The sequence below is a fragment of the Variovorax sp. W1I1 genome, from assembly GCF_030815625.1.
Lineage (GTDB): Bacteria > Pseudomonadota > Gammaproteobacteria > Burkholderiales > Burkholderiaceae_C > Variovorax > Variovorax paradoxus_C.
Window position 1 is genome coordinate 4,722,586 of sequence record NZ_JAUSWZ010000001.1, and the last position, 54,675, is coordinate 4,777,260.

Genomic DNA, 54,675 nt, shown 5'->3' on the forward strand with positions numbered 1-54,675 from the left:
CTTCAGGCCGGCCAGCTCCTTGAAGACCGGCGTTTCATGAAGGAAGCGGCGCAGGTACACCGACACCAGCCCGAACACGCCACCCAGGATGAAGGGAATGCGCCAGGCGAAATCGCTCACCTGCTCGGGCGAGTAATGGCGGTTGATGGCCACCGCGACCAGTGAACCCAGCAGGATGCCGCCGGTGATCCCCGAGGTGAGCGTGCCGATGCCGAAACCGTAGCGCTTGGCCGGCACGTGCTCGCCGACAAACACCCAGGCGCCGGGCATCTCGCCGCCGATGGCCGCGCCCTGCAGCACGCGCATCGCCAGCAGCAGGAGGGGCGCCGCCACGCCGATGCTTGCGTAGGTGGGCAAGAGGCCGATGACCAGCGTGGGCGCGGCCATCAGGAAGATCGAGAGCGTGAACATGCGCTTGCGGCCCAGGAGGTCGCCGAAATGCGCGATGACGATGCCGCCCACGGGGCGGGCGAGGTAACCGGCCGCGAAGATGCCGAAGGTCTGCAGTTGCCGCAGCCAGTCGGGCATGTCGGCGGGGAAGAACAGCCCGCCCAGCACCGTGGCGAAGAAGACATAGATGACGAAGTCGTAGAACTCCAGCGTTCCGCCGAGGGCCGAAAGGGCAAGGGTCTTGTAGTCGCGCGCGTCGAGCGTGCGTGCCGGAGCGGGCTTTGCGCCGTCCGCGAGGGTTGCTTCTGAAGTCATGGCTGGCAGGAAAATCGTGACCGCGCGCGCCGGGGCCGTGGAACCGGGTGGGAAAACGGAAGATCGCGCGCCGAGGATATGCCTGGCCGCATCCGCCGGGTAGGCAGCGCGGTAGGCCTGAAGAGGTGGGAGCCGGGTGGATCGCTGCGCGATGCTAGGGGTTATCCCGTATTCACGCAGCCGGAGCTTGCCAATCTCGACCGCGCGGCGCGGTCTATCGTCAACCCCATTGAGGGACAATCCCACACATCGCTGCCCCGCGCGGCGCCTTCGAACGTCTTTTCATCAAGTTTTCATGAAACGCACCTGGCTGCTCTTTGCCCAAGCCGTGACCGTCCTGCTGGCGGCCTATTTCGTCGTCGCGACACTCAAGCCCGAGTGGATCAACAAGCGCTCGACCTCGCTCGGCGGCGTGGTGTCGATCGTCGAGGCGCCGGCCGGCGCCCCGAGCGTGCCCGCCATCGGCAGCCTGAGCGCGGCGGCCAAGAAGGCTTCACCGGCGGTAGTGAGCATCAACACCAGCAAGGCGGCGCAGCGCCATCCGCGCAGCAACGACCCCTGGTTCCGCTTCTTCTTCGGCGACCAGGCCGACCAGCCCCAGGTGGGCCTGGGCAGCGGTGTGATCGTGAGCACCGACGGCTACATCCTCACCAACAACCATGTGGTCGAGGGCGCCGACGAGATCGAAGTGACCCTGAACGACAGCCGCCACGCTCGCGGCAAGGTGATCGGCACCGACCCCGACACCGACCTGGCGGTGCTCAAGATCGAGCTTGACAAGCTCCCGGTGATCGTTCTGGGCAACTCCGACGAGCTGCTGGTGGGCGACCAGGTGCTCGCCATCGGCAACCCCTTCGGCGTCGGCCAGACGGTGACGAGCGGTATCGTCTCGGCGCTCGGGCGCAACCAGCTGGGCATCAACAACTTCGAGAACTTCATCCAGACCGATGCGGCCATCAACCCCGGCAACTCGGGCGGCGCGCTGATCGACGTCAACGGCAACCTGCAGGGCATCAACACCGCGATCTACTCGCGCTCGGGCGGCAGCATGGGCATCGGCTTCGCCATTCCGGTGTCGATGGCCAAGATCGTGCTGGAAGGCATCGTGAAGGAAGGCCAGGTGCGCCGCGGCTGGATCGGCGTCGAGCCGAACGACCTCTCGCCCGAACTGGCCGAGACCTTCGGCGTGAAGGCCGATGCGGGCGTGATCATCACCGGCGTGCTGCAGAACGGCCCCGCGGCCAAGGCCGGCATCCGGCCGGGCGACGTGATCACCTCGGTGGGCGAGAAGAAGACCGACAACGTGCAGGCCCTGCTGACCGCCGTGGCGGGCCTCAAGCCCGGCGACACCGCGCGCTTTGCGCTGCAGCGCGGCAGCGACAAGATGGAGCTGGATGTGACGCCGGGGCTCCGGCCGAAGAGCCCGGTCCGGCAAGTGCCCAATCAGCAGGAGTAGGACGGGTCCTCAGGCTCGGTGCACTTCGTGTCGCTTCGCCTACCCCTACGAGGCAACACCAGCGGCCCGGCGAAGCCGGCTCCACGGTGTTTCCAGAAATGACTGGGCTTGGCGTGAGCCCTTGAACTTCAGCTGGACGCCGAAGAGTCGGCGTTTTCTTCTTCGTCGGGCTTCTTGCCCATCGCGAAATAGCGCGCACCGATGATGCCCACCTCGTACAGCAGGCACATCGGCACCGCCAGCGCAAGTTGCGACACCACGTCGGGCGGCGTAAGCACCGCAGCCACCACGAAGGCCACCACGATGAAGTAGCCGCGGAAGGACTTCAGCTTCTCGATGGTCACCATCTCGAAGCGCACCAGCAGCATCACCACGATCGGCACCTGGAAGGCGACGCCGAACGCAATGTAGAGCGAGAGGATCGCCTCCACGTACGACGAGATGTCGGGCGTGGCCGCCACCGCGGCGGGCGTGAACTTCTGGATGAAGCTGAACATCTTGTCCAGCACGAAGAACTGCACGAAGGCGATGCCCGCGTACGCCAGCAGGCTGCCGAAGAAGATGAGCGGCAGGGCAAAGCGCTTCTCGTGGCTGTAGAGCCCCGGCGCCACGAACATCCAGGCCTGGTACATGAGCCACGGCAGCGCCAGCAGCACGGCCGTCATCATCAGCACCTTGAGCGGCACGAAGAACGGCGAGAACACGCCGATGGCGATGAGCTTGGCATCCGGCGGCATGTGCGCGCGGATGGGCATCGCGATCAGGTCGATCAGTCCGCCCGGTCCAGGCCAGATAGCGAGCAGGATGCCCGCGACGGCCAAGCCGTAGACGCAGTAGAGCAGGCGGTCGCGAAGCTCGACGAGGTGCTGCACGAACGGCTGCTCGGTGCCCGCCAGCTCGTCTTCTTTGTCTTTGTTCTTGTCGTCGGAATCGGCCATGGGGAAAGGAAAGAGCGTGGCTTCGGCCGGCGTGCGGCAAGCGAGAGACGCGGGGGTGTGCGGGGTGTTGAAGCGCTAGTTGATCTTGTGGGGGCGGAAACGCGCAACCCGCGCCGCACCCGACAACGCCTTGGTCCGCACGCCGTTGCGCGCCTTGTACCAATTCGGCGTGGCACCCTGCTTCAGGCGCCAGTTCTTGCGGGGATGCTTGTACTCGGGCACCGTCGCCTCGGGCTCGGCCAGGGCCGAGAGCGTTTCGCCGGAGCCGGAGAACTGCTTCTCGAATTCGCTCGCGCCGGTGTGGATGTTGTTCTCGACGTCGCGCGCCGCCTCCTCCACCGTGGTCTTCATCTTGCGGAGTTCGTCCAGCTCCATCGAGCGGTTGACTTCGGCCTTGACGTCGTTCACGTAGCGCTGGGCCTTGCCGAGCAAGGTGCCGACCGTGCGAGCCACGCGCGGCAGCTTCTCCGGCCCGATGACGATCAGCGCCACGACGCCGATCAGCGCCAGCTTCTCAATGCCGAGGTCGAGCACGTGCGGTCCGCGCTCAGGACTTCTGACGCGCTTCGACGTCGATCGTCTTGTCGCTGTTGGCCGGCTGACCGGTCACTTGCGCCGCGGGGGCCGACGAGGCGGCGGATGCGTCGGTGGTCGGATTGCCGTTGGCATCCTTCATGCCGTCCTTGAAGCCCTTGACGGCGCCACCAAGGTCCGAACCCATGTTCCGCAGCTTCTTGGTGCCGAAGATCATGACCACGACGAGCAGCACGATCAGCCAGTGCCAGATAGAAAAAGAACCCATGGAAGACTCCTAAGAATGTGTCCGATTTTAGTCGGTCGAAATGTGACAGTTTGGCTTAACGAAGTTCAGCCGCGAAGCCACGGCCGGGGGCCGCCCATGACGTGCACATGGAGATGGTGAACCTCCTGCCCGCCCTCGGTGCCGGTGTTGACGACGACGCGATAGCCGCCGTCCGGATAGGGCCTGCAGCCCTGCTCCAGCGCCAGCTTCGGCGCCAGGGTCATGATCTTGCCCATGAGCGCGGCGTCGTCGGGCGTGAGCTGCGCCATCGAAGCGATGTGCTTCTTGGGCACCAGCATGAAGTGCACCGGCGCCCAGGGCGCGATGTCATGGAAACCGAACAGGTCCTCGTCTTCGTAGACCTTGCGCGAAGGGATCTTGCCTTCGACGATTTTGCAGAAAACGCAGTTCGGATCAGATGACATCTTTGGGTTCCATCGGGCGGTTGTCGTTCATGCGGATCATGCCTTTCACGATCCGGTACAGGAACCACAGCGAAATCAGGCTCCAGGCGATCCAGCCCGGAACAAAGAACAGCAGCCAGAGCCACGAGGTGACGATGTACAGCAGGCCAGCCCAAAGCACCGAGCGGATGCGCCAGCTGAAGTGCGAGGCCTGCCAGGTGCCAGCCGCGTCGTCGCGCTTCACGAAGTCGATCACCAGGGCCACCAGCAGGATGACGATGGAGGCCTGCGCCCCCGGCAGCACGGCGCCGATGGCCACGATCAGGTGCAGGATGTAGCTCACCCAGCCCCAGGTCTTGAGCGATTCGTCGGGTTCCACGTTCACGATGTCGTTGGCCATGGGATGTCCTTTCAATCGTTGGATGCCTCGCGGGCCTGCACTTTGCGCAGGGCCTTTTCCTCGATGCCGCTGGTGCCCTCGCGGCGCTCGAGCTCCGCGACCACCTCGGCCGGCGAGAAACCGTAGTGCGCAAGCGCCACCATGGTGTGGAACCACAGGTCGGCCACTTCGTTCACTATTTTCGAGCGGTCGCCGCCGTGATCGGCGTCCTTGGCGGCCATCACGACCTCGGTGGCTTCCTCGCCGATCTTCTTCAGGAAGGCGTCGGGGCCCTTGTGCAGGAGGCGCGCGACGTAGCTCTTCTCGGGGTCGCCACCGTTCGCGGGCAGCCGGGTCTCGATGACCGCGGCCAGGCGTGCGAGAGCATCGGAGGTGTTGTTCACGGTGTCGGTCATTTGTAGATCGACTCCGGGTCTTTCAAGACCGGCTCGACCACGGTCCACTGGCCTTTTTCGTACTTGCTGAAGAAGCAGCTGTGGCGGCCTGTATGGCAGGCGATGCCAGGCTCGTGGCCCAGCTGGGTGACCTTGAGCAGCACCACGTCGTTGTCGCAATCCAGGCGGATCTCGTGCACGGTCTGCACGTGGCCCGATTCCTCGCCCTTGAACCAGAGCTTGTTGCGCGAGCGGCTGAAATACACCGCACGGCCCAGCTCGGCGGTCTTCTCGAGCGCCTCGCGGTTCATCCAGGCGAACATCAGCACGTCGTTGCTGCCTTGTTCCTGCGCGATGACCGGCACCAGGCCGTTCGCGTCCCATTTCACTTCATCGAGCCAATTCATGGGCGGTATTGTCGGGGATGGGTAAAGACCCCTCAGCGGTTCATCAACGGTCGATCCGCACCGGGATGCCCCGTGCGGCCATGCGGGCTTTCGCCTCGCCCACGGTGTGCTCGCCGTAGTGAAAGATGCTGGCCGCCAGCACCGCATCGGCGCCGCCGGTCTGGATGCCGTCGGCCAGGTCGTCCAGGTTGCCGACGCCGCCCGAGGCGATCACCGGCACGCTGACCGCATCGCTCACCGCGCGTGTCAGGGCGAGGTCGAAGCCGCTCTTGGTGCCGTCGCGGTCCATGCTCGTGAGCAGGATCTCCCCCGCGCCGCGGCGCGCCATTTCGGCGGCCCATTGCACGGCGTCCATGCCCGTGTTCTTGCGGCCGCCGTGGCTGTACACATCCCATCCCGGACCGCGCGTGGCCGCCTCTTCGGGCGTGCGGCGCTTGGCATCGATGGCCACCACGATGCACTGCGAGCCGTACTTCTGCGAGGCGTCGTTGATCACCTGCGGATCGGCGATGGCGGCCGAGTTGAAGCTGGTCTTGTCCGCGCCCGCATTGAGGAGCCGGCGCACATCGGCCACGGTGCGCACGCCGCCGCCGACCGTGAGCGGAATGAAGACCTGCGAAGCCACCGCCTCGATGATCGGCAGGATCAGGTCGCGCCCGTCGCTGGTGGCGGTGATGTCCAGGAAGGTGAGTTCGTCGGCGCCCTGCGCGTTGTAGCGCGCGGCGATCTCGACCGGGTCGCCGGCATCGCGCAGTTCGAGGAAGTTGACGCCCTTGACGACACGGCCGCCGGTAACGTCGAGGCAGGGAATGATGCGTTTGGCAAGCATGGGGATTTGAACCGGAAGGAAATCAGAGAACGGTGAGCTGTTGCCAGCCCTGCCATTGGGCGCCGGGCGCCAGGGTCACTTGCTCGTCGATGCGGGCCGCCTCGACGCAGAGCATGTGACGGTAGCCGTCGGCCGGCATGTCGGCCAGCTTGGCGCAGAGTTCGGCGCCCGGGTTCCACACCACGGTTTCGGTGCAACTCGCGCTTTGCGAGATTTCGAGCGTGCCGCCCGGCTGCACGAGGCGCAGCGGTTTTGCGGGCGCGACATAGACGCTGTCGAACTCGGCGTCGAAACGCAATGCGGCAGCGGCCTCCACATGGCGGTCGTCGCGCAGCGAATCCCAGCGGTTGGCGCCTTCGAGGCCCTCGAGCCGCACCTGGGCGATGTCGTCGACATGAAGGTAGGAATGCAGCGCCGCGGCAAAGGCCCAGGGCGCGGAGTCGATGTTGGTCAGCGTGAGCGCGATGCGCAATTGGCCGGGAGCCATCGTGACCTCCAGGCGCGCCTCGAAAGCGTGCGGCCAGAGCGCCCGGGTGGCCTCGTTGTCGCGCAGCCGGAGTGCCACGGTGTCGCCCGAGGCGCCAGTGCCCTGCGGCTCCCAAGGCAGATTGCGCATGAAACCATGCTTGGGCAGCATGCCGCGCATGTTGAACTGCGGGCAACATACGGGCACGCCACCGCGGATCGCGGTCTTGCCGTCGAACACGGCGCGGGGGCTGACATAGAACCTTTCCCCTCCGTCGGCCGTGGTCCACGAGAGCACTTGCGCGCCATGCAGGGCCACGGTCAACGTGCTGCCGTCTGCGCCAAGGGCTCGGATCGCGGGCTGGCCGCGAAACTCGATCGGGGTGATTTCCATGTGAGGAATTGTAGGCAGCGCCCGTGCCATGGCACGGAATTGGCATTGGGAGCCATTGCGTGCCCGGGTCCTTCTTGGATACCCTGTGCCTGCTTGCACGAGGGGACAAGGTGCAGGTCGGTCCCGAGCCCTCGACAAAAACCACTCTCACACGACAAAGGGGATACGCATGAAGAAAAAATTGCCGATGGCGGCATGGATCCTGATCGCCATGGTGCTCGGCATCATCGTGGGCTACATGATCTTCACCAGCTTTCCGGACAAGAAGGCTGCCAAGGAAATCGCGGACTACGTTTCCATCGTCTCCGACGTGTTCCTGCGCCTCATCAAGATGCTGATCGGCCCGCTGGTGTTCTCCACGCTGGTGGTGGGCATCGCGCACATGGGCGATGCCAAATCGGTCGGCCGCGTGTTCGGCAAGGCCATCGGCTGGTTCCTCACCGCCTCGCTCATTTCGCTGGTCATCGGCCTCGTCATGGCCAACCTGCTCAAGCCCGGCGAGAACCTCGGGCTGCCGCTGCCCGACATCGGTGCCTCGGCCAACCTGGCCACCTCCAAGTTCACCCTCAAGGACTTCGTGAGCCACACGGTGCCCAAGTCGTTCGTGGAGGCCATGGCCAACAACGAGATCCTGCAGATCGTGGTGTTCTCGATGTTCTTCGGCGTGGCGCTCGCCTCGCTGGGCGACAAGGCCAAGACGCTGGTGGCCGCCATCGAAGAGCTCTCGCACGCGATGCTCAAGATCACCGGCTACGTGATGAAGCTCGCGCCCCTCGCCGTGCTCGCCGCCATGGCCGCCACGGTGGCGGTGAACGGCCTGGGCATCCTCTTGAAGTTCGCCGTCTTCATGGGCGACTTCTACCTGGGCCTCTTCGTGCTGTGGAGCGTGCTGGTGCTGGCGGGTTTCCTGTTCCTCGGGCCGCGCGTGTTCAAGCTGCTGGTGCTCATCAAGGAAGCCTTCCTGCTCTCGTTCGCCACGGCCAGCTCCGAAGCGGCGTACCCGAAGATCCTGCAGGCGCTCGACCGTTTCGGCGTGAAGCGCAAGATCTCCAGCTTCGTGATGCCGATGGGCTACTCGTTCAACCTGGACGGCTCGATGATGTACTGCACCTTCGCCGTGCTCTTCATCGCGCAGGCCTACAACATCCACATGCCGATCAGCACGCAGGTCACGATGCTGCTGATCCTCATGCTCACCTCCAAGGGCATGGCCGGCGTGCCGCGCGCCTCGCTGGTGGTGATTGCCGCCACGCTGAATCACTTCGACATTCCCGAAGCCGGCCTGCTCCTGATCCTGGGCGTGGACACCTTCCTCGACATGGGCCGCTCGGCCACCAACGCGGTGGGCAATTCCATCGCCACCGCGGTGGTTGCCAAGTGGGAGGGCGAGTTGCTCTCCGAGAGCGATGCCGAGGTCAATGCGAAGGCGATCGACGAGGAAGCCAACGCCACCCTCGCCCACCCGGCCCACGCGTGAGACGCGCCATGAACCTCAAGGCCACGTGGTCGGTTCTGTCGGTTCTTCTTGCCGGACTGCTGGCGGTTGCCTCGCTTGCCACCGCACCGGCGCACGCACAGGAACAGCTCGCCGGCACCCTTGCCAAGGCGCGCGAGACCGGCGCCATCACCATCGGCTACCGCGAGTCGTCGGTGCCCTTCTCGTACCTCAATGCGCGCAAGGAGCCGATCGGCTATTCGATCGAGCTGTGCCGCGCGCTGGTCACGGCCATCGAGGACACAGTGAACAAGAGCCTCGCGATCAAGTGGGTGCCCGTCACGTCCGATTCGCGCATCGATGCGGTCGCCAGCGGCAAGGTGGACCTGGAGTGCGGCTCGACCACCAACAACCTTGAGCGCCAGAAGCGCGTGAGCTTCTCGCCGACGATGTTCGTCTCGGGCACCAAGGTGCTGGTGAAGAAAGGCGCGCCGATCAAGTCGTTCCGCGACCTGGCCGGCAAGAAGGTGGCCGTGACCGCCGGGACCACCAACGAGAAGACGCTGCGCGAGCTGTCGGAGAAGTTCAAGCTCGGCATCAACCTGCAGGTGGCGCGCGACCACGCGGAATCGTTCGGCCTCGTGAAGAGCGGCCAGGCCGATGCCTTCGCGACCGACGACGTGCTGCTCTACGGCCTCATCGCGCAGGACGCCGCCAAGTCCGACTACGAGGTGGTGGGCGACTTCCTCTCCTACGATCCCTACGGGATCATGTACCGCAAGGGCGACGCGCAACTGGCCAAGGTGGTCAACGACACCTTCCAGGTGTTGGCGGAAGACGGCGAAATCGAGCGGCAGTACAAGCGCTGGTTTCTGCGCAAGCTGCCCTCGGGCGAGAGCATCAACCTGCCGATGAGTGCGCAACTGGAAACGATCATCCAGACGATGTCGGTGAAGGCCGAATAGACCGGCGCCTTCCCGCTACCGCGCCGGCCACTCCCAACGCGGGATTTCGCTCATGTCGAGGTTCGCGATGCGGGTCTCGCCGAACTGCTTTTCGAGCACCACCGGTTGCAGGCCTTCGCAGTCGTCCAGCGCGGCGATCAGGCGCGCGGCGTGCGACACCACGATCACCTGCGACTGGCGCGCCGCCTGCGCGATGAGACGGCCGAGCGCCGGCAGCAGGTCGGGATGCAGGCTGGTCTCGGGCTCGTTGAGCACCAGCAGCGCGGGCGGCCGGGGCGTCAGCAGCGCGGCGATCCACAACAGGTAGCGCAGGGTGCCGTCCGAGAGTTCGGCGGCCGTCAGGGGTCGCAGGAGGCCGTGCTGGTGCATCAACGTCTGGAAGCGATCGCCTTCGGCCTCGACTTCGACGCGGGCACCTGGAAAGGCATCGTCCACCGCACGGTCGAGTGCCTCGCCGTCGCCGATCTCGCGGATGGTCTGCAGCGCGGCCGCCAGGTCGGCGCCGTCGTTGGCGAGCACCGGCGTGTAGGTGCCCAGTTGCGGCAGGCGCGCGGGTGCTTCGGCATCGGAGCGGAAATGATCGTAGAAGCGCCAGGAGCGCATCTGCTCCCGCAGCGTGAGCATCTCGGGCGCATCGCGCGGATCGGCGTGCTCCGTCATCATGCTGGCGAAGGCCGGGATCGGCCGACCCACGGCTTGCCAGCCCTTGCCTTCGCGCAGGCGCAGTGCGCCGCCCTTGCGGTCGACCAGTTGCGTCGAGGGCCGCAGCAGCGGGCCACTCCATATCGCCTCGTGCTTGATCTGCGGGTCGCGCGAAAAAGCCGTCGAGGGAATCGGCGGCGGCAGGCCGATGTCGATGGCGTAGCCGAAATCCTCCGATTCGGCGCCGGCGAACCCCAGCTTCAGCGCGACCGGTTCGCTGCGCGTGGTGCCCTGCACCGGCATTTCCCCGCGCAGCATCGCCGCCGAAAAACGCTCGGGCCCGGCCCACAGCGTGGAAGACAGACCGCCTTCACGCACCAGCGAACGGATCACACCGCCGTTGGCGATGTCTGCCAGGAGGCGCATCGCACGGTACACGCTCGACTTGCCGCTGCCATTGGCCCCCGTCACCACCGTAAGGCGGCCGAGCGGCACCGTCAGCTGGCGCAGCGAGCGGTAGTTGGCAATGGCGAGCGCGGAGAGCACGCGCTGCTGGAAAAGGGCGTCAGGCGCCGGCCAGCTCGTCCGCGCGGGCTTGCGCAGCGGCGAAGTCGAGGTCGCCCGAGTAGATGGCGCGTCCGCAGATCACGCCCTCGACGCCTTCGAACTCGACCGCACAGAGCTGGTCGATGTCGGCCATGTTCGAGAGACCGCCCGAGGCGATCACAGGGATCGTCAGCGCCTGCGCGAGCTTGACGGTGGCGTCGATGTTGATGCCCGAGAGCATGCCGTCGCGGCCGATGTCGGTGTAGATGATCGACTCGACGCCGTAGTCCTCGAACTTCTTGCCGAGGTCGGCGACTTCGTGGCCGGTGAGCTTGCTCCAGCCATCGGTGGCGACCTTGCCATCCTTGGCGTCCAGGCCCACGATGATGTGGCCGCCGAAGGCGCTGCAGGCGTCCTTGAGGAACCCAGGGTTCTTGACCGCGGCGGTGCCGATGATCACGTAGCGCAAGCCGTCGTCGATGTAGCGCTCGATGGTGTCCAGGTCGCGTATGCCGCCGCCCAGTTGCACCGGGATGTCGTCGCCGACTTCCTTCAGGATCGCCTTGATCGCCGCGTGGTTCTGCGGCTTGCCGGCGAAGGCGCCGTTCAGGTCGACCAGGTGCAGCCGCCGCGCGCCGGCGGTGACCCACTTGCGGGCCATGGCGGCGGGGTCTTCGCTGAAGATGGTGGACTGGTCCATGTCGCCCTGCTTGAGGCGAACGCAGTGGCCGTCTTTGAGATCAATGGCGGGAATGAGGAGCATGGAAGTGACGCGAGTGAGCGAAAGCCGGGCTGTGGAAGGTTCGGCCCGGTCGGAAAAAATGTTTCAGGGGTTCCAGTGGAGGAAGTTGCGATAGAGCTGCAGCCCATGGTCCGCACTCTTCTCCGGGTGGAACTGGGTGGCAAAAATGTTATCGCGTGCGATGGCTGCGGTAAAGCTCGCGCCGTAATCGGCCTCGCCCACGCTGTGCCGGGCGTCGGCCGGCCGCGCGAAGAAACTGTGCACGAAGTAGAAATAGCTCTGGTCCGGAATGCCCGCCCACACCGCGTGCGGCTGGGCTTGGCGCACCTGGTTCCAGCCCATCTGCGGCACCTTGAAGCGGCTGCCGTCGGCCTGCAGGCGGCCGGCCAGTTCGAACTTGATGACCTCACCCGGTATGAGGCCAAGGCCATCGGTCGGGCCTTCGTCGCTGCGCGACAGCAGCATCTGCATGCCGACGCACACGCCGAAGAGCGGCTTGTTCGCCGCCGCTTCGAGCACGGATTCCTGAAGACCGGAATCGCGCAGCTCGCGCATGCAGTCGGGCATCGCGCCTTGCCCCGGCAGCACCACGCGGGTGGCCTTGCGCACCACGTCCGGGTCGGAGGTGACGAACACCTCCACGCCCACCTGGTCGGCCGCATGGCGCACGGCCTGCGACACCGAGTGCAGGTTGCCCATGCCGTAGTCGACAACGGCGACAGAATTCGTTGCTACAGATTTCATAGCTGTTCGCCGATGGATTTCAGAGCGAACCCTTGGTCGATGGGATGACGCCGACCGAGCGCGGATCGAGTTCCAGCGCGCCGCGCATCGCACGGGCGAAGGCCTTGAAGACCGTCTCGCACTGGTGATGCGCGTTCACGCCCTTCAGGTTGTCGATGTGCAGCGTGACGAAGGCGTGGTTCACGAAGCCCTGGAAGAACTCGTAGGTGAGCTGGCTGTCGAAGGTGCCGATCATTCCGCTGGTGAAGGGCACGTGCATCACGAGGCCCGGGCGACCCGAGAAGTCGATGACCACGCGGCTGAGCGCTTCATCCAGTGGCACGTAGGCATGGCCGTAGCGGCGAATGCCCTTCTTGTCGCCGATGGCCTGGGCCACGGCCTGCCCGAGCGTGATGCCCACGTCTTCCACCGTGTGGTGGCCGTCGATGTGCAGGTCGCCCTGGCAGTCGATGTCGAGGTCGATCAGCCCGTGGCGGGCGATCTGGTCGAGCATGTGATCGAAGAAGCCGATGCCGGTGGCGAGCTTCGCCTTGCCGGTGCCGTCGAGGTTCACGCTGACGGTGATCTTCGTCTCGGCGGTGTTTCGGGTGACCGACGCGGTGCGGTCGGTGCTCTGTGGGGTGGTCATAGTGAGGCTTCGAGTGCCGCCAGCATCCGCGCATTCTCGTCGGCCGTTCCGACGGTGAGGCGCAGGCAATTTGCCAGCAGTTCGTGCATTTTAGAAACGTTCTTCACCAGGACCCCCTGGGCCTTCATGCCCTCGAAGGTCTTGGCGGCATCGGGCACGCGCAAAAGGACCATGTTGGCGTCGCTCGGCCAGGTCTTCACGCCGGGCAGTCGGCCCAGGCCCGTCATCAGGCGCTCGCGCTCCTCGCGGATCTGCCTGGCCTGCGCCTCGAACACCTCGGTGTGCTCCAGCGCGAACAGCGCGCACTCGCAGTTGAGCACGCTGATGTTGTAGGGCGGGCGCACCTTGTCGATCTCGGCGACCAGCGCGGCCGGCCCCATGAGGTAGCCCAGGCGAATGCCCGCCAGCCCGAACTTGCTGAGCGTGCGCATCAGCAATACGTGGCCGTGCTTCGCGAGCCGGTCGATGTAGCTGCGAGCGGCGAAGGGCTGGTAGGCCTCGTCGATCACCACCAGCCCGCCCTGCGCACCCTGGGCTTCGACGATCTTCTCGACGACCGCGTCGTCCCAGAGATTGGCGGTCGGGTTGTTCGGGTAGGCGAGGTAGACGATGGCGGGCTTCTCGCGCGCGATGGCGGCCAGCATGGCGGCCTCGTCCAGCTCGAAGTCGGCCGTGAGCGGCACGCCGACGAAGCGCAGGCCCTGCAGCTGGGCGCTCATCGCGTACATCACGAAGCCGGGCACGGGCGCGAGCACGGTGGCGCCGGGCTGGTCGCAGGCGATGGCCAGCAGCGAGATCAGCTCGTCCGAGCCGTTGCCCAGCATCAGCGAAAAGCCTTCGGGCATCTGCGCGTGGGTGGCCAGCGCGCGCTGCAGGTCGGCACCGCGGTCGCCCGGATAGCGGTTGAGCGCCAGCGCGCCGAGCCGCGCGCCGAGTTCGGCCTGCAGCGCGGGCGGCAGGCCGAAGGGGTTTTCCATCGCGTCGAGCTTGATGAAGCCGCGCGCGTCCTGCACGGCATAGGCATGCATGGCGCGCACGTCGGCGCGGATGCGCTGGAGCGCGGGGAGCGAGTCAGACATAGGAGATTCGCTGGGGGTCGAAGACCATCGGGTGGTCGTTGGCGTCGAACAGGTCGAGCAATTCGCCGAGGCCGTCCTCGCGCTTGACCAGCGCGTATTCGGCTTCGGAGATGAGGTTGACGGTCAGCGTGGCGATGGCCTCGCCTTCATCGACGGTGACGCCCGAAAGCATGCGTGCGTCGGGGCCGTAGATCGGCGTGAGAAAAAAGAAGGTCTGGAGCCCGCAGAACGACAGCGGCGGCTCGGGCATCGGCACGCGGTGGCCGCTGGCGAGAAAAAAACGGTCGAAGGCCGGCAGCTTGGCGAGCCAGCGCAGGTTCGAGATGTATTCGGGGTTCAGGTCGCGCACGTACCAGACCAGCTCGGCCGCGCGCGTCATGCCCTCGGGCACGCCAGCGGGCGGCGCGGGCATGAGGCGGTCGCTCATTCCGTTGGTGACGAGCACGTAGCCTTCGTCATCGGCCGATTCGCTGCCCTCGACGAAATTGCGACCGAATGCGTGGATATCGACGCGATGCTCGGCGTCGGCGCTGTCCAGGAAGGTCTGCTCGGGCTCGTCTTCCAGCGCGTCGAGCATGGCCTGCAAGCGCACCTGGGCGCGCGTGGGCGTCGCATCCGCGGTGCCGCCCATCAGAGCCTTTTTCAGTTTCGCAAACATGGGGAAATCAGGACGCGCACCGGAAGCTGTTCTGCAGCGCGCTCGACAACACCAACTGCACCGGCATGTCGGCCTCGTACAACTCGGCGTTGCGCTTGAGCTCGGCCTGGAAGAGCGAGCGCGCCATCGAGGGCTCGAGCCGGCGACCATCGACGCAGAACAGTGGCTTCTGGCCGGTGCGCCGCGCCGTGTCGCTGGCTTCGCGCAGGCCTTCGAGCACGCCCACGAGGTAGTAGCTCGCGTAGGCCTTGCCCTCTTTCTTTTCCTTGACCTCGAGCGTGTGGAACTCGCGGATGGTCATGGCCTGCGCACCGGCGCCGGCCGCGAGCGCGAGCAGCAACATCGACAGACGGGCGGTGCGCTTCATGGCATTTACTTGCGGTAGCGCGGCGGCGGCGCGTAGGCGCCATCGGCCGGGAAGGCGCTGGGCTGCGGCGGCGTGGCATCGCGGCGCGGACGGCGCGGTGCCTGCGGCTCTTCGAGCTCGAACAGCGCGGCGCCGATCACGCCGATGTTGCGCACATCGCCCGCTTCGGTGTTCGCTGCATAGGCGCGGCCCGGCGTGGCAAAGCGGAAGGCCGCGACCTCGCTCTGGCTCTTGCGGAAGCCCTCGATGTTCAGCGTCTCCTGCGGGCGCAGCACGTAGCCGCCGTTGCGCAGGCTCCCGGCCTTGCCGCTGAGCACGTCCAGGCCGTCGACAGTGGCGATCACCTCGTAGCTGCGGTCGCTCAGGTTGCGAAAGCGCAGCGTGTAGCGCGCGCCTTCGACGCCGGCGAGGCGGAACATGTCATCGCCGCGGCGCTGCCGCTGCAGCGGCAGCGGGCGGTTGCTCTCGTCGAGCACCGACCATTCGACGTCGCCCTGGGCCAGTTGCAGGTTGAGCCGGCGTTCGGGGTTGTTGCCCACGTCGCGGCGCACGGCGGATGCTTCGTTGTAGCCCACCGAAGCTACTTCGTCGGGCTGCTCGGACAGCCGCTTGGTCACGATGGTGCGGGTCTTCGACTCGATGCCCTCGCCCCATTGGGTGCCCAGCTGTGCGGGTGCAGGTGCGGCCGGCGCGGCGCTGGGCGTTGCGGACATCGCGGCCGTTTCGGCGCGGTTCTGCGGCATCTGCGTGCAGGCGGCCAGTAAGGCGGCACCTGCCACCAGGCCGGTGGCGAAACGGAAAAATCGCGAACGATAGAGACGTTGAATCATCTGGCTTGCTCCTCCCGGGAACGGGGTTATTGGAGCTTCAGATCTTACTGAGCCGCATCCGGGCGGCCTCGGCGTGCGCCTGCAGGCCCTCGCCCTCGGCCAGTGTGACGGCGATCGGGCCGAGCACCTGGGCGCCGGCTTCGCTCACCTCGATCAGGCTGGAGCGCTTCTGGAAGTCGTAGACGCCCAGCGGGCTGGAGAAGCGCGCCGTGCCGCTGGTGGGCAGCACGTGGTTCGGGCCGGCGCAGTAGTCGCCCAGGCTCTCGCTGGTGAAGGCGCCCAGGAAGATCGCGCCGGCGTGGCGCAGCAGCGGCTCCCAGCGATTGGGCTCGCTGCTGCTGACTTCGAGATGCTCGGGGGCGATGCGATTGCTGATCTCGCAGGCCTCTTCCATGCTCTTCGTGTGGATCAGCGCGCCGCGCCCGTTGAGCGAGGCGGCGATGATTTCCGCGCGCGGCATGGCAGGCAGCAGGCGGTCGATTTCGGCCTGCACGCGGTCGATGTAGGCAGCGTCGGGGCACAGCAGGATGCTCTGCGCCAGTTCGTCGTGCTCGGCTTGGCTGAAGAGATCCATCGCCACCCACTCGGGCGGCGTGGTGCCGTCGGCCAGCACGAGGATCTCGCTCGGGCCCGCGATCATGTCGATGCCCACGGTGCCGAACACGCGGCGCTTGGCGGCCGCCACATAGGCGTTGCCGGGGCCGGTGATCTTGTCGACCGCGGGGATGGTGGCGGTGCCGTAGGCGAGCGCGGCGACGGCTTGTGCGCCGCCGATGGTGAACGCGCGGGTGACGCCGGCCACGTAGGCGGCGGCGAGCACCAGCACGTTGCGCTCGCCCTTCGTCGACGATTGCCCGCCCGCGCCGCCCGTCGCAACGCTGCCCTTCACGGGCGTCGGCACGACCATGATGATTTCGCCAACGCCGGCCACATGCGCCGGGATCGCGTTCATCAGCAGGCTGGACGGGTAGGCCGCCTTGCCGCCGGGCACATAGATGCCGACGCGGTCCAGCGGCGTGACCTTCTGGCCGAGCAGCGTGCCGTCCGCGTCGCGGTAGCTCCAGCTCTCGCCGCTGGCCTTCTTCTGTGCCTCGTGATAGCTGCGCACGCGTTGGGCCGCGGCTTGCAGCGCAGCGCGCTGGTCTTGGGGCAGCGAATCGAAGGCTTCCTTGAAATCGGTCTGCGTCAGTTCGAGTTCCGGCACGGTCGCGGCACCCAGCCCGTCGAAGCGGCGCGTGTACTCCAGCACCGCCTCGTCGCCGCGCTTCTGCACATCGGCCAGGATGTCGGCCACCACCTTCTCGATCGCAGCATCCGCATCTGCGGACCAATGCAGCCGCGCCTTGAATTCAGCGTCGAAGCTGGCTGAAGTCGTGGAGAGACGGGCGGGGGCTGCTTTCAGAGTCATGGGGCGGTAGATGTGGCGGGAGGAATGGCTGACGCGAAGGCGTCGATGATGCGGCGGATCGGCTCGCGCTTGAGCTTGAGCGCGGCCTGGTTGACGACCAGCCGGGCGCTGATGTCCATGATGCGTTCCACCTCGACGAGGTGGTTGGCCTTGAGCGTGTTGCCGGTGGAGACCAGGTCGACGATGGCGTCGGCCAGGCCCGTGAGCGGCGCGAGCTCCATGCTGCCGTAGAGCTTGATGAGGTCGACGTGCACGCCCTTGCTCGCGAAGAACTCGCGCGAGAGGCCCACGTACTTGGTCGCCACGCGCAGGCGCGAGCCCTGGCGCACGGCCGAGGCGTAGTCGTAGTCGGCGCGCACGGCCACGCTCAGGCGGCAGGCCGCAATGCGCAGGTCCAGCGGCTGGTACATGCCCTGGTTGCCGTTTTCCAGGAGCACGTCGAGGCCGGTCACGCCGAGGTCGGCGCCGCCGTACTGCACGTAGGTGGGCACGTCGGAGGCGCGCACCAGCACCACGCGCACGTCGGGGCGGGTGGTCTCCAGGATCAGCTTGCGCGACTTCTCGGGGTCTTCGGTGACCTCGATGCCGGCGGCGGCGAGCAAGGGCATCGTCTCTTCGAAGATGCGGCCTTTGGAGAGAGCCAACGTGATCATGCGGCGGCTCCGGTCACGCGTTCGATGTCGGCACCCAGGCCGCGCAGCTTGGCTTCCATGCGGTCGTAGCCGCGGTCCAGGTGGTAGATGCGGTCGATCAGCGTCTCGCCCTCGGCCACGAGGCCGGCGATCACGAGGCTGGCGGAGGCGCGCAGGTCGGTGGCCATCACGGTGGCGCCCGAGAGTTGCTGCACACCTTCGACCATCGCCACCTTGCCTTCGACGTGAATGGTCGCGCCCAGGCGCACCATCTCGTTCACATGCATGAAGCGGTTCTCGAAGATCGTTTCGGTGACCATCGAGGCGCCGCGCGCGATCACGTTCAGCGCCATGAACTGCGCCTGCATGTCGGTCGGGAAACCGGGGTATTCGGTGGTGCTGAAGCTCTGCGCCTTCAGGTGCTCGCTGGCCGGGGCCTTGGAGCTGATGCGCACACCGCCCTCTTCCGGCGCGACCGCGCAGCCGGCGTCGCGCAGCTTGTCGATCACCGCGTCCATGTGGTCGGCGCGGGCGTGGCGCAGGAACACGTCGCCGCCCGTGGCCGCGACGGCGCACAGGAAGGTGCCGGCCTCGATGCGGTCGGCCACCACGGCGTGCTCGCAGCCGTGCAGCTTCTCGACGCCCTGGATGCGGATGTGGCTGGTGCCGTGGCCTTCGATCTTCGCGCCCATGCGGATCAGCATCTCGGCCAGGTCGACGATCTCGGGCTCCTGCGCGGCGTTTTCGAGCAGCGTCTCGCCCTCGGCCAGCGCGGCGGCCATGAGGAAGTTCTCGGTGCCGGTGACTGTGACCATGTCGGTCAGGATGCGCGCGCCCTTCAGGCGGGAGCGGCCTGCCGGCAGGCTGGCGATCATGTAGCCGTGCTCGACCACGATCTCGGCGCCCATCGCCTGCAGGCCCTTGATGTGCTGGTCGACCGGCCGCGAGCCGATGGCGCAGCCGCCGGGCAGCGACACCTTGGCGTGGCCGAAGCGCGCGAGCAGCGGGCCGAGGGCCAGCACGGAGGCGCGCATGGTCTTCACCAGCTCGTAAGGGGCTTCGGGGTTGGTGAGGTCACCGGCGTTCAGCTGGACCGTGCCGTTGTCGTCGCGCTCGGTCACGACGCCCATGTTGCGCACCAGCTTGAGCATGGTCGACACGTCCTGCAGGCGGGGCACGTTGTGCAGCGTCACGGGCTGGTCGGTCAGCAGCGCCGCGCACAGCTCGGGCAGCGCGGCGTTCTTGGCGCCGGAAATGAGTACCTCGCCGCGAAGCTGGCGCCCGCCGCGAATCAGAAGTTTGTCCATCGAGGATCCAGCGAAATGGGGTGGCCCGAGGGCCGGAATTTACTTTTCCACCGCGGCCCATTCGGCCGGCGTGTAGGTTTTCATCGAGAGCGCATGCACTTCGTCGGTGTGCATTTTCGCACCGAGGGTGGCGTAGACCCGCTGGTGGCGCTGGATGGCGCGCTTGCCCTCGAATTCGGCCGAGACGATGGTCGCGTACCAATGTCGGCCGTCGCCCTCCAGCGAGATGTGCTCGCACGGGAGATGGGATTGGATCAGGGCCTGGAGTTGTTCGGCGGTCATGGGGTCTGGAAAGAGGCGTTCAGCCTCGGATTTTGTAGCCGATACGGAGGAGATGAACAGCAATCGCGCTCACCACCAGCCAGGCGGTGCCGACGATGCCCAGGCTGAGCCAGGGCGAGGCGTCGCTCACGCCGAAGAAGCCGTAGCGAAAGCCATCGATCATGTAGAAGAACGGGTTCAGGTGGCTCACGCTCTGCCAGAACGGCGGCAGCGAGCCGATCGAATAGAACACGCCCGAGAGAAACGTCATGGGCATGATCAGGAAGTTCTGGAACACCGCCATCTGGTCGAACTTCTCGGCCCAGAGGCCGGCGATCAGGCCCAGGGTGCCGAGCATCGCGGCGCCCAGCAGCGCAAAGACGACGATCCACACCGGCGCCACGAAATTCGGCATCGCGAAGAACACGGTCACCACGAACACGCCCAGCCCCACGGCCAGCCCGCGAATGATCGACGAGCCCACGTAGGCAAAGAACCAGCCCCAATGCGACAGCGGCGTGAGCAGCACGAACACGAGGTTGCCCATGATCTTGCTCTGGATGATCGAGGACGAGCTGTTCGCAAACGCGTTCTGCAGCACGCTCATCATCACGAGGCCGGGCACCAGGAAGGCCGTGTAGCCGACCGAGCCGTAGACCTTCACATGGTCTTCGAGCACATGGCCGAACACCATCAAATAGAGCAGCGCGGTGAGCACCGGCGCACCGACGGTCTGGAAGCCGACCTTCCAGAAGCGCAGCGTCTCCTTGTAGAGCAGCGCGCGCCAACCGGTCACTGCCATCATCTTGCGACCTCCAGCGGTGTCTGCTCGCCCGCCATCAGATCGATGAACACGTCTTCCAGATCGGCCTTGCGCATTTCCACGTCTTCCACCGCGACGCCGGCTTCGCGGATCGCTGCCAGCAGTTGTTCGACTTCATGGGCGTTCTGCGCCGGCAGCTGCACGATGCGCCCGGTGATGCGCGCATGCTGGGCAATGGCCCAGGGCAGCATCGCATCGGTCTTGAAGCGCAGCACGTTGCTCGCAGCCGATTTCAGGAGTTCACTGGTGCGGTCCAGCGCGATCACGCGGCCCAGCTTGAGCATCGCGATGCGGCTGCACAGCGCCTCGGCCTCTTCGAGGTAATGGGTGGTGAGCAGCACGGTGCTGCCCTGCTTGTTGAGTCTGGCGACGAACTGCCAGAGCGTCTGGCGCAGCTCGACGTCGACGCCTGCCGTGGGCTCGTCCAGCACGATGACGGGCGGCTTGTGCACCAGCGCCTGCGCCACCAGCACCCGGCGCTTCATGCCGCCCGAGAGCTGCCGCATGTTGGCCGTGGCCTTGTCGGTGAGACCGAGGCTGTGCAGCAGCTCGTCGATCCAGTCGTCGTTGTTCTTGATGCCGAAGTAGCCCGACTGGATGCGCAGCGACTCGCGCACGTTGAAGAAGGGGTCGAACACCAGCTCCTGCGGCACGATGCCCAACTGGCGGCGCGCCTCGGCGTAGTCGCGCTGCACGTCGAAACCATGCACGCTGATGGCGCCGGACGTGGGCCGCGAGAGGCCCGCGAGCATGCTGATCAGGGTGGTCTTGCCCGCGCCGTTGGGGCCGAGCAGGCCGAAGAACTCGCCCGGCTCGATCTGGAAGGAGACCTCGTCGACCGCGCGCAAGCCTTGTTTGCCTTGGGCTTTCTGCTGTCTGGAGGGGGGGTAGGTCTTGGAGACCGATTGGAATGAGATCGCGGGCATGGGAGCCCGCGATTTTAAGGTGCCGTTACTTTTTCAGGGCGCGGCCGGCAAAAGGCCCGCGATGCCGTACAGCGCTGCCAGTTCGCGCAGGCGCGGCGAGAGGCCCTTGACCGAGAAGCCGCGGCCCAGCGCGCTCGACTCGCGGCGGCACTCGAGCAGCACCGCCAGCGCCGACGAATCGAATTGCGCCAGCGCGGTGGCATCGACCACCGTGGACGACGAATCCGTCTGGCCCTTCAGCCCCTGCTGCAGCATGCGCATGCAGGCCGGGGCCTCGTCGTGGGTGAGCTTGGTGGGCAGGACCAGCATGGCGATGTCGGCCGGTCAGCTCTTGGTGTTGCTCTTGTTGCGGCTGGCCAGCGCGGTGATCAGGCCGTCGATGCCGCTCTTGTTGATTTCCTGCGCGAACTGCGTGCGGTAGGTATCGACCAGCCAGACGCCCAGCACATTGAGGTTGTAGACCTTCCAGCCTGCGCCCTGGCCCGGCGTCTTCTCAAGGCGGTAGTCGAGCTGCACGGGGTCGCCGCGGCCCTGGATCTCGGTGCGGACCAGCACTTCCTTGTCGTCGGCCGAGCCGCGGAACGGACGCACGGTGACGGTCTGGTCGACCACCTGGTCGAGCGCGCCGGCGTAGGTGCGAACCAGCAGGGCCTTGAACTCTTCCTGCAGGCGCTTTTGCTGCTCGGGGGTCGCCTGGCGCCAGGCCGGGCCGACCGCCGAAGCCGTCATGCGCTGGAAGTTGACGTTGGGCATGATCTTGCTGTCGACCAGCAGCATGATCTTGTTGACGTCGCCGGCCTTGATCGACGAGTCGGCCTTGATCGTCTCGAGCACATCGCTCGACAGGCGCTTGACCAGCGCGTCGGGTGCCTCATCGGCAGCGTAGGCGGGGCGAACGAAGGCGGTGGCAGCGCCCAGCAGCAGGGCCCCGGCCAGGACCAGTCGGCCCATATCGCGTCGTTGCAGCAAGATCTTGTTGTTCATGGAGAGTCCCTCAAATTTGAAAAATCGACGAAGCACCCGGATCGCACAAAGCAAGGGGTGCTGCGACAAGAACGGATTCGACAGGCCCGGGGCCGACCGGGTTCCTGAAGCGCAGGTGAAGCCTTGCAACCGGATGCAAGCAGCTTCATCGCCCGCTTCCGCGCTTCTTGGCTCTTATTTGCTTTCGGTGCCGTCTTCTGCGGGGCTGTTGCCCGCACCGTCGTCCGGCGGATTGCCATCGTAGACCTGGCTGCGGCGGCGCTGCAGGAATGCATCCCGTGTGAACGAATACTTGTCGAGCGCCGCTTCGCCGAGCAGACGGCCGGCGCGCAGGTACTGCGAACGCGTGTCGACGGCATGCAGCACGGTGAGCGAATTGCGCCAGGCCACGTCGTTCATCTGAGAAACCGGATCGCCCAAGCGGTCGACAGGCAATGCGGCGGTGTCACGCAGCGTCGATGGGCCCAGCAACGGCAATACCACGTAGGGACCGGCGCCCACGCCCCAGTAGCCCAGCGTCTGGCCGAAGTCCTCTTCGTGGCGGGGGATGCCCGCCTCGGTCGCCACGTCGAGCAGGCCACCGAGCCCGAAGAACGTGTTGACATTGAGCCGCATGAAAGTCTCGGCGCTGCCCTGCAGCTTGAGCTGCGCGACATTGTTGGCGAGGTTCCAGACGTCGCCCAGGTTGTTGAAGAAGTTGTCCACACCCGAGCGCACCATCGACGGTAATACGCGCTGGTAAGCGGTGGCCACCGGCACGAGAACCGCGTTGTCGACCGTGTCGTTGAAACGGGTCACGCCGCGATTGAAAGGCTCGAAAGGATCGACCGGATTGGCATTGGGCCCCGTGGCACATCCGGCAACGATCGCCAGAGCGGTGGCGGTAGCTGCCCAGCGGGCACTGTTAGCTATGCTTTTCATAGCATGCGATGCAAAAAGTCGTGATTTCATTTTTTGTTGGCTGTTCCCGGCGCCGTATTCGAGCCCCCTTCGGCCGCCTTGCTGTAAAGGAACTGGCTGATCAGGTTCTCCAGCACCACAGCCGATTGGGTCGAAGTGATGGTGTCGCCGGCTTGCAAGTTCTTCTCCTCGGCGCCCGCTTCGATGCCGATGTACTGCTCGCCGAGCAAGCCACTGGTCAATATCTTGAGCGAGCTGTCCTTGGGAAAACTGTAACGGTTTTGAAGTGCCAGCGTCACATCGGCCTGAAAGGCCTTGTCGTTGAACGCGATGGATTCCACACGTCCGACCACCACGCCTGCGCTCTTGACCGCGGTTTGTGGCTTCAAACCACCAATGTTGTCGAAGCGCGCGGTGACCGTGTAGGTCTTCTGGAAATTCAGGCTCAGCAGATTGGCCGACTGCAGCGCGAGAAACAGCAGTGCCGCCGCGCCGATGAGCACGAAAAGGCCGACCCAGATGTCGTTGTTGGAACGTTGCATGGTTTGCACTCTTTAGAACGATTGGAGCGGAGCCCCTTTAGATACTGAACATCATGGCGGTGAGCAGGAAGTCCAGCCCAAGCACTGCCAGCGATGCGGTGACCACCGTGCGCGTCGTCGCGCGCGACACGCCTTCGGGCGTGGGCTGGGCCGCGTAGCCCTGCAGCAGTGCAATGAAAGTCACGGTGAAGCCGAAGACGATGCTCTTGATGACGCCGTTGCCGACGTCGCGCCACACGTCGACGCCGCCCTGCATCTGGCCCCAGAACGCACCCGGGTCGACCCCCAGCATCAGCACGCCCACCACGTAGCCGCCCATGATGCCGACCGCGCTGAACACGGCCGCCAGCAGCGGCATGGTGATGACGCCGGCCCAGAAGCGCGGCGCGAGGATGCGCTGCACCGGATCGACCGCCATCATTTCCATGGCGCTCAATTGCTCGTCGGCCTTCATGAGCCCGATCTCGGCGGTGAGTGATGTGCCCGCCCGCCCGGTAAAGAGCAAGGCCGCCACCACGGGCCCGAGTTCGCGCACGAGGCTCAGCGTGACCAGCAGCCCGAGCGCCTCGGACGAGCCATAGCGCTGCAGCGCGTAATACATCTGCAGCCCCAGCACGAAGCCGACGAACAGCCCCGACACGCCAATGATCGCGAGCGAGTAGTTGCCGAGGAAATGGATCTGGTCGCGCACGAGGCTGAAGCGACGCATGATCTGCGCGCCCGGACCCAGGAGACGCATGAAAAGCTTGGCGCCATAGCCAAGATTCGCGAGGTGGCTGCGAACCGCATAGCCGACATCGGCAGGCTTCCACCAGCTCATGAACGCCCTCCTTCGACATTGCCGAAGTCGTCTTCGATGCTGACGCCGGGATAGTGAAACCGCACCGGCCCGTCGGGCAGCGCGTTCACGAACTGGTGCACGAGCGGATCGGTGTTCTCGCGCACCTCGGCGGGCGTGCCCTGCGCGGCGATGCTGCCGTTGGCCAGGATGATCACGTGATCGGCGATGCGGAAGGTTTCTTCCAGGTCGTGCGACACGATGATGCTGGTGAGCCCCAGCGTGTCGTTGAGCTGTCGAATGAGCCGGGCCGCGGTGCCCAAAGAGATCGGATCGAGGCCGGCGAAGGGTTCGTCGTACATCACGAGGTCGGGGTCGAGCGCGATTGCGCGCGCCAGTGCCACGCGCCGCGCCATGCCGCCCGACACCTCGCTGGGCATCAGGTCGCGCGCACCGCGCAGGCCCACCGCATCGAGTTTCATGAGCACCACATCGCGCACCAGCGCTTCGGACAACTGCGTGTGCTCGCGCAGCGGAAACGCCACGTTGTCGAACACCGTCATGTCGGTAAAGAGTGCACCGGACTGGAACAGCATGCCCATGCGGCGCCGGGCCAGGTAGAGCGCCGCGTTGTCGAACTTGCCAACATCTTGGCCGTCGAAGAGCACTTCACCGCGCTGCGCCCGCTGCTGTCCGCCGATCAATCGCAGCACGGTGGTCTTGCCACCGCCGGAGGCGCCCATCAGTGCCGTGACCTTGCCGCGTGGGACGGTGAACGAGACGCCGTCGAGGATCGTGCGCGTACCGTAGCCGAACGTGACGTCACGGAACTCTGCGAATGGTTGTGGCGGTGTGGCTGGGTCCATCTCAATAAAAAAGCCGGGCGCCTTTTCAGGCATCCCGGCATGCGGTTTCCGCGAATGATAGCGGGGCCGCGAAGGGCCCCGCGAAATTGAAACAAAATTCAGCGCGGCAAATCACTGAATCCCATCAGGAATTCGTCCACCGAGCGCGCGGCCTGGCGGCCCTCGCGAATCGCCCATACGACCAGCGATTGGCCGCGGCGGATATCGCCCGCTGCAAACACCTTCGGCACGTTGGTGGCATAGCCGCCGATGAAGTCGACGGTCGCGCGCGCGTTGCCGCGTGCATCCTTCTCCACGCCGAAAGCATCGAGCACGGCGGCCACGGGGCTGATGAAGCCCATCGCCAGCAGCACGAGGTCGGCCTTCAGGATCTGCTCGCTGCCGGCCACTTCCTGCATCTTGCCGTCCTTCCATTCGACGCGAACGGTCTTCAGGCCGGTGACCTTGCCCTTCTCGCCGATGAATTCCTTGGTCGAGATGGCGAACTCGCGCTCGCAGCCTTCTTCATGGCTGGAGCTGGTGCGCAGCTTGATCGGCCAGTAGGGCCAGGTCAGCGGACGGTTCTCTTCCTCGGGCGGCTGGGGCATCAGTTCGAACTGCGTGACGCTCACTGCGCCATGGCGGTTGCTGGTGCCCACGCAGTCGGAGCCGGTGTCGCCGCCGCCGATGACGATGACGTGCTTGCCTTCGGCGCGCAGTTGGCCCTTGACCTTGTCGCCCGCGTTGACGCGGTTCTGCTGAGGCAGGAACTCCATCGCGAAATGGATGCCGTCCAGATCGCGGCCGGGCACCGGCAGGTCGCGCGATTGCTCGGCGCCACCGGTGAGCACCACGGCGTCGAAGTCCTTCTGCAGCTGCTCGGGCGTGATGGTTTCCTTGGCGAGGTTGGTCACCTTGGAGCCCTTGCCCAGCGGATCCTTTGTGGCACCGATCATCACGCCGGTGCGGAAGACGACGCCCTCGGCCTTCATCTGCTCGACGCGGCGGTCGATGTGCGTCTTCTCCATCTTGAAGTCGGGGATGCCGTAACGCAGCAGGCCGCCGATGCGGTCGTTCTTCTCGAACAGCGTCACCTCGTGGCCGGCGCGCGCCAGTTGCTGCGCGGCCGCCATGCCGGCCGGGCCCGCGCCCACCACCGCCACCTTCTTGCCGGTCTTGTGCTTGGCCACGCGCGGCGCGACCCAGCCTTCGTCCCAGGCGCGGTCGATGATCGCGTGCTCGATCGACTTGATGCCGATCGCGTCGTCGTTCACGTTGAGCACGCACGCCGCCTCGCAGGGCGCGGGGCAGATGCGGCCGGTGAACTCGGGGAAGTTGTTGGTCGAGTCGAGCACCGCGAAGGCGTTCTGCCAGTCGTTGCGGTACACGAGGTCGTTGAAGTCCGGAATGATGTTGTTGACCGGGCAGCCGCTGTTGCAGAACGGCGTGCCGCAGTCCATGCAGCGCGCGCCCTGCACCTTGGCCTGCTCGGGCGTCAGGCCGACGACGAATTCCTTGTAGTGCTTGACGCGCTCGTCGACGGGCTTGTAGCCCTCTTCGATGCGCTCATGCTCCATGAAGCCGGTGATCTTTCCCATCGTGCTTTCCTCTGTTCTTCGTTTTTGTTGCCGCTCAGACCGCAGCCGTCGTGGCCGGGGCGACCAATGCGTGCGGCTCCAGGCCCACGTGCGCGTTGTTGCCGCTGCTGGTCAGCTCGACCTTGCGGTCGTGCAGTTCGGCGAGGGCGCGCTTGTATTCGTTCGGGAACACCTTGACGAACTTGGTCCGCGACACGGCCCAGTTGTCGAGCAGCTCGCGCGCGCGCTTGCTGCCGGTCCAGCGGTGGTGTTCTTCGAGCAGCTTCTTCAGTTGCGCTTCGTCGGTCTCGCCGCCGTGCCAGATCTTGCGATGCACGCTCGCCGTTTGCTCGGCCGAGGTCAGCACCTTGTCGAGCGACACCATCGAGAGGTTGCAGCGCGTGGCGAACTGGCCGTCCTCGTCGTAGACGAAGGCAACGCCGCCGCTCATGCCTGCTGCGAAGTTGCGGCCGGTCTTGCCGAGCACCGCAACCGTGCCGCCGGTCATGTATTCGCAACCGTGGTCGCCCGTGCCTTCGATGACCGCCGTGGCACCCGAGAGGCGCACCGCGAAACGCTCGCCGGCCACGCCGCAGAGATACGCCTCGCCGGTCGTCGCGCCGTACAGCGCGGTGTTGCCGACGATGGTGTTGCGCACCGCTTCGCCGCGGAAATCGAGGCTGGGCCGCACCACCACGCGGCCGCCGGAGAGGCCCTTGCCGGTGTAGTCGTTGGCGTCGCCGATCAGGTACAGCGTGATGCCGCGCGCGAGGAACGCACCGAACGACTGGCCGCCCGTGCCTTCGAGCTGGATGCGGATCGAATCGTCGGGCAGCCCCTGCGGATGCACCTTGGTCAGCGCACCCGAAAGCATCGCGCCCACCGAGCGGTTGACGTTGCGCGCCACCTCGATGAACTGCACCTTCTCGCCCTTGTCGATGGCGGGGCGCGACTTCTCGATGAGTCTCACGTCCAGGGCCTTGTCCAGGCCGTGGTCCTGGTTCTCGACATGGAAGCGCGCCACGTCGGCCGGCACGTTCGGCAGTGCGAACAGGCGGCTGAAATCCAGGCCCGAAGCCTTCCAGTGTTCGATGCCCTTGCGGGTGTCCAGCAGGTCGGCGCGGCCGATCAGGTCGTCGAATTTGCGGATGCCCAGCTGGGCCATGATCTGGCGCACTTCTTCCGCAACGAAGAAGAAGTAGTTGACGACGTGCTCGGGCTTGCCCGAGAACTTCTTGCGCAGGATCGGGTCCTGCGTGGCCACGCCCACCGGGCAGGTGTTCAGGTGGCACTTGCGCATCATGATGCAGCCCTCGACCACCAGCGGCGCGGTGGCGAAGCCGAACTCGTCAGCGCCCAGCAGTGCGCCGATGGCGACGTCGCGGCCGGTCTTCATCTGGCCGTCGGCCTGCACACGGATGCGGCTGCGCAGGCGGTTGAGCACCAGCGTCTGCTGCGTTTCGGCCAGGCCGATTTCCCACGGGCTGCCCGCATGCTTGATCGACGACCAGGGCGAGGCGCCCGTGCCGCCGTCATGGCCGGCGATCACGACGTGGTCGCTCTTGCACTTGGCCACGCCCGCGGCGATGGTGCCGACGCCGATTTCGCTCACCAGCTTCACGCTGATGCTGGCGTGCGGCGCGGTGTTCTTCAGGTCGTGAATGAGCTGAGCCAAGTCCTCGATCGAGTAGATGTCGTGGTGCGGCGGCGGCGAGATGAGGCCCACGCCCGGAACGGCATAACGCTGCTTGCCGATGTACTCGGTGACCTTGCCGCCCGGGAGCTGACCGCCCTCGCCCGGCTTGGCCCCCTGCGCCATCTTGATCTGGATCTGGTCGGCCGAGTGCAGGTACTCCGCGGTGACGCCGAAGCGGCCCGACGCGACCTGCTTGATGCGCGAACGCAGCGAGTCGCCATCGTTGAGCGGCAGGTCGACCTCGACGTTGGCCGCGCCGATCACGCTCTTGAGCGTGTCGCCCTGCTTGATCGGGATGCCCTTGAGCTCGTTGCGGTAGCGCGCCGGATCTTCGCCGCCCTCGCCCGTGTTGCTCTTGCCGCCGATGCGGTTCATGGCAATGGCCAGCGTGGCGTGCGCCTCGGTGCTGATCGAGCCGAGCGACATCGCGCCGGTGGCGAAACGCTTGACGATGTCCGCGGCCGCTTCGACCTCGTCCACCGGAATCGCCTTGGCCGGATCGATCTTGAACTCGAACAGCCCGCGCAGCGTGAGGTGCCGGCGGTTCTGGTCGTTGATGAGCTGCGCGTATTCCTTGTACGTGTTCCAGTTGTTGGAGCGCGTGCTGTGCTGCAGCTTGGCGATGGCGTCGGGCGTCCACATGTGCTCTTCGCCGCGCGTGCGCCAGGCGTATTCGCCGCCGGCATCCAGCATGTTGGCGAGCACCGGGTCGTCGCTGAACGCGGCCTTGTGCATGCGGATGGCTTCCTCGGCGATCTCGAAGACGCCGATGCCTTCCACGCGGCTGGCCGTGCCGGTGAAGTACTTGTTCACCGTCTCGGTGTTCAGGCCGATGGCTTCGAACAACTGCGCGCCGCAGTAGCTCATGTAGGTGCTGACACCCATCTTCGACATGATCTTCGACAGGCCCTTGCCGATGGCCTTGACGTAGTTGTAGACCGCCTTGTCGGCGCTCAGGTCGCCGGGCAGGTCGGCGTGCATGGCCGCCAGCGTTTCCATCGCGAGGTACGGGTGCACGGCTTCCGCGCCGTAGCCGGCGAGCACGCCGAAGTGATGCACTTCGCGGGCCGAACCGGTTTCGACGACGAGGCCGGCCGTGGTGCGCAGGCCTTCACGGACCAGGTACTGGTGCACGGCCGAGAGAGCCAGCACCGCCGGAATCGCCACCTGCGTCGGGCTCACGCCGCGGTCGCTCACGATCAGGATGTTGTGGCCGCCCTTGATGGCATCCACCGCTTCGGCGCACAGCGACGCCAGCTTGGCTTCGACGCCTTCGTCGCCCCAGGCGAGCGGGTAGGTGATGTCGAGCACGTAGCTCTTGAACTTGCCCTGCGTGTACTTGCCGATGTCGCGCAGCTTCGCCATGTCGGCGAAATCGAGGATCGGCTGGCTCACTTCGAGCCGCATCGGCGGGTTGACCTGGTTGATGTCCAGCAGGTTGGGCTTCGGGCCGATGAAGGACACCAGCGACATCACGATCGCTTCGCGGATCGGGTCGATCGGCGGGTTGGTCACCTGCGCGAACAACTGCTTGAAGTAGTTGTAGAGCGGCTTGTTCTTGTTGGAGAGCACGGCCAACGGGCTGTCGTTGCCCATGGAGCCGATGCCTTCTTCGCCGGCCTGTGCCATCGGGCTCATCAGGAACTTGATGTCTTCCTGGGTGTAGCCGAAGGCCTGCTGGCGATCGAGCAGCGCGACCTGACTGAGAGGTGCCGAGACCGGCTCGGCCTTGACGCTGTCGAGCTTGATGCGCAGGTTCTCGATCCACTGCTTGTACGGCTTGCTGTTCGCGAGCGTGGCCTTGACCTCCTCGTCGTCGATCATGCGGCCCTGCTCCAGATCGATCAGGAACATCTTGCCGGGCTGCAGGCGCCACTTGCGCACGATCTTCTGCTCGGGCACGGGCAGCACGCCCGACTCCGAAGCCATGATGACCAGGTCGTCGTCGGTCACGCAGTAGCGCGAGGGACGCAGGCCGTTGCGGTCGAGCGTGGCGCCGATCTGGCGGCCATCGGTGAAGACGATGGAAGCCGGGCCGTCCCACGGCTCGAGCATGGCGGCGTGGTACTCATAGAACGCGCGGCGGCGCGGGTCCATGGTGGCGTGCTGTTCCCAAGGCTCGGGAATCATCATCATCACGGCCTGGCTAATGGGGTAGCCGGCCATCGTCAAGAGCTCGAGGCAGTTGTCGAAGGTGGCGGTGTCGGACTGGCCGGCGAAGCTGATCGGGTAGAGCTTCTGCAGGTCGGCACCCAACACTGGCGACGACATGACGCCTTCGCGCGCCTTCATCCAGTTGTAGTTGCCCTTGACCGTGTTGATTTCGCCGTTGTGGGCGACATAGCGGTACGGGTGGGCCAGCGGCCACTCGGGGAAGGTGTTGGTCGAGAAGCGCTGGTGCACGAGGCCCAGGGCCGAGACGCAGCGCTTGTCCTGCAGGTCCAGGTAGTAAGTACCGACCTGATCGGCCAGCAGCAGGCCCTTGTAGACCACGGTGCGGCTGGACATGCTCGGAACGTAGTATTCCTTGCTGTGCTTGAGCTTCAGGCGCTGGATGTTGGCGCTGGCGGTCTTGCGGATCACGTAGAGCTTGCGTTCCAGCGCGTCCTGCACGATCACGTCGTTGCCGCGGCCGATGAAGACCTGGCGCAGCAGCGGTTCCTTTTCGCGCACAGTGGGCGACATGGGCATGTCGCGGTTGACCGGCACATCGCGCCAGCCGAGCAGCACCTGGCCTTCGGCCTTGATGGCGCGTTCCATTTCCTGCTCGCAGGCTTCGCGGGAGGCGTGTTCCTTCGGCAGGAAGATCATGCCGACGCCGTATTCGCCCGGCGGGGGCAGCGTGACGCCCTGCTTGGCCATCTCCTCGCGGTAGAGGTGATCGGGCAGTTGGATCAGGATGCCGGCGCCGTCGCCCATCAGCTTGTCAGCGCCCACTGCGCCGCGATGGTCGAGGTTCTCGAGGATCTTCAAGCCCTGCAGAACAATGGCGTGGCTCTTTTCGCCCTTGATATGGGCCACGAAGCCGACGCCGCAGGCATCGTGCTCATCGGCACCGGAATACAGACCGTGTTTTTGGAGATGTTCGATCTCGGCAGCCGTCGTCATGGCGCACTCCTTCAGTTTTCGCAGGGAATGGGAGCATATTGCGATGCACAAAGAATGCCAAACACTTTAATTGGGGTCAGATTCTTATTAAAAGCCGAGTTTTCTTATCGGAATTAAATTGGGGACACATCAAAAAAAGGAGCAATGGCGTGAGGCAGTACGCCGAATGGGCCGCGTTATCGACTCATGAATTGGATGCAGAAGGAGGCCGGCCCGCCTTTGCCTTGACCACGCGGCGATCGGTCGATTTCTGCAAAGAGTCCAGAAACTCACCATCACCCGCCGCCCAGCCGCGCAAGGTCGCCTCGGTCAGCGCATCCTGATCGGCCACTCGAACCCCCGCGCGCACCAACTCGACATACGCCGCCTCGCGCGCGAACGGCGTGTTGCCCAGCTCCCAGTACAGCGGATGCGGCGTCAGCAGCTTGTCGTGCCGCAGGCCCGCGTAGTGGCCGTGGCTCGACCACGGGTAGTCGCGGGCATCGGCCGCCATGCCGGCGCGCACCGGATTGAGGTCGATGTAGGCCATGCAGGTCATGAGGTAGCGATCGGTCTGGATCAGCGTCGACCTGTAGCGCCCCTCCCACAAGGTGCCGCTGCGGTCGTGGCGGTCGTTGAAGTAGCGCACGTAGCTGCGTCCGACCGACTGCATGAACTGCGGAAGACCCGTAGTGCTGTCGGGCGTGGCCAGCAGGTGGAAGTGGTTGTCCATCAGCACGTAGGCGTGCAGCGCGATGCCGAAGCGCGTGGCGTTGTCAGCCAGGAGGCCGAGCAGCTTTTCGTGGTCCGCGCGATCGGCAAAGATCGGCTGGCGGTTGTTGCCGCGCTGGATCACGTGGTGCGGCATGTCGGCCAGCGTGAGACGGGGAAGACGGGCCATGGTGGCACCTATCCTAAGCCGCGCACGGCGGCATCGGCCAGCAAGCGCTCAGCCTCTCAGGCCAGACGAAACCGCGTATCGCCCAGTGCGTCGAGCCCGAACTGCGACAGCAATTCGCCCAATCGCGTCGCCGCGCTCGCCTTGCGCTGGCCGGTGTAGCGCGCCAGGATCAGCTCGTTCTTCATGCTGTGCTCCCAACCGACCAGTTCGGTGACAGTGACGCTATAGCCGTTGGCTTCGAGGTACAGGCAGCGCAGCACGTTGGTGAGCTGGCTGCCGATCTCGCGCGTGTGCAACGGATGGCGCCAGAGCTCCGCAAGCGGGGTGCGCGACAGGGCCAGCGCCTTGGTTTCGCGCAGGCACGCGGCCACTTCCGCCTGGCAGCACGGCACCAGCACCATGCAGCGCGCCTTCTTCGCGAGGCCGAAGGCAATGGCGTCGTCGGTCGCGGTGTCGCAGGCATGCAGCGCGGTGACCACATCGATCTGCGCCGGCAGCTCGCTCGCATTCGCCGATTCGGCCACCGTGAGGTTCAAGAACGACATGCGGCCGAAGCCCAGGTGCTCAGCCAGCTTGCGCGAGCGCTCGACCAGTTCGGCGCGCGTCTCGATGCCGTAGACATGCCCGCCCTGGCGTGCCCGGAAGAACAGGTCGTAGATAATGAAACCGAGGTACGACTTGCCCGCGCCGTGGTCGGCCAGCGTGGCCTCGGCGCCCTCGCCCGGCAGCTCGCGAAGCAGCTGCTCGATGAACTGGAACAGGTGATAGACCTGCTTGAGCTTGCGCCGCGAGTCCTGGTTGAGCCGCCCCTCGCGCGTGAGGATGTGCAGCTCCTTGAGCAGTTCGATGGACTGCCCGGGGCGCAAAACCTCGGTCAATTCAGCGTCGGCCTTGGCGGCCTTGTTCGTCTTCGTGGCCTTGGCGGCAGTGTGTGCGTTCATGGTCGGGCACTCCCTGGTCCCACGTCGAGTGCCGCCCAGCCCTCGGGGCCCAGCGCTTCGAGCGTCTCGATGTTGCGTTCGAAGATGGCTTCGGCTTCCGGGAACGCCTCGACCGCGCGGCTCACGCTGTCCTCGCGCAGCAGGTGCAGCGTGGGGTACGGCGCGCGGTTGGTCGCGTTCTCGATGTCGTCCGGCTCGGTGCCCGCGAACTGGAACTGCGGGTGAAAGCTCGCGAGCTGGAACACGCCATCGAAACCCGCTCGAGAGAGCTTGCGTTCGGCGCGGCCGAGAAAATCGTTGAAGTCCAGAAAATCCGCCAAGGTGTTGGGTGCGATCAAAAGGGTGGTGTCGCGCACGGCGGCGTCGAGGGCTTCGAGTTCGTTGGCTTCGGCAAGAAGCGCGTCCATCAGCCCGGTTTCGTCGGCCGGCGGGTGCACGGCGTAGTGGATCTGCGCCTTCACATGCACCGCCTTGGCGAACGGGCACAGGTTGAGGCCGATGACCGCTCGCTCGAGCCAGCGCCGCGTGTCGGCTTCGGCTTGAAAGGCGTCGATTGTCGCTGGGCCGCTCATGCCACCTCCGCGGGAGGGCGAATTCGCCCCAGCTTCCGGGCGATCGCCATGCCGGCCAGCGAGCAGGCCAGCGTGGCCGCCCAGGTCCAGTGCCAGCCGCCAACGCGGTGCGCTACCCATGCCACCGCCGGGGGCGCAAGGAACTGCCCGAGTGACGAAGCCTGCTGCATCAGCCCCACCGTCGTGGAAACCGTGGTCGAACTGGGTGCCAGCCGCACGCCGAGCAGGAACAGCGTGGCCGGCACCATGCCGCCGCCGAGCGAGAAGGCGCAAACCGCGGCGTAGCGAAGCGCAGGCGGCAAACCCAGTGCGTCCGCGCCCTGCCCCACTTGGGCAAACGCGGCCACGCCACCCAGCGCCATCGCCAGGAAGCCCCATTGCAGCAACCGTTCGGGCGCTACGCCACGCTGCAGCCAGCGGCCGCCCGCGACGTTGCCGACGATGTTCATTGCGGCCGCGATCGCGGTGAGCACCGCGTTCCAGCCGGCCGGCACGCCCGCGCCGGCGTAGATCGCGGGCAAGAAGCCGATCACGGCCATCCACTGCGCCGAATAGACGGCGAACGTCAGTGCGGTGAGCCAAGGTGCGCGCGCACCGACGGTGGAGCGCAGGCGCGATGCCCATCCTCCACTTGCACCGCCCGACGCGGCCGGACGCAGCCGGTCCGCAGGCACGGTCGACCACACCCAGAGCGCGGCGGCGGCAGAAACAATCGACAACGCCCACCACCAGTCGGCCCAGCCGCCCCAGGCGATCAACGCAGGCCCGAGCAGCAGCGCCAGGGCCACGCCGAGCGGCATGTAGGCGCCCCAGAGACCGAGCGCGGCCTTGTCGGCGCCCGACGGCGTCAGGGCTCGGATCAAGCCGGGCCCCGGCATCACCGCCAGCAGGAAACCGATGCCCTCGACCGCGCGCAGCACCAGCAACCACTGCACAGCGTGCGCGCCGCCGACAAGACCTGCACCGACCGCGCCGCCGAGCACGCTGGCCATCGTCAGCACCACAAGCCCCGTCAGCATGCTGCGGCGCAGGCCGATGCTGTCGGCCGCGAGTCCGGCTACGAGGCCCAGCGTCATGCTCGCCACCTGCACCAGCGACAGCAGGAATCCCGCCTCGACCAACCCGATGCCGAGCGACGCCTGCAGCGCCGGCACGGCGGGCGGCAGCTTGCCCAGGTGCAAGGCGGCACTGACGCCGCCGAGCATGACGGCGTAAGCCGCGAGCGGGACGCGCGGCGCGGGACTCGTACTCATGCGATGCCCCGCCGGCCGGTCAGCCGCTCGTGCTCGCGCATCGCGAAGCGGTCGGTCATGCCGGCGATGTAGTCGGCGACGGCCCGGTGACGATCGCGGCGGCCGGCATACGAATCAGGCATCTCGGCGTCGCGCTCGAGATAGGCATCGAACAACTCGCGCACGACCTGCTGGGCCTGGTCGGTGGTCTGCGTCACCTGCGGGTGGCGATAGAGGTTGCGGAACAGGAAGCGCTTGAGTTCGTCCGACTGGGACTGCATGGCTTCGCTGAAGGCGACGACAGGCGGCGCACGCCGCACGCCGTCCGCATCGGCGGGCGCCAGTGTTTGCAGCGCTGCGCGCGTGGCATCGATCACGTCGTAGACCTGCGCGCTCAGCATGCGCCGGATGGTCTCGTAGAGCACGCGGCGGCCCTGCAGGTCGGGATATTCGGACAGCGCCTCGCGGCGGTAGCGCTCGAAGAGTTCCACCTCGGCCAACTGCTCCACGCTGATGAGGCCCGAACGCACGCCGTCGTCGATGTCGTGGGCGTTGTACGCGATGGCGTCGGCGAGGTTGCAGAGTTGCGCCTCGAGGCCGGGCTGCGTGCGGTCGAGGAAGCGGCGTGCCACGCCGTTCGGCTCGGCCAATTCCAGGCGTTCGGCATTCGCGCGCGAGCAATGCTTGAGGATGCCTTCGCGGGTCTCGAAGCTGAGGTTCAGTCCGTCGTACTGCGGATAGCGATGCTCCAGTGCGTCCACCACGCGCAGGCTCTGCAGGTTGTGCTCGAAGCCGCCGTGCTCGGCCATGCATTCGTTCAGCGCATCCTGGCCGGCATGGCCGAAGGGCGTGTGGCCCAGGTCGTGCGCGAGGGCAATCGCCTCGACCAGGTCTTCATTCAGGCGCAAGGCGCGTGCGATCGAGCGGCCCAGCTGCGCGACCTCCAGCGAATGCGTGAGCCGCGTGCGGAACAGGTCGCCTTCGTGGTTCAGGAAAACCTGGGTCTTGTAGACCAGCCGGCGGAACGCCGTGGAATGCACGATGCGGTCACGGTCGCGCTGGAAGGCATCGCGCGTGGGCGCGGGCGGCTCGGCATGACGGCGGCCGCGCGACTGCGCGGGATGGCAGGCGAACGCCGCGAGGCTCATTCCACGCAGCACTGCGCGAGCACTTCGCGCACCAGTGCGTCGGGCGCGCTGCTGACCGCGGCGGAGCCGGGCTTGTCGATCACCACGAAACGGATTTCGCCGGCTTCGGATTTCTTGTCGACGCGCATCAGTTCCAGGTAGCGATCGGCACCCAGCGCCGGGCCAACGATCGGCAGGCCCGCGCGTTTGATTAGACGCGTGAGCCGTTCGACGAAGGCTGTGTCCACGCCGCCCAGCCGCTGCGACAGGTGCGCCGCCATGACCATGCCGCAACCGACCGCCTCGCCGTGCAGCCACTCGCCATATCCAAGCCCCGATTCGATCGCATGGCCAAAGGTGTGGCCGAAATTCAGGATGGCGCGCAGGCCCATCTCGCGCTCGTCCTGGCCGACCACCAGCGCCTTGATCTCGCAGCTGCGCTTGACGGCATAGGCCAGCGCAGCCGGATCGCGTGCGACCAGCGCATCGATGTTCGTCTCGATCCAGTCGAAGAAGGCCATGTCGTGGATCGGGCCGTACTTGATCACTTCGGCCAGCCCTGCGCTGAGTTCGCGCGGCGGCAGCGTCTGCAGCGTGCCCAGGTCGCAGACCACGAGCTGCGGTTGATAGAACGCGCCGATCATGTTCTTGCCCAGCGGATGGTTGATGGCAGTTTTACCGCCGACCGACGAATCGACCTGCGCCAGCAGTGTGGTCGGCACCTGGACGAAGGGCACGCCGCGCATGTAGCTCGCGGCGGCGAAGCCGGTCATGTCGCCCACCACGCCGCCGCCCAGGGCGAACAGCACGGTCTTGCGGTCGCTGCCGTGGCCCAGCAGCGCGTCGAAGATCAGGTTCAGGGTCTCCAGGTTCTTGTAGACCTCGCCGTCGGGAAGCTCGAGCAGGTGCACGGTGCGAAAGCGGTTCGCCAATGCGGTCCGAAGGGCCTTGGCGTAGAGCGGAGCGACCGTGGTGTTGCTGACGATCAGCGCGCTGGCCGCCGCGGGTGTGGCCGCGAAGCTCGCCGGATCGTCCAGCAAGCCGGCGCCGATCAGGATGGGGTAGCTGCGTTCGCCGAGCTGGATGTCGACGCGTTCTGGCGGTGCGGAAGGTGCGGGCAATGGCATGGCAGCGAGTTTAGGCGCTGCGGCCAAGCCGGACTCAGGAGGCGGGCTCTTCCGGATGGGCGCCCGGCACGACGATACCGGCCAGTTCGAGTTGCATCACGATGATGTTGACCAGCATGGCGATCGAGGGGCGGCCGGTGTCGACCACGTCGTGGGCCGTCTCGCGATACAGCGGGTCGCGTGCATCGTGCAGCTCACGAAGACGCCCGAGCGGATCGGCCACCTGCAAGAGCGGCCGCTTGACGTCGTGGCGCAGACGCCTGAACAGGTCTTCGGGGGAGGAGCGCAGGTAGATCACGTGGAAGTGATCCCGCAACTGGCTGCGGTTGGCTTCCCGCAGGACGGCACCGCCGCCAGTGGCCAGCACGCCTTGGGCGTTAGCAGCGAGATCCGCGATGACGGTCTGTTCGATATCCCGGAAGGCCACTTCGCCTTCGCGGTCGAAGTAGTCACGGATCGAGCAGCCGATGCGCTGTTCGATCACGTGATCGGTGTCGATGAATGGAGTGTTCAGCCGCGCCCCCAGGCGCCGGCCCACTGCGGATTTTCCGGCGCCGGGCAAGCCGACGAGTGCGACCGCCACGCGGTAGCTGCTACGCCCGCGCGTCAGCGCGCGGCGTTGCGGTCGGTAATCATCTTTGGAGTGATAAAGACGAGCATTTCAGTCTTGTTGGCAATGCGTTCGCGCTTGCGGAACAATGCCCCCATGTAGGGGATTTCACCCAGCACCGGCACGCGCGACTCGTCATTGGTTTCGGTGAGTTCGAAGATACCACCGATGACAACCGTGCCGCCGTTCTCCACCAGCACTTCGGTCTGCACGTGCTTGGTGTTGATGGCCGGACCCGCCGAAGTGTTCACGCCACGAGCGTCCTTGCTCACGTCTAGGGTCAAGATGATGTTGCCTTCGGGCGTGATCTGCGGAGTCACCTCGAGCTTCAGCACGGCCTTGCGGAAGGAGATGGAAGTCGCACCGCTGGACGTTGCTTGCTGATAAGGAATTTCTTCGCCCTGCTCGATCAGCGCCTTGGTCTGATCGGCCGTGATGACGCGGGGGCTGGAAACCAGCTTGCCCTTGCCGTCGGCTTCCAGTGCGGAGATTTCAAGGTTCAGCATGCGGGAGAAGCTCGAGTTGAACAGCGAGATCGCGAAAGCGCCGGCCGCAGTACCTGCTTGGCCTGCATCACCTGCCGGCAGGTTGACGAAGTTGGAATTGGTCCAGGTGGTGGAGGGAGTGCCGCCGGTGCTGCCAGTGCCCGTCACAGGCATGACACCCACTGTCCCGAATGCGCGATTGCCGGCCGAAGAGGCGATGCGCTCTCCCGCGATGCCGCCACCCAGGCGAACGCCGAGCGACTTGCCGAATGTGTCGGAAGCCTCCACGATCCGCGCTTCGATCAGCACCTGACGGACGGGAATGTCCAACTTCTGAATCAGTTCCGTCACCTGGGCCAGGCGCGATGGAATGTCAGACACGAACAACTGATTGGTTCGGGACTCTGCGATGACGCTGCCGCGAGGACTCAGGATGCGAGTGGTGGTGCCACTGCTTCCGCCGCCGCCCCCTCCGCCGCCGGCAGAAGCTCCAGTACCAGTCAACCCTTGCGCAATGGCAATGGCCTTTGTGTAGTTCAGCTGAAACGATTGCGTGCGCAGCGGCTCCAGATTCTCAATTGCGGCCTTGGCCTCGAATTCGAGCTTTTCCTTGGCGTTGATTTCATCCTTCGGCGCGATCCACAGCACGCTGCCGTTCTTGCGCATGCCCAGGTTCTTCGCCTGCATGATGATGTCCAGGGCTTGATCCCACGGCACATCCTTCAAACGCAGCGTCAGCGCGCCAGTCACCGAGTCCGAGGTCACGATGTTGAAGTTCGTGAAGTCGGCGATCACCTGCAGCAACGAGCGGATCTCGATGTTCTGGAAGTTCAGCGAGAGCTTCTCGCCGTTGTAGCCCACACCTTGCGTCAGCTTGGTCGGATCGACCTTGCGGGCGCGGACTTCCACCACGAACTGGTTTTCGCTCTGGTAGGCGCTGTGTTCCCAGTCGCCCTTGGCTTCGATCGTCATGCGCACGCGGTCGCCTGACTGCTGCGACGTGATCAGTTGAACCGGCGTTCCGAAATCACCCACATCGAGGCGGCGGCGCAGGCCCTCGGGCAGCGTCGACTTGGTGAACTCCACGACGAGGTTCTTGCCCTGCTGCTTGACGTCGACGCCCACCTGGTTGTTCGGCAAGTCGACGATCACGCGGCCCGTGCTGTCGGCACCGAGACGGAAATCGACATCGCGCAGGGGGAGCGTGTCGCGGTTGCGGTTCTCCGCGAACACGGTGGCCGACGAAGCTGCGAGCGCCGTTCCGGCGACCGGCTCAAGGATGACCAACAGCGACTTGCCCTGAATTTCGGTCTTGTAAGCCGTGGCTTGCTTCAGGTTCAGCACCACGCGGCTGCGCTCACCGGCTTGCACTACGTTCACCGAACGCAGGTTGCCCTGGTTCACCTCAATGGCAGAGCGCCCGATCGCATTCGTCACGCCCGGGAAGTCGAGCGCGATCCGCGCCGGCGTCTGGACGGCGAATCCGGCCGGCACCGCCGTGAGCGGCTTGGCGAGATCGATCCGGATCACCTCGGCGCCGGATTGGGTCGAGCTGGTCACAGCCTCGATCGCGTTTTGCGCATGGGCGACGGCAACTGCACCGAAGGCCAGCAGACCCAGCCCGGCGGCGCGCAGCCACTGTGCCATCGTTGATTTTTTTTGGTTCATTTCGCACTCTCTTGCAGCTGCAATGTCGCTACGCGTTCGATCCATTCACCGGCGGCGTCTTGCACGATTTCACGCAAGGCGACTTCGGTTTCGTTGATACGGGTAATGCGCCCGTAGTTGAGCCCCAGGTATTCGCCGACGCGCACCTTGTAGAGCAGCTTGTCGACACGAACCAGCGCCACCGGCTGGCCGTTGCGGTTCATGCTGCCGACCATGGCCATCGAGTCGAGCGGGAAGGCTTCCAGCGATTCCTTGCGGCGCGCCAGTTCGGGCGCGATCAGCTCCGAGGTGCTCGGCTGGTTCGATTCGCGGCGCAGCGCCTGCGTCAGCTTCAGGATGTTGAACGGCTCGAAAGACGAGCCTTCGGTATACGCCTGGGGCGTGAATTTCTTGGGCTCGGCAATCGGCGGCACCGAAGGCTTCACCTGGGCGCGCTGCTCGACCATCCAGCGCTGGAGGTCTTCCTGGCCTGAATCGCAGGCGCTCAGGCCCGCCGTGGCCAGCATGAGCCACAGGACTTTGCTTGCCACTCTCATTTCTTCGCCTTCGGCGCCGTGGCGCGTTTCTGGGCGGCCCGCTCGTCTTCATCGAGATAGCGGAAGGTGCGCGCGGTGGCGTCCATCGTCAGCACGTCCTTGTCCTTTTGCGGCGTGATCGTCACGTTGTTGAGCGTCACGATGCGCGAGAGGCTCGCGACGTCGGCGGCGAAAGCACCCATGTCGTGGTAACGCCCCGTCACGCGAACGGCAATCGGAAGCTCGGCGTAATAGTCCTTCACAGATATCGAACCGGGGCGGAACAGCTCGAACTGCAGGCTTCGCCCGAGCCCTGCCTGGTTGATGTCCGAGAGCAACGCGTCCATTTCGGCCTTGCTGGGCAGCTGCTTCTCAAGCAGGGTCACATATTGCTGCACCTGCTCGCGCTGCTTCTTCAGCAGATCGAGATTGGCTGCCTGCGCGACCTTCTTCTGGTAGTCGGCCTTGAGCGTCACTTCCTTGGCGCGCTCGCTCTCGAGCTGGTCATTGGAGTTGGTGAGCCACACGAACCACAGCGCCACGAGCACCAGCGCGGTCACGGCCAGGCACAAGGCATAGCGCGGCACTGCCGGCCACATCGACGGATCGTTCGGATTGAGTCCGCGGAACTGGTCGCCGGCGCTGCGCAGTACAGCGGCCATGTCTACTTTTTGGGAGGGGCGATTGCTTGCCATGATCGATTACCCCTTGGCCTGTGCCGCTGCAGCCAATGCCTTGTCGGCTGCGGCCTTCTGCGCATCGGTCGGCCGCTTCAAGCCGATCTTCATCGTGAAATTCGCGACGCGGCGCTGGTCGCGCTGGCTCAGATTGACCGTCGTCGAAGTGATTTCGACCAGCTCCGGCTTCACCAGCCACGGGCTGTTGTTGCCCAGATTGCGCAGCAGCTCGGACACGCGCTCGTTCGACTGCGCCATGCCTTGCAGCGTGACGGTCTGGTTGTCCTGCTTCATGGTGGTGAGGTAGACGCCGTCGGGCAGTTGCCGGACCAGCTCGTTGAGCAGGTGCACGGGCAGGTTGCGGTCGCCCTGCAGGTCTTCGACCGCCTGTTGACGCGCGCGCAGAGCCGCAATTTCTTCCTGCAGCGTCGAGATTTCCTTGATCTCGACTTCGAGCTTCTTGATCTCGGCCTGCAGGAAGCTGTTCTTCGATTGCTGGGTCGAAATTTGCGCCTCGAACCAGAGGTAACCGAGGCCTGCGATCAAGCCGCCCAGCAGCGCAGCGCCGCCGAGGGTTCCATAGAAAGCTTCGCGACGCCGCTTGCGTGCGGCTTCGCGGTGCGGAAGCAGATTGATGAGGATCACTGCAGGAATCTCCGCATGGCAAGGCCGCAAGAGGTCAGGTACGAAGGCGCTTCACGCCGCACCTTCTTCTCGCGGATGCTCGGCCCGAAGTCCATGCCGTCGAACGGATTGACGAGCGAGCAGGCAAAAGAGGTCTGACGGGTGACGGCACTGGTCAGGCCCGGCAGCGACGACGAACCGCCGGCCAACAGCACATAGTCGACCCGGTTGTGCGGCGTGCTGGTGAAGAAGAACTGCAGCGCACGTGCGATTTCCTGCGCGATGCTTTCCACGAAGGGCTTGAGCACGCCCGAGCCGTAGTCGTCGGGAAGGTCGCCGCTGCGCTTCTTGGCTTCGGCTTCTTCAGCGGAAAAGCCGTACTGGCGGACGATCAGCTGGGTCAACTGCGCACCACCGAAGGCCTGGTCGCGGTCATACAGCACCTCCTGGTTACGCAGCACCTGCATGCTGGTGGTGAAGGCGCCGACTTCGAACAGCGCCACGATCGAATCCACGCCCTTGCCGGGCAGCTGCTCGATCAGGCGCGCGGTCGCGAGGCGCGAGGCATAGGACTCGACGTCCAGGATCATGGCCTTCAGCCCGGCCGCTTCGGCCAGGCCTTCGCGGTCCTGGACCTTTTCCTTGCGGGAGGCGGCGATCAGCACTTCCACATCGCCGGCGGACGTGGTGCTGGGGCCCGTGACGCAGAAGTCGAGACTCACCTCGTCCAGCGAGAAGGGAATGTATTGGTTGGCTTCGGACTCGACCTGGATCTCGAGTTCCTGCTCGCTCATGCCACCGGGAAGAATGATCTTCTTGGTGATCACCGCAGAAGGCGGCAGCGCGAGCGCGACGTTGCGCGTCTTGGTGCCGCTCTTGCGCACGACGCGCCGGACAGCCTCGGCCACCTCGTCGAACTTCTCGACGTTGCCGTCGGTGATCCAACCGCGTTCCAGGGGTTCGATGGCACAGCGCTCCAGAACCAGCTTGCCGCTGGCCTCACGGCCGAGCTCTACCAGCTTGACGCTGGACGAACTGACATCCAGCCCAAGCAAGGGGGCGTTTTGACGACGAAACAATGATCCAAGAGCAGCCAAGTTAGGTCCCTCTCCCCCTGTATTTGTAACCAATGGAAAAATATGCGTTCGGTTGCACTCTAGCAGCAGGCGTTGTACCAACCAAGCAACCAAGGGGGGCAAAACGGCAAAACGTTGTCAAAACCTGACGTCAAAGCCGCATTCTGTAACTTTCGAATTAGGACTGTGCGAGACAGCAAAGATCGAACCGCGGCCGAAGGGACGGCTTTTTATAATGTCGGGTGACTCTCCGGGCCCTCATGCAAGAAACTTCACGCCCCAAAGGGCCAGCCAAGACCCCTCCTTCCGCACGCCCAGCCTGGCTCAAATGGCTGCTGCGCTTCGTGTTCTGGGGGTTCGGCATTGCCGCGGCCGGTGTGCTGTCGGTCCTCTGTGTGGTCGCGGTGGCGCTGGCTGTCGCTTATCCGAACCTGCCGGACATCTCGGAACTCTCCGACTACCGGCCCAAGCTGCCGCTGCGGGTTTTTTCCGCCGAAGGCACGCTGATCGGCGAGTTCGGCGAAGAGCGCCGCAACCTCACGCCGATCGCCGCCATTCCCAAGGTGGTGAAGGACGCGGTGCTCGCCGCCGAGGACGCGCGCTTCTATGACCACGGCGGCGTCGACTACAAGGGCATGGTTCGCGCTGGCCTTGCCAACCTGAACCGCGTGAAGAGCCAGGGCGCCTCGACCATCACGATGCAGGTGGCGCGCAATGTCTACCTGAGTTCCGAGAAGACGCTGACCCGCAAGGTCTACGAGGTGCTGCTGACCTTCAAGCTGGAGCACCTGCTCAGCAAGGACCAGATCTTCGAGATCTACCTGAACCAGATCTACCTGGGCAATCGCGCCTACGGTTTCGCCGCCGCGTCGGAAGCGTATTTCGGCAAACCGCTGCAGGACCTGACGATCGCGGAAGCCGCCATGCTGGCCGGCCTGCCGAAGGCGCCGGGCGCGAACAACCCGGTCAACAACCCGCAGCGCGCGCGCGGCCGCCAGTTCTATGTGATCGATCGCATGCAGGAAGCCGGCTTCATCACCGCCGAGCAGGCGGCCGAAGCCAAGAAGGAAGAACTGCACCTGCGCGACGCTGCCGATCCGAACCGCCTGCACGCCGAGTACGTCGCCGAAACCGTGCGCCAGCTCATGTATGCGCAGTACGGCGACAGCACCTACACGCGCGGCCTGAAGGTCTACACCTCGCTGGTCGCTGCCGACCAGGCGGCTGCCTACAAGGCGCTGCGCAAGGGCATCATGGATTACGAGCGCCGCCAGATCTACCGTGGCCCCGAGAAGTTCGTCGACCTGCCCAACGACCCCAAGGACCTGGACGAAGCCGTCGACGACGCGCTGACCGACCATCCGGACAACGGCGATGTCATGGCGGCCGTGGTGCTCAAGGCCAATGCCAAGGAAATCAATGCGGTGCGCGGCAACGGCGATCCGGTGCAGATCACTGGCGAAGGCCTCAAGCCGGCGCAGTCCGGGCTCTCCGACAAGGCGCCGCCCAACATCAAGATCCGCCGCGGCGCGGTGATCCGCGTGGTGAAGACGCCCAAGAACACCTGGGAAATCACGCAGTTGCCCGAGGTGGAAGGCGCGTTCATCGCCATGGACCCACGCGACGGCGCCATCAAGGCGCTGGTCGGCGGTTTCGATTTCGGCAAGAACAAGTTCAACCACGTCACGCAGGCCTGGCGCCAGCCGGGATCGAGCTTCAAGCCGTTCATCTACTCGGCGGCGCTCGAGAAGGGCTTCACTCCCGCGACCGTCATCAACGACGGCCCGCTCTTCTTCGATGCCGGCACCACCGGCGGCCAGCCCTGGGAGCCGAAGAACTACGGCGGCGGCTACGACGGCCCGATGTCGATGCGCACGGCGCTCATGAAGTCGAAGAACCTGGTGTCGATCCGCATCCTGCAGTCCATCGGCACGCGCTATGCGCAGGACTGGATCACCAACTTCGGCTTCGACAAGGACAAGCACCCCGCCTACCTGCCCATGGCGCTGGGCGCAGGGGCCGTCACCCCGATGCAGATGGCGGTGGGCTACTCGGTCTTTGCCAATGGCGGGTACCGCGTCAATCCGTACCTCGTGACCCGCATCACCGACCACAAGGACAAGCTCCTGGTCGACAAGCAGCCCTCGCTGCTCAACGAGGCGAACCGTGCCATTCCCCAGCGCAACGCCTTCATCATGGACACGCTGCTCAATTCCGTGGCTCGCGCCGGCACCGCCGCGAAGGCACAGGCCATGCTCAAGCGTGTCGACCTCTACGGCAAGACCGGCACCACCAACGACTCGCTCGATGCGTGGTTCGCGGGCTTCCAGCCCACGATGACAGCCATCTCATGGATCGGCTACGACACGCCGCGCAACTTGGGCGACCGCGAAACCGGCGGCGGCCTGAGCCTGCCGATCTGGATCAACTACATGGAAACCGCCCTCAAGGGCGTGCCCGTGACCGACCTGTCGACCACGCCGCCTTCGGGCATCGTGAACGTCGGTGGCGAGTGGTACTACGACGACTACGCGCCGGGCCGCGGTGTCGCGACACTCGGCGTGGAAGCTGCCGCGCCCGTCGCACCGGTCGAGGCCCTGACCGGCGCGCCGGTGAGCCCGCCGGCACCGCCGGAGGAGCGCAACCGCATCCTCGATCTGTTCCGGAACTGACGACAGCGAATCAGGCGGCCGCGAATTTCAGCGGCTGGCCTGCCTGCAGCGTGGCTTCGCGCGAGAGATTGCCGAAGAACTCCTCGCCCGTCTTGGTGTCGACCCAGGCCTGGCCGTCGTGCCGGTAGTGATAGCCACCGGACCGGGCGGCCAGCCAGATCTCCTGCAGCGGCTTCTGCAGGTTCACGATCAGCTGGCTCCCGTTCTGGAAGGAAATCGTGATCATCCCGCCCACCCGCTGGTTGTCGAGATCGGCGTCGGTCGCGTCGTTGATGCGATCGCAGGCTCGCTCGATCGCAGCAAGCGCGGCTTCGGCGCGGTCCATGTACTCGGTGTCGGTCATTACAATTTCGCTATGTTGAATGTTCGCCAAATTCTAGTGACCGCCCGCGGCCGCACTGTGCTCATGGTTTGCATCGCCGCTGCGGCCGCCGGGCTCGCAGCCTGCGGCCAGCGCGGCGCGTTGTACCTGCCGAACGATCCGGCAGCGGCCCAGCGGGCCACCTTGCCACAGTTGATCACCCCCGGCGACTCCAGCGCGTCTTCCAGCCAAGCGGCACCCAAGCCTGCCGCCGCCAGCAGCGCGCCGGCCGCAGCCACCACCGGCAACGGAGCGCCCAAGTGATGAACGCCTCCCTCCCCGGCCATCCCCATATTGCCCACCGCGACGGCGCCCTTCATGTCGAGGGGCTGGCCCTCGACGCCTTGGCGCGCGAACACGGCACGCCGCTGTTCGTTTATTCGAAGCAATGGATGCTCGACGCGCTGGCCGCCTACCAGCGCGGCTTCGAAGGCCGAGACGCCCTGATCTGCTACGCGATGAAGGCCAACTCGTCGCTCGGCGTGCTGCGCGTGTTCGCCGAAGCGGGCTGCGGCTTCGACATCGTCTCGGGCGGCGAGCTTGCCCGCGTGCTGGCTGTAGGCGCCGATCCGAAGAAGATCATCTTCTCGGGCGTCGGCAAGACCCGCGCGGAAATGCGCCAGGCCCTCGCGGCCGGCATTGCCTGCTTCAACGTCGAGAGCGAGGCCGAGCTCGACGTGCTGAACGAAGTGGCGCTGGCCGAAGGCAGCCGCGCGCCGATCAGCATCCGCATCAATCCGAACGTCGATCCGAAGACGCATCCCTACATTTCCACCGGTCTCAAGGGCAACAAGTTCGGCATTGCGCATGACCGCGCTGTCGAGGCTTATCGCCATGCCGCCAGGCTGCCGGGCCTCGAGGTGGTCGGCATCGATTGCCACATCGGTTCGCAGATCACCGAAGCCTCGCCCTACCTCGATGCCTGCGACCGCATCCTCGACTTGGTCGAGGCGATCGAGGCGGCCGGCGTGCCGATCCATCACCTCGACTTCGGCGGCGGCCTGGGCATCGACTACAACGGCGAAGTGCCGCCCAAGGCCGATGACCTCTGGCAGCAGTTGCTTGCAAAGCTCGACGCACGTGGCTTCGGCGCGCGCAAGCTCGTCATCGAACCCGGCCGCTCGCTGGTCGGCAACGCGGGCGTGTGCGTGACCGAAGTGCTCTACACCAAGCCCGGCGAAGACAAGAATTTCTGCATCGTCGATGCGGCAATGAACGACCTGCCGCGCCCCGCGATGTACCAGGCCTTCCAGAAGATCGTGCCGCTGCGCATCCGCACCGGCGAGGCACCGACCTACGACGTGGTCGGCCCGGTCTGCGAAAGCGGCGACTGGATCGGCCGCGATCGCGCGCTCAACGTGCTGGCTGGCGATCTGCTCGGCGTGCTGTCGGCGGGCGCGTACTGCATGAGCATGTCCAGCAACTACAACACGCGTCCGCGTGCAGCCGAAGTGCTGGTGAGCGGCCAGAGCGCCGCGCTGATCCGTCGCCGCGAGACGATGGAAGACCAGCTGCGCAACGAACTGGTCTGACTAGCTGGTGCTGCGCAGCGGCTTCTCGCCGCCGCGCGCACCCGCAGGTACCTTCTTCGCCTTCCGCTTGCTCGCGTAGTTCAGCACGCGCCATCCCAGCAGCACCGCGATGATCGCGGCGTAGACGAACACTTCCGCAAAGTTGTTCTTGCCCGCCCGCATCCAGAAGAAGTGCAGCAGGCCCAGGCCGGCGATCACGTACACCAGCTTGTGCAGCATCTGCCAGCGCTTCGCCCCCATCGCCTTGATCGCACGATTGAACGAGGTGGCCGCGAGCGGTGTCAGCAACACGAAGGCCGAGAAGCCCACCAGGATGAACGGCCGCTTGGCGATGTCCTTGGCGATCTCGCCCCATTCGAAGCCCATGTCGAACCCGCTGTAGCACAAGAGGTGCAGCACCACGTAGAAGTACGCGAAGAGGCCCAGCATGCGGCGAAAGCGCGCAAGCGCGTTCCATTTGCTGATGACGCGCAGCGGCGTCACCGCCAGCACGATGCAGATGAAGCGCAGCGTCCAGTCGCCGGTCGCGCGGATCAGGTACTCCTGAGGGTTGGGTCCCAATTCCCCAACGACCACGCCGTATGCCAGCCACGCGAACGGCAGCAGGCACAGCACAAAGACGAGGGGCTTGGCGGCGGGATGGAGCAGCAGCTTGTTCATGGCGTTCGGGTCGCGCCCCCGCGGGCAGCAGGGGTGCGCGCCCGCCTCAGTAGTTCTTCTTCAGGTCCATGCCCGCGTACAACTGGCCGACCTGCGCTTCATAGCCGTTGAACAGCAGCGTCTTGTTGCGCTTGGCGAAGAGGCCACCGCCGTCGCCGATGCGGCGCTCGGTCGCCTGGCTCCAGCGCGGGTGGTCGACGTTCGGGTTCACGTTCGAATAGAAGCCGTATTCCTGCGCCGCCGCCTTGTTCCAGGCGGTGCTCGGCTCTTTTTCGACGAAGCGGATCTTCACGATCGACTTGGCCGACTTGAAGCCGTACTTCCATGGCACCACGAGGCGCACCGGCGCGCCGTTCTGGTTGGGCAGCACCTCGCCGTACATGCCGAAGGCCAGCAGCGTGAGCGGATGCATCGCCTCGTCCATGCGCAGGCCCTCGGTGTAGGGCCAGTCGAGCACGCGCGAACCGACAAAGGGCATGGTCTTCGGATCGGCCAGCGTCACGAACTCGATGAACTTGGCGTTGCCCTGCGGCTCGACCTTCTTGATGAGCTCGGCCAGCGAATAGCCGATCCACGGAATCACCATCGACCAGCCCTCGACACAGCGCAGGCGGTAGATGCGCTCTTCCTGCGCGCTGAGCTTGAGCAGGTCCTCGATGCCGTACTTGCCCGGCTTCTTGACCAGGCCCTCGACCTCGACGGTCCATGGGCGAGTCTTCAGCGTGCCGGCGTTCTTGACCGGATCGCCCTTGTCGGTGCCGAACTCGTAGAAGTTGTTGTAGCTCGACGCGTCCTTGTAGTCGGTGAGCTTGTCCATGGTCTGCGCGCCGGGCACCGTCGATTTGATGGCGGGCAGCAGCGCCAGCTTGTGCGGGCCGGTCGCCTGGGCGAAGGCCTCGCGTCCTGCAAAGCTGGCCAGTGCCGCACCGGCCGCGCCCGTGGCCATCAGCTTGAGCAGGTCGCGCCGGCCTTCGTAGGCGGCGCGCGGCGTGATTTCGCTCGACAGCGGATGGATGAAGCCGCTGGTGTCGCGGCGGTGCGAGCGGGAATGGAACGACATGACAGGCCTTTCGCGTGAATCGTTGGTCTCAGGGTAGTTCGTGAGCCGCCCCGATTTGGTTACGCGCCAGCGCGGCGCGTGGTTTCAATTCTTCGCGAAAGGCCGAGGGCCTGCGCCTACAGGGTGCCGTAGCTGTGCAGCCCGCTCAGGAACATGTTGACGCCCAGGAAGGCGAAGGTGGTCACCGCCAGCCCGCCCAGGGCCCACCACGCGGCCACCGTGCCGCGCAGGCCCTTCACGAGCCGCATGTGCAGCCAGGCCGCGTAGTTGAGCCAGACGATCAGCGCCCAGGTTTCCTTCGGGTCCCAGCTCCAATAGCCGCCCCAGGCATCGGCGGCCCACAGGGCGCCGAGCACGGTGGCGATGGTGAAGAAGGCGAAGCCGACGGTGATCGACTTGTACATGACGTCGTCGAGCACCTCGTTGGCGGGCAGGCGCGCCGCGATGCGCTTGCGCCCGAGCAGGATGCCCGCGGCGATCAGCGCCGAGATGCCCGCGTAGATCACCCAATAGCTGCCACCGGCTTCCTGCACGCGCTGCCGGAAAGCCACCGGCACGAAGCACAGCGCCACGCCCAGGAGCCAGATCGGCGTGAGCTTGTACCAGCGGGTCTCGGTGGCCTGTTCCTTGATGAGGTAGGCGAACGCGACCATGGCCGCGAGCGCGAAGGTGCCGTAGCCGATGAAGTTGGCGGGCACATGCAGCTTCATCCACCAGCTCTGCAGGGCCGGCACCAGCGGCTGGATTTCATGCGCCTCGCGCACGATCGTGTACCAGAGCAGAAAGCCGACCGCGGCGCTCACCACCAGCATCACGAAGGCGCCGAGCGCGCGCGTGTTGTAGCGCTCTTCGAAGTAGAGGTAGAACGCGGCGGTCAGCCAGCAGAACAGCACGAACACCTCGTACAGGTTGCTCACCGGGATGTGGCCGATGTCCGGGCCAAGCTGGTGGCTCTCGTACCAGCGCACCATGGTGCCGATCAGCGCCATCGTCACTGCCGCCCAAGCCAGGCGCGAGCCGATCGCATCGAAGGTGTCTGCCTGCTTGCCACCGAAGAAGCCGAGCCAGTAGAACACCGTGCTCATGAAGAACAGCACGCTCATCCAGAGGATGGCCGACTGGCTCGAGAGGAAGTACTTGAGCCAGAACACCGAGTCGGCGCGCGCCAGGTCACCCTGGTAGGAGGTGATCGCCAGCAGCGAGGCCGCGGCCACCACGATCGCCAGCACCCGCAGCGGGCGCCAGAACCAGCCGATGGAAATCATCGCGATCACCGCGGCGGCGAGGATCGGCTTCTCGTAGTAGTCCATCGACCCCGCATAGCGGGTGAACGCGAACAGCCCGCCCGCCAGCACCAGCGCCGCGAACACCCAGTCGAACAGGTTCCGGCGCGAGAGCCAGCTTTCATTGAGCGTGAGGGTCGTGGTGTTCATGGTGTCTCTGGTTCTCTTTTGTTCAACGCGAGCAGCTTGTGCTTGAGATGCTCGAATTCGCGGTCGCTGTCGATCGTCTTGCGGTTGACCGAGAAGGCCATCGTGGCGGCCGTGGCGTTGTCTCCGGAAGCCGCTCCATCGGGCGTGAGCCACACCCAGAGGCGCCGCTCGCGCACGTACAGCATGGCAAAAATCCCGACGATCAGCAACAGACACCCGAGATAGACGACGTTCTTCCCAGGGGCGCGCGCCACCTGGAACACGCTGGCCTGCACCTGGGTGAAGTCGGTCATCACCATCGCGACCGGCGCCGGGTAGAAGTGCGCATCGCTGATGGCCAGCACCGCCTGGGTGAGGTAGGCCTGCGATTTGTCGTCGCTCGGCACGGCCGCGAGGCCGGCGCCTTCGCGGCTCAGGTTGAGCACTTCGAACAGCACGTCGTTGAGGATGCGCACCAGCACCGCGCCGGCGCGTTCGCGTTCGGCCTCCGGCACGTTGACTTCCATGAATTCGGCGATCGCCTGCCAGCCGCCGGCCGTCGTGGCATCGGCACGGGCGCGTTCGCTTCCCGAGAACAGCGCGAGGGCCCGGGTGGCCGACACGCGCAGCTGCTCGGCCATTTCGGGCCGCTTCGGATCGGTCGCCTTGGCGATGTAGCGCTCGATGGCGCGCGCGCGGGCGTCGGGGTCTGCAAGCGCGGTGCGCATGCGCACGAAGCCGTCCATGGAGCCCTGCTCGTCGGCCGGCACGCGCAGGTAGCGGAACGGGTCTTCGGGCTTCTCGCGCATGCCCAGCAGGAACACCGGCTGGCCGTCGCCGGTGTCCACCGGCACCATGTAGTTCTGGTATTCCCGCGCCTGGCCGGCCGCGTCGCGCAGCTTGTAGCCGATGCTCGGACCGATGTTGCGCAGCACCTTGGGTTTGTTGGTCTTGTTGGCCGCGCCCAGGCGCGACTCGAGGCTGTGACGCAGGTCGACCTTGCGCACATCGGCACCGCTTCCCATCGCGCCGCCATCGGCGAAGTTCTCGACGTTGATCACCCGCAGCGCGGCGTATTCGAGCGTGAGCTTGTCCTTGCCGTTGGTGATCTCGGTGCTCGGGCCGCCGATGATCCCCTCGACCTCGAAGGGCTTGGCCGCGGCCGCCATCGGCACCGCCTTGAGCTTCACCTTGGAGCCGCCGTCGTCGAAGCTCGACTGGTAGATCTCCACGCCCTTGTAGCTCGCGGGATGGTTCACCTCGATGCGCGCCGGCACCTGCGCGCCGGTCTCGCGGTCGTGCAGCACCACCTCGCTCGCGAAGAGCTTGGGCATGCCCGTCGAGTAGTAGTCGACGATGAATTTCTTGAGCTCGATGGAGAACGGCAGCTCCTGCAGCAGCACGCCGTCGGCCTGGTTCAGGATCGCCACGCTGCCCTGCCCGCCCTCGGGCACGAGGATGTTGCCGCGGAAGGTCGGGTTGTTGACCGAGAGCCGGTGCTCGGGCGCCACGTCGGCGATCATGCCGCCGCCGGTGAACACGCTCTTGCCGTTGAACCAGGTCTGCGCGCGCACCACGAGGTCGCCGTCGAGCAGACCGCCGATGCACACCAGCACGATGGCGCTGTGCGCCGCGATGTAGCCCAGCTTGTGCGCGCCGCCCGCGCGCGCGGCAACCATCCAGCCGGCAGCGGCCTTGCCGTCGCCGGAGCCCTCGCGCTGCTGCAGCTTGACCTTCCAGCCGCCGCTCACCAGCAACTGGCCGATGCGGTTGGCGGCGGCATCCGGCGTTTCCGCCAGTGTGTTCTCGGCACGCTGGCCGAAAGCCTTCAGGCTCTGCGCGCGGATGTCTTCCTTGAAGGTCTTCAGGTCGATCAGGATGCGCGGCGTGTTGCGCGCGATGCACAGCGTGGTGCTGATCACCAGGAACAGCAGGATCAGCAGGAACCACCAGGCGCTGTAGATCGAATCGAGCCGCGCCGCGCGGAACAGCTCCGCCCAGAACGGCCCGAACTGGTTGATGTAGTTGTTGATCGGCTCGTGCTGCTTGATGACCGTGCCGATGATCGAGGCGATGCAGAGGACGGTGAGCAGCGCGATCGCGAAGCGCATCGACGAGAACAGCTCCACCGCCGCGCGAAGCACTTGCGGGCCGCGATGAACGCGAAGGCCATGGGTGGAGACTGACATCGGGTGGGGCGCTGGAAAAAGGGAAAAAAGCAAAAGGGCGGGCCATCCTCCTGGATCGGCCCGCCCTTTGTTTGGGATTGTTGTCGGCGGTTAGTTCACGCTGGAAAGCGCGGGGTCAGCGCAGGCCGGCGATGTAGTCGGCCACGGCCTTGATTTCGCGGTCGTTGAGCTTGGCGGCAACGCCGGTCATCGGCAGGCTGTTGTTGCGCACGTTGTCGCGGAAGGCGGTGAGCTGGGCAACGGTGTACTCGGCGTTCTGGCCACCCAGGCGCGGGTACTGGGCGGGAATGCCGGCGCCGTTCGGGCTGTGGCAGCCGGCGCAGGCCGGGATCTGGCGATCGCCGATGCCGCCGCGGTAGATCTTCTCGCCGAGGGCGATGGTGTCCTTGTCTTTCGAGAAGCCCGTCTTCACCTTCTTCGAACCGACGAACCAGGCGATGTTGCGCATGTCTTCTTCGGACAGCGCCGAAGCCAGCGGCTTCATGATTGCGCTCTTGCGGGCGCCGGACTTGAAGTCCTGCAGCTGCTTGAGGATGTATTCGGGATGTTGTTGCGCCAGCTTCGGGTTGGCCGCGATGGCCGAGTTGCCGTCGGCGTTGTGGCACGAAGCGCAGCTCTGGCTGTTGGCCGGCGTTGCGTTGAACACCGTGTCGCCCTTGGCGGGATCGGGCTTGGCCGGCTTGGCCGCTGCCGCCGCGGGGGCCGCTGCATGTTCATCGGCTGCAAAACTCGCGCTGACTGCACTACCCAAGAGGGCTGCAAGCAGAATATTGGCAAACAACTTCATATCGGGGGCTTAGATTTATGGCGCAAAACCCCGCGATTCTACAATGGCGCCCCGTTCCGAAAGCCCATTGATGACCTCCCCGCGCGCCAAGTCCGCCGCTTATCCCCCCCGCGCGGCCCCCGCCGCGGACCCGCAGGTCGCCGAACGCGAGCGCGTGGCCCTCGGCTGGTTGCACACCGCCCACTTCCTCACCAGCGCTCCGCAACTGGAACACCTGCCTCCGGTCGACCTTCCGGAGATCGCTTTCGTCGGCCGATCGAACGCCGGTAAATCGACCGCCATCAACACCCTCACGCAGCAGACGCGCCTGGCTTTTGCCTCGAAGACGCCGGGCCGCACGCAGCACATCAACCTGTTCGGCATCGGCAAGCAGAAGGTCGACGATGCGGTGCTGGCCGACCTCCCCGGCTACGGCTACGCGGCCGTGCCGAAGGAAGCCAAGCTGCGCTGGCAGCGCGTGATGGGCAATTACCTCATCACGCGTGAAAGCCTGCGAGGGGTTGTCCTGATGTGCGATCCGCGCCACGGTCTGACCGAGCTCGACGAGATCCTGCTCGATGTGATCCGCCCGCGCGTGCAGCAAGGCCTCAAGTTCCTCATCCTGCTGACCAAGTCCGACAAGCTCACGCGCAGCGAAGCCGCCAAGGTGCTGTCGATTACGCGACTCCAGGCCGGCGGCGGCGAGGTCAAACTGTTCTCGGCGCTGAAGAAGCAGGGCGTCGGCGACGCAGCCCAGTTGCTCTGGCAGTGGGTGCATCCGGAAGGTGGCGCTGCGCCGGCCCAATCGCAGGAGCCGCAGGAAACACCGGAGCCACCGGAAGAAACCTGAGGCCGAACGGCTGCATTGACCGTCCCGCCTGCTCAGCTCACT

At 65.6% G+C, this 54,675-nt stretch carries 57 protein-coding genes (1 of these 57 only partly in view); 7 read left to right on the top strand and 50 right to left on the bottom strand.

The window, feature by feature from the left end:
* A protein-coding gene (locus QFZ83_RS22180) for an MFS transporter (RefSeq protein ID WP_307510134.1) crosses the window boundary here: on the bottom strand, nucleotides 1-705 show its 5' portion. It extends 648 nt beyond the left edge of the window; the window shows 705 of its 1,353 coding nt (coding positions 1-705); its start codon is at nucleotides 703-705; the stop codon falls past the left edge of the window.
* A 295-nt stretch (nucleotides 706-1,000) separates the two neighbouring features.
* Between QFZ83_RS22180 and QFZ83_RS22185 the strand changes: the two genes are divergently transcribed.
* The gene (locus QFZ83_RS22185) at nucleotides 1,001-2,161 is read left to right on the top strand and encodes a S1C family serine protease (RefSeq protein ID WP_307510136.1); all 1,161 of its coding nucleotides are present in this window, start codon (nucleotides 1,001-1,003) and stop codon (nucleotides 2,159-2,161) included.
* Nucleotides 2,162-2,289: 128 nt separating this feature from the next.
* Here the strand turns inward: QFZ83_RS22185 and tatC are convergent, their stop codons facing one another.
* From tatC to QFZ83_RS22230, 9 genes are all read right to left on the bottom strand, one after another.
* A complete protein-coding gene (gene tatC, locus QFZ83_RS22190) occupies nucleotides 2,290-3,099 on the bottom strand; it encodes a twin-arginine translocase subunit TatC (protein ID WP_306880138.1) in 810 nt (269 codons plus the stop codon).
* Nucleotides 3,100-3,174: 75 nt separating this feature from the next.
* Complete coding sequence (gene tatB / locus QFZ83_RS22195) at nucleotides 3,175-3,633, bottom strand: Sec-independent protein translocase protein TatB (RefSeq protein WP_307510138.1); 459 nt, start codon at nucleotides 3,631-3,633, stop codon at nucleotides 3,175-3,177.
* 13 nt (nucleotides 3,634-3,646) lie between these two features.
* A complete protein-coding gene (gene tatA / locus QFZ83_RS22200; RefSeq protein ID WP_093439792.1) occupies nucleotides 3,647-3,901 on the bottom strand; it encodes a Sec-independent protein translocase subunit TatA in 255 nt (84 codons plus the stop codon).
* A gap of 65 nt (nucleotides 3,902-3,966) precedes the next feature.
* Entirely contained in the window at nucleotides 3,967-4,326 is a 360-nt protein-coding gene (locus QFZ83_RS22205; protein ID WP_013539728.1) for a histidine triad nucleotide-binding protein, read from the bottom strand.
* Nucleotides 4,316-4,705 (bottom strand): hypothetical protein, encoded by a 390-nt coding sequence (locus tag QFZ83_RS22210; protein ID WP_176660408.1) that lies wholly within the window; start codon nucleotides 4,703-4,705, stop codon nucleotides 4,316-4,318. The genes QFZ83_RS22205 and QFZ83_RS22210 overlap by 11 nt, the downstream gene beginning before the upstream one ends.
* Before the next feature lie 11 nt (nucleotides 4,706-4,716).
* A complete protein-coding gene (locus tag QFZ83_RS22215; protein WP_307510140.1) occupies nucleotides 4,717-5,100 on the bottom strand; it encodes a phosphoribosyl-ATP diphosphatase in 384 nt (127 codons plus the stop codon).
* Nucleotides 5,097-5,495 (bottom strand): phosphoribosyl-AMP cyclohydrolase, encoded by a 399-nt coding sequence (gene hisI / locus QFZ83_RS22220; protein ID WP_306880279.1) that lies wholly within the window; start codon nucleotides 5,493-5,495, stop codon nucleotides 5,097-5,099. Before hisI ends, QFZ83_RS22215 begins: the two co-directional genes overlap by 4 nt.
* Before the next feature lie 34 nt (nucleotides 5,496-5,529).
* Nucleotides 5,530-6,315 (bottom strand): imidazole glycerol phosphate synthase subunit HisF, encoded by a 786-nt coding sequence (gene hisF, locus QFZ83_RS22225; RefSeq protein ID WP_307510143.1) that lies wholly within the window; start codon nucleotides 6,313-6,315, stop codon nucleotides 5,530-5,532.
* Between the two features lie 22 nt (nucleotides 6,316-6,337).
* Complete coding sequence (locus QFZ83_RS22230) at nucleotides 6,338-7,174, bottom strand: D-hexose-6-phosphate mutarotase (RefSeq protein WP_307510145.1); 837 nt, start codon at nucleotides 7,172-7,174, stop codon at nucleotides 6,338-6,340.
* A gap of 169 nt (nucleotides 7,175-7,343) precedes the next feature.
* On the opposite strand from QFZ83_RS22230, the gene QFZ83_RS22235 reads away from it, so the two are divergent.
* Together QFZ83_RS22235 and QFZ83_RS22240 are read left to right on the top strand one after the other, a co-directional pair.
* The gene (locus QFZ83_RS22235) at nucleotides 7,344-8,651 is read left to right on the top strand and encodes a dicarboxylate/amino acid:cation symporter (protein WP_306880141.1); all 1,308 of its coding nucleotides are present in this window, start codon (nucleotides 7,344-7,346) and stop codon (nucleotides 8,649-8,651) included.
* Between the two features lie 8 nt (nucleotides 8,652-8,659).
* On the top strand, nucleotides 8,660-9,574 hold the full coding sequence (locus QFZ83_RS22240) for an amino acid ABC transporter substrate-binding protein (protein ID WP_307510146.1): 915 nt from the start codon (nucleotides 8,660-8,662) through the stop codon (nucleotides 9,572-9,574).
* Between the two features lie 15 nt (nucleotides 9,575-9,589).
* Here the strand turns inward: QFZ83_RS22240 and QFZ83_RS22245 are convergent, their stop codons facing one another.
* From QFZ83_RS22245 to QFZ83_RS22410, 34 genes are all read right to left on the bottom strand, one after another.
* Entirely contained in the window at nucleotides 9,590-10,762 is a 1,173-nt protein-coding gene (locus tag QFZ83_RS22245) for an AAA family ATPase (RefSeq protein WP_307510148.1), read from the bottom strand.
* A 19-nt stretch (nucleotides 10,763-10,781) separates the two neighbouring features.
* Entirely contained in the window at nucleotides 10,782-11,525 is a 744-nt protein-coding gene (gene hisA / locus QFZ83_RS22250) for a 1-(5-phosphoribosyl)-5-[(5-phosphoribosylamino)methylideneamino]imidazole-4-carboxamide isomerase (RefSeq protein ID WP_306880144.1), read from the bottom strand.
* A 63-nt stretch (nucleotides 11,526-11,588) separates the two neighbouring features.
* Complete coding sequence (gene hisH, locus QFZ83_RS22255) at nucleotides 11,589-12,248, bottom strand: imidazole glycerol phosphate synthase subunit HisH (RefSeq protein WP_306880145.1); 660 nt, start codon at nucleotides 12,246-12,248, stop codon at nucleotides 11,589-11,591.
* Nucleotides 12,249-12,267: 19 nt separating this feature from the next.
* Nucleotides 12,268-12,876: an imidazoleglycerol-phosphate dehydratase HisB gene (gene hisB, locus QFZ83_RS22260; protein ID WP_013539717.1), complete on the bottom strand. Its 609-nt coding sequence runs from the start codon at nucleotides 12,874-12,876 to the stop codon at nucleotides 12,268-12,270.
* Entirely contained in the window at nucleotides 12,873-13,955 is a 1,083-nt protein-coding gene (hisC, locus tag QFZ83_RS22265) for a histidinol-phosphate transaminase (RefSeq protein ID WP_307510150.1), read from the bottom strand. The genes hisB and hisC overlap by 4 nt, the downstream gene beginning before the upstream one ends.
* The gene (locus tag QFZ83_RS22270; RefSeq protein WP_306880148.1) at nucleotides 13,948-14,613 is read right to left on the bottom strand and encodes a suppressor of fused domain protein; all 666 of its coding nucleotides are present in this window, start codon (nucleotides 14,611-14,613) and stop codon (nucleotides 13,948-13,950) included. Before QFZ83_RS22270 ends, hisC begins: the two co-directional genes overlap by 8 nt.
* A gap of 7 nt (nucleotides 14,614-14,620) precedes the next feature.
* Entirely contained in the window at nucleotides 14,621-14,980 is a 360-nt protein-coding gene (locus QFZ83_RS22275) for a hypothetical protein (RefSeq protein ID WP_306880149.1), read from the bottom strand.
* A 5-nt stretch (nucleotides 14,981-14,985) separates the two neighbouring features.
* Nucleotides 14,986-15,810: a hypothetical protein gene (locus QFZ83_RS22280; protein WP_307510152.1), complete on the bottom strand. Its 825-nt coding sequence runs from the start codon at nucleotides 15,808-15,810 to the stop codon at nucleotides 14,986-14,988.
* Between the two features lie 37 nt (nucleotides 15,811-15,847).
* Nucleotides 15,848-17,218, bottom strand: coding sequence for a histidinol dehydrogenase (hisD, locus tag QFZ83_RS22285; RefSeq protein WP_307510154.1), 1,371 nt, complete (start codon nucleotides 17,216-17,218; stop codon nucleotides 15,848-15,850).
* The gene (hisG, locus tag QFZ83_RS22290) at nucleotides 17,215-17,871 is read right to left on the bottom strand and encodes an ATP phosphoribosyltransferase (protein WP_307510156.1); all 657 of its coding nucleotides are present in this window, start codon (nucleotides 17,869-17,871) and stop codon (nucleotides 17,215-17,217) included. The genes hisD and hisG overlap by 4 nt, the downstream gene beginning before the upstream one ends.
* Nucleotides 17,868-19,157: a UDP-N-acetylglucosamine 1-carboxyvinyltransferase gene (gene murA, locus QFZ83_RS22295; protein ID WP_306880153.1), complete on the bottom strand. Its 1,290-nt coding sequence runs from the start codon at nucleotides 19,155-19,157 to the stop codon at nucleotides 17,868-17,870. The genes hisG and murA overlap by 4 nt, the downstream gene beginning before the upstream one ends.
* Before the next feature lie 39 nt (nucleotides 19,158-19,196).
* Nucleotides 19,197-19,439: a BolA family protein gene (locus tag QFZ83_RS22300; RefSeq protein ID WP_013539709.1), complete on the bottom strand. Its 243-nt coding sequence runs from the start codon at nucleotides 19,437-19,439 to the stop codon at nucleotides 19,197-19,199.
* A 19-nt stretch (nucleotides 19,440-19,458) separates the two neighbouring features.
* Nucleotides 19,459-20,214 carry an ABC transporter permease gene (locus QFZ83_RS22305; protein WP_041943354.1) on the bottom strand — a complete coding sequence of 252 codons (756 nt, stop codon included), beginning with the start codon at nucleotides 20,212-20,214 and terminating at the stop codon, nucleotides 19,459-19,461.
* A gap of 5 nt (nucleotides 20,215-20,219) precedes the next feature.
* Nucleotides 20,220-21,167: an ABC transporter ATP-binding protein gene (locus QFZ83_RS22310; RefSeq protein WP_013539707.1), complete on the bottom strand. Its 948-nt coding sequence runs from the start codon at nucleotides 21,165-21,167 to the stop codon at nucleotides 20,220-20,222.
* Between the two features lie 33 nt (nucleotides 21,168-21,200).
* Nucleotides 21,201-21,476: a lipid asymmetry maintenance protein MlaB gene (locus QFZ83_RS22315; protein ID WP_013539706.1), complete on the bottom strand. Its 276-nt coding sequence runs from the start codon at nucleotides 21,474-21,476 to the stop codon at nucleotides 21,201-21,203.
* 15 nt (nucleotides 21,477-21,491) lie between these two features.
* Nucleotides 21,492-22,151, bottom strand: coding sequence for a phospholipid-binding protein MlaC (locus tag QFZ83_RS22320; RefSeq protein WP_307510158.1), 660 nt, complete (start codon nucleotides 22,149-22,151; stop codon nucleotides 21,492-21,494).
* A 174-nt stretch (nucleotides 22,152-22,325) separates the two neighbouring features.
* Nucleotides 22,326-23,072, bottom strand: a complete 747-nt coding sequence (locus QFZ83_RS22325; protein ID WP_307510160.1) for a VacJ family lipoprotein — start codon at nucleotides 23,070-23,072, stop codon at nucleotides 22,326-22,328.
* A gap of 26 nt (nucleotides 23,073-23,098) precedes the next feature.
* The gene (gene mlaD / locus QFZ83_RS22330; protein WP_013539703.1) at nucleotides 23,099-23,593 is read right to left on the bottom strand and encodes an outer membrane lipid asymmetry maintenance protein MlaD; all 495 of its coding nucleotides are present in this window, start codon (nucleotides 23,591-23,593) and stop codon (nucleotides 23,099-23,101) included.
* Nucleotides 23,594-23,630: 37 nt separating this feature from the next.
* Entirely contained in the window at nucleotides 23,631-24,413 is a 783-nt protein-coding gene (mlaE, locus tag QFZ83_RS22335) for a lipid asymmetry maintenance ABC transporter permease subunit MlaE (protein WP_307510162.1), read from the bottom strand.
* Nucleotides 24,410-25,270, bottom strand: a complete 861-nt coding sequence (locus tag QFZ83_RS22340) for an ABC transporter ATP-binding protein (RefSeq protein ID WP_307510164.1) — start codon at nucleotides 25,268-25,270, stop codon at nucleotides 24,410-24,412. The genes mlaE and QFZ83_RS22340 overlap by 4 nt, the downstream gene beginning before the upstream one ends.
* 65 nt (nucleotides 25,271-25,335) lie before the next feature.
* Entirely contained in the window at nucleotides 25,336-26,814 is a 1,479-nt protein-coding gene (locus QFZ83_RS22345; RefSeq protein ID WP_307510165.1) for a glutamate synthase subunit beta, read from the bottom strand.
* A 34-nt stretch (nucleotides 26,815-26,848) separates the two neighbouring features.
* Entirely contained in the window at nucleotides 26,849-31,597 is a 4,749-nt protein-coding gene (locus tag QFZ83_RS22350; protein WP_307510166.1) for a glutamate synthase-related protein, read from the bottom strand.
* A 184-nt stretch (nucleotides 31,598-31,781) separates the two neighbouring features.
* On the bottom strand, nucleotides 31,782-32,477 hold the full coding sequence (locus QFZ83_RS22355; protein WP_307510168.1) for a transposase: 696 nt from the start codon (nucleotides 32,475-32,477) through the stop codon (nucleotides 31,782-31,784).
* Between the two features lie 56 nt (nucleotides 32,478-32,533).
* Complete coding sequence (locus tag QFZ83_RS22360; RefSeq protein WP_013539697.1) at nucleotides 32,534-33,418, bottom strand: SAM-dependent methyltransferase; 885 nt, start codon at nucleotides 33,416-33,418, stop codon at nucleotides 32,534-32,536.
* Nucleotides 33,415-33,990, bottom strand: a complete 576-nt coding sequence (locus QFZ83_RS22365) for a DUF1415 domain-containing protein (protein WP_307510171.1) — start codon at nucleotides 33,988-33,990, stop codon at nucleotides 33,415-33,417. The genes QFZ83_RS22360 and QFZ83_RS22365 overlap by 4 nt, the downstream gene beginning before the upstream one ends.
* Nucleotides 33,987-35,243, bottom strand: a complete 1,257-nt coding sequence (locus QFZ83_RS22370) for a CynX/NimT family MFS transporter (protein WP_307510173.1) — start codon at nucleotides 35,241-35,243, stop codon at nucleotides 33,987-33,989. The genes QFZ83_RS22365 and QFZ83_RS22370 overlap by 4 nt, the downstream gene beginning before the upstream one ends.
* Nucleotides 35,240-36,370 carry a deoxyguanosinetriphosphate triphosphohydrolase gene (locus tag QFZ83_RS22375; RefSeq protein ID WP_307512796.1) on the bottom strand — a complete coding sequence of 377 codons (1,131 nt, stop codon included), beginning with the start codon at nucleotides 36,368-36,370 and terminating at the stop codon, nucleotides 35,240-35,242. Before QFZ83_RS22375 ends, QFZ83_RS22370 begins: the two co-directional genes overlap by 4 nt.
* Nucleotides 36,367-37,476 carry a 3-dehydroquinate synthase gene (aroB, locus tag QFZ83_RS22380; RefSeq protein ID WP_307510175.1) on the bottom strand — a complete coding sequence of 370 codons (1,110 nt, stop codon included), beginning with the start codon at nucleotides 37,474-37,476 and terminating at the stop codon, nucleotides 36,367-36,369. Before aroB ends, QFZ83_RS22375 begins: the two co-directional genes overlap by 4 nt.
* A gap of 34 nt (nucleotides 37,477-37,510) precedes the next feature.
* The gene (locus QFZ83_RS22385) at nucleotides 37,511-38,059 is read right to left on the bottom strand and encodes a shikimate kinase (protein ID WP_306880166.1); all 549 of its coding nucleotides are present in this window, start codon (nucleotides 38,057-38,059) and stop codon (nucleotides 37,511-37,513) included.
* A 23-nt stretch (nucleotides 38,060-38,082) separates the two neighbouring features.
* Complete coding sequence (gene pilQ, locus QFZ83_RS22390; protein ID WP_306880167.1) at nucleotides 38,083-40,239, bottom strand: type IV pilus secretin PilQ; 2,157 nt, start codon at nucleotides 40,237-40,239, stop codon at nucleotides 38,083-38,085.
* Nucleotides 40,236-40,775: a pilus assembly protein PilP gene (locus tag QFZ83_RS22395; RefSeq protein ID WP_013539690.1), complete on the bottom strand. Its 540-nt coding sequence runs from the start codon at nucleotides 40,773-40,775 to the stop codon at nucleotides 40,236-40,238. The genes pilQ and QFZ83_RS22395 overlap by 4 nt, the downstream gene beginning before the upstream one ends.
* Nucleotides 40,772-41,449: a type 4a pilus biogenesis protein PilO gene (locus QFZ83_RS22400; protein ID WP_307510177.1), complete on the bottom strand. Its 678-nt coding sequence runs from the start codon at nucleotides 41,447-41,449 to the stop codon at nucleotides 40,772-40,774. Before QFZ83_RS22400 ends, QFZ83_RS22395 begins: the two co-directional genes overlap by 4 nt.
* A gap of 6 nt (nucleotides 41,450-41,455) precedes the next feature.
* Nucleotides 41,456-42,076, bottom strand: a complete 621-nt coding sequence (locus QFZ83_RS22405) for a PilN domain-containing protein (protein WP_013539688.1) — start codon at nucleotides 42,074-42,076, stop codon at nucleotides 41,456-41,458.
* Nucleotides 42,073-43,152: a pilus assembly protein PilM gene (locus QFZ83_RS22410; RefSeq protein WP_306880280.1), complete on the bottom strand. Its 1,080-nt coding sequence runs from the start codon at nucleotides 43,150-43,152 to the stop codon at nucleotides 42,073-42,075. The genes QFZ83_RS22405 and QFZ83_RS22410 overlap by 4 nt, the downstream gene beginning before the upstream one ends.
* A 239-nt stretch (nucleotides 43,153-43,391) precedes the next feature.
* Between QFZ83_RS22410 and QFZ83_RS22415 the strand changes: the two genes are divergently transcribed.
* Nucleotides 43,392-45,803 (top strand): penicillin-binding protein 1A, encoded by a 2,412-nt coding sequence (locus QFZ83_RS22415; protein ID WP_307510179.1) that lies wholly within the window; start codon nucleotides 43,392-43,394, stop codon nucleotides 45,801-45,803.
* A 10-nt stretch (nucleotides 45,804-45,813) separates the two neighbouring features.
* On the opposite strand, the gene cyaY is transcribed toward QFZ83_RS22415, so the two are convergent.
* The gene (gene cyaY / locus QFZ83_RS22420; RefSeq protein ID WP_307510182.1) at nucleotides 45,814-46,146 is read right to left on the bottom strand and encodes an iron donor protein CyaY; all 333 of its coding nucleotides are present in this window, start codon (nucleotides 46,144-46,146) and stop codon (nucleotides 45,814-45,816) included.
* 12 nt (nucleotides 46,147-46,158) lie between these two features.
* Here cyaY and QFZ83_RS22425 point away from each other — a divergent pair, with 12 nt between their 5' ends.
* A complete protein-coding gene (locus QFZ83_RS22425; protein WP_013539684.1) occupies nucleotides 46,159-46,428 on the top strand; it encodes a lipoprotein in 270 nt (89 codons plus the stop codon).
* Nucleotides 46,428-47,696, top strand: coding sequence for a diaminopimelate decarboxylase (lysA, locus tag QFZ83_RS22430; protein WP_307510183.1), 1,269 nt, complete (start codon nucleotides 46,428-46,430; stop codon nucleotides 47,694-47,696). Before QFZ83_RS22425 ends, lysA begins: the two co-directional genes overlap by 1 nt.
* Here lysA and QFZ83_RS22435 read toward each other — a convergent pair whose 3' ends face one another.
* From QFZ83_RS22435 to QFZ83_RS22455, 5 genes are all read right to left on the bottom strand, one after another.
* Entirely contained in the window at nucleotides 47,697-48,356 is a 660-nt protein-coding gene (locus QFZ83_RS22435; RefSeq protein WP_307510186.1) for a sulfite oxidase heme-binding subunit YedZ, read from the bottom strand.
* 46 nt (nucleotides 48,357-48,402) lie between these two features.
* Nucleotides 48,403-49,416: a protein-methionine-sulfoxide reductase catalytic subunit MsrP gene (gene msrP / locus QFZ83_RS22440; RefSeq protein WP_307510189.1), complete on the bottom strand. Its 1,014-nt coding sequence runs from the start codon at nucleotides 49,414-49,416 to the stop codon at nucleotides 48,403-48,405.
* Between the two features lie 116 nt (nucleotides 49,417-49,532).
* Nucleotides 49,533-50,849 (bottom strand): c-type cytochrome biogenesis protein CcsB, encoded by a 1,317-nt coding sequence (gene ccsB, locus QFZ83_RS22445; RefSeq protein WP_042579063.1) that lies wholly within the window; start codon nucleotides 50,847-50,849, stop codon nucleotides 49,533-49,535.
* Complete coding sequence (locus QFZ83_RS22450) at nucleotides 50,846-53,017, bottom strand: cytochrome c biogenesis protein ResB (RefSeq protein WP_307510191.1); 2,172 nt, start codon at nucleotides 53,015-53,017, stop codon at nucleotides 50,846-50,848. Before QFZ83_RS22450 ends, ccsB begins: the two co-directional genes overlap by 4 nt.
* 115 nt (nucleotides 53,018-53,132) lie before the next feature.
* Entirely contained in the window at nucleotides 53,133-53,804 is a 672-nt protein-coding gene (locus QFZ83_RS22455; RefSeq protein ID WP_307510193.1) for a cytochrome c, read from the bottom strand.
* A 70-nt stretch (nucleotides 53,805-53,874) separates the two neighbouring features.
* Here QFZ83_RS22455 and yihA point away from each other — a divergent pair, with 70 nt between their 5' ends.
* Nucleotides 53,875-54,633, top strand: a complete 759-nt coding sequence (gene yihA / locus QFZ83_RS22460) for a ribosome biogenesis GTP-binding protein YihA/YsxC (RefSeq protein ID WP_307510195.1) — start codon at nucleotides 53,875-53,877, stop codon at nucleotides 54,631-54,633.
* Nucleotides 54,634-54,675 lie beyond the last annotated feature (42 nt).

Bases quoted from the DNA above. Each gene is read 5' to 3' on its own strand.
- QFZ83_RS22185 (WP_307510136.1), top strand. From the start codon at position 1,001: ATGAAACGCACCTGGCTGCTCTTTGCCCAAGCCGTGACCGTCCTGCTG.
- tatC (WP_306880138.1), bottom strand. From the start codon at position 3,099: ATGGCCGATTCCGACGACAAGAACAAAGACAAAGAAGACGAGCTGGCG.
- tatA (WP_093439792.1), bottom strand. From the start codon at position 3,901: ATGGGTTCTTTTTCTATCTGGCACTGGCTGATCGTGCTGCTCGTCGTG.
- QFZ83_RS22205 (WP_013539728.1), bottom strand. From the start codon at position 4,326: ATGTCATCTGATCCGAACTGCGTTTTCTGCAAAATCGTCGAAGGCAAG.
- QFZ83_RS22210 (WP_176660408.1), bottom strand. From the start codon at position 4,705: ATGGCCAACGACATCGTGAACGTGGAACCCGACGAATCGCTCAAGACC.
- QFZ83_RS22215 (WP_307510140.1), bottom strand. From the start codon at position 5,100: ATGACCGACACCGTGAACAACACCTCCGATGCTCTCGCACGCCTGGCC.
- hisF (WP_307510143.1), bottom strand. From the start codon at position 6,315: ATGCTTGCCAAACGCATCATTCCCTGCCTCGACGTTACCGGCGGCCGT.
- QFZ83_RS22230 (WP_307510145.1), bottom strand. From the start codon at position 7,174: ATGGAAATCACCCCGATCGAGTTTCGCGGCCAGCCCGCGATCCGAGCC.
- QFZ83_RS22235 (WP_306880141.1), top strand. From the start codon at position 7,344: ATGAAGAAAAAATTGCCGATGGCGGCATGGATCCTGATCGCCATGGTG.
- QFZ83_RS22240 (WP_307510146.1), top strand. From the start codon at position 8,660: ATGAACCTCAAGGCCACGTGGTCGGTTCTGTCGGTTCTTCTTGCCGGA.
- hisA (WP_306880144.1), bottom strand. From the start codon at position 11,525: ATGCTCCTCATTCCCGCCATTGATCTCAAAGACGGCCACTGCGTTCGC.
- hisH (WP_306880145.1), bottom strand. From the start codon at position 12,248: ATGAAATCTGTAGCAACGAATTCTGTCGCCGTTGTCGACTACGGCATG.
- hisB (WP_013539717.1), bottom strand. From the start codon at position 12,876: ATGACCACCCCACAGAGCACCGACCGCACCGCGTCGGTCACCCGAAAC.
- hisC (WP_307510150.1), bottom strand. From the start codon at position 13,955: ATGTCTGACTCGCTCCCCGCGCTCCAGCGCATCCGCGCCGACGTGCGC.
- QFZ83_RS22270 (WP_306880148.1), bottom strand. From the start codon at position 14,613: ATGTTTGCGAAACTGAAAAAGGCTCTGATGGGCGGCACCGCGGATGCG.
- QFZ83_RS22275 (WP_306880149.1), bottom strand. From the start codon at position 14,980: ATGAAGCGCACCGCCCGTCTGTCGATGTTGCTGCTCGCGCTCGCGGCC.
- QFZ83_RS22280 (WP_307510152.1), bottom strand. From the start codon at position 15,810: ATGATTCAACGTCTCTATCGTTCGCGATTTTTCCGTTTCGCCACCGGC.
- hisD (WP_307510154.1), bottom strand. From the start codon at position 17,218: ATGACTCTGAAAGCAGCCCCCGCCCGTCTCTCCACGACTTCAGCCAGC.
- hisG (WP_307510156.1), bottom strand. From the start codon at position 17,871: ATGATCACGTTGGCTCTCTCCAAAGGCCGCATCTTCGAAGAGACGATG.
- murA (WP_306880153.1), bottom strand. From the start codon at position 19,157: ATGGACAAACTTCTGATTCGCGGCGGGCGCCAGCTTCGCGGCGAGGTA.
- QFZ83_RS22300 (WP_013539709.1), bottom strand. From the start codon at position 19,439: ATGACCGCCGAACAACTCCAGGCCCTGATCCAATCCCATCTCCCGTGC.
- QFZ83_RS22310 (WP_013539707.1), bottom strand. From the start codon at position 21,167: ATGCCCGCGATCTCATTCCAATCGGTCTCCAAGACCTACCCCCCCTCC.
- QFZ83_RS22315 (WP_013539706.1), bottom strand. From the start codon at position 21,476: ATGCTGGTCCTGCCCACCAAGCTCACCCACGACGAGGCCCCGGCCTGC.
- QFZ83_RS22320 (WP_307510158.1), bottom strand. From the start codon at position 22,151: ATGAACAACAAGATCTTGCTGCAACGACGCGATATGGGCCGACTGGTC.
- QFZ83_RS22325 (WP_307510160.1), bottom strand. From the start codon at position 23,072: ATGAAAAGCATAGCTAACAGTGCCCGCTGGGCAGCTACCGCCACCGCT.
- mlaD (WP_013539703.1), bottom strand. From the start codon at position 23,593: ATGCAACGTTCCAACAACGACATCTGGGTCGGCCTTTTCGTGCTCATC.
- mlaE (WP_307510162.1), bottom strand. From the start codon at position 24,413: ATGAGCTGGTGGAAGCCTGCCGATGTCGGCTATGCGGTTCGCAGCCAC.
- QFZ83_RS22340 (WP_307510164.1), bottom strand. From the start codon at position 25,270: ATGCCTGAAAAGGCGCCCGGCTTTTTTATTGAGATGGACCCAGCCACA.
- QFZ83_RS22345 (WP_307510165.1), bottom strand. From the start codon at position 26,814: ATGGGAAAGATCACCGGCTTCATGGAGCATGAGCGCATCGAAGAGGGC.
- QFZ83_RS22350 (WP_307510166.1), bottom strand. From the start codon at position 31,597: ATGACGACGGCTGCCGAGATCGAACATCTCCAAAAACACGGTCTGTAT.
- QFZ83_RS22355 (WP_307510168.1), bottom strand. From the start codon at position 32,477: ATGGCCCGTCTTCCCCGTCTCACGCTGGCCGACATGCCGCACCACGTG.
- QFZ83_RS22360 (WP_013539697.1), bottom strand. From the start codon at position 33,418: ATGAACGCACACACTGCCGCCAAGGCCACGAAGACGAACAAGGCCGCC.
- QFZ83_RS22365 (WP_307510171.1), bottom strand. From the start codon at position 33,990: ATGAGCGGCCCAGCGACAATCGACGCCTTTCAAGCCGAAGCCGACACG.
- QFZ83_RS22370 (WP_307510173.1), bottom strand. From the start codon at position 35,243: ATGAGTACGAGTCCCGCGCCGCGCGTCCCGCTCGCGGCTTACGCCGTC.
- QFZ83_RS22375 (WP_307512796.1), bottom strand. From the start codon at position 36,370: ATGAGCCTCGCGGCGTTCGCCTGCCATCCCGCGCAGTCGCGCGGCCGC.
- aroB (WP_307510175.1), bottom strand. From the start codon at position 37,476: ATGCCATTGCCCGCACCTTCCGCACCGCCAGAACGCGTCGACATCCAG.
- pilQ (WP_306880167.1), bottom strand. From the start codon at position 40,239: ATGAACCAAAAAAAATCAACGATGGCACAGTGGCTGCGCGCCGCCGGG.
- QFZ83_RS22395 (WP_013539690.1), bottom strand. From the start codon at position 40,775: ATGAGAGTGGCAAGCAAAGTCCTGTGGCTCATGCTGGCCACGGCGGGC.
- QFZ83_RS22400 (WP_307510177.1), bottom strand. From the start codon at position 41,449: ATGGCAAGCAATCGCCCCTCCCAAAAAGTAGACATGGCCGCTGTACTG.
- QFZ83_RS22415 (WP_307510179.1), top strand. From the start codon at position 43,392: ATGCAAGAAACTTCACGCCCCAAAGGGCCAGCCAAGACCCCTCCTTCC.
- cyaY (WP_307510182.1), bottom strand. From the start codon at position 46,146: ATGACCGACACCGAGTACATGGACCGCGCCGAAGCCGCGCTTGCTGCG.
- QFZ83_RS22425 (WP_013539684.1), top strand. From the start codon at position 46,159: ATGTTGAATGTTCGCCAAATTCTAGTGACCGCCCGCGGCCGCACTGTG.
- lysA (WP_307510183.1), top strand. From the start codon at position 46,428: ATGAACGCCTCCCTCCCCGGCCATCCCCATATTGCCCACCGCGACGGC.
- QFZ83_RS22435 (WP_307510186.1), bottom strand. From the start codon at position 48,356: ATGAACAAGCTGCTGCTCCATCCCGCCGCCAAGCCCCTCGTCTTTGTG.
- msrP (WP_307510189.1), bottom strand. From the start codon at position 49,416: ATGTCGTTCCATTCCCGCTCGCACCGCCGCGACACCAGCGGCTTCATC.
- ccsB (WP_042579063.1), bottom strand. From the start codon at position 50,849: ATGAACACCACGACCCTCACGCTCAATGAAAGCTGGCTCTCGCGCCGG.
- QFZ83_RS22450 (WP_307510191.1), bottom strand. From the start codon at position 53,017: ATGTCAGTCTCCACCCATGGCCTTCGCGTTCATCGCGGCCCGCAAGTG.
- QFZ83_RS22455 (WP_307510193.1), bottom strand. From the start codon at position 53,804: ATGAAGTTGTTTGCCAATATTCTGCTTGCAGCCCTCTTGGGTAGTGCA.
- yihA (WP_307510195.1), top strand. From the start codon at position 53,875: ATGACCTCCCCGCGCGCCAAGTCCGCCGCTTATCCCCCCCGCGCGGCC.